The organism is Streptomyces sp. NPDC053750, from assembly GCF_044544295.1.
Lineage (GTDB): Bacteria > Actinomycetota > Actinomycetes > Streptomycetales > Streptomycetaceae > Streptomyces.
In genome coordinates, this window is the sequence record NZ_JBITXB010000008.1 from 168,474 (window position 1) to 224,397 (window position 55,924).

At 73.1% G+C, this 55,924-nt stretch carries 52 protein-coding genes and 1 pseudogene (1 of these 53 running past the window's edge); 22 read left to right on the forward strand and 31 right to left on the reverse strand.

Annotated features, from left to right (window positions below; translation table 11 throughout):
• The first annotated feature begins 52 nt into the window (after positions 1-52).
• Together ACIGO6_RS23675 and ACIGO6_RS23680 are read left to right on the forward strand one after the other, a co-directional pair.
• Positions 53-1,015 carry an electron transfer flavoprotein subunit alpha/FixB family protein gene (locus ACIGO6_RS23675; RefSeq protein ID WP_399879204.1) on the forward strand — a complete coding sequence of 321 codons (963 nt, stop codon included), beginning with the start codon at positions 53-55 and terminating at the stop codon, positions 1,013-1,015.
• A 166-nt stretch (positions 1,016-1,181) separates the two neighbouring features.
• Complete coding sequence (locus ACIGO6_RS23680; protein WP_399879206.1) at positions 1,182-2,480, forward strand: DUF6986 family protein; 1,299 nt, start codon at positions 1,182-1,184, stop codon at positions 2,478-2,480.
• Here ACIGO6_RS23680 and ACIGO6_RS23685 read toward each other — a convergent pair.
• Positions 2,461-3,285, reverse strand: a complete 825-nt coding sequence (locus ACIGO6_RS23685; protein WP_399879207.1) for a hypothetical protein — start codon at positions 3,283-3,285, stop codon at positions 2,461-2,463. The genes ACIGO6_RS23680 and ACIGO6_RS23685 overlap by 20 nt on opposite strands.
• A 107-nt stretch (positions 3,286-3,392) precedes the next feature.
• Positions 3,393-4,469 carry a LacI family DNA-binding transcriptional regulator gene (locus ACIGO6_RS23690; protein ID WP_399879208.1) on the reverse strand — a complete coding sequence of 359 codons (1,077 nt, stop codon included), beginning with the start codon at positions 4,467-4,469 and terminating at the stop codon, positions 3,393-3,395.
• A 217-nt stretch (positions 4,470-4,686) separates the two neighbouring features.
• On the opposite strand from ACIGO6_RS23690, the gene ACIGO6_RS23695 reads away from it, so the two are divergent.
• The 3 genes from ACIGO6_RS23695 to ACIGO6_RS23705 all read left to right on the forward strand — a co-directional run bounded on the left by ACIGO6_RS23695 (position 4,687) and on the right by ACIGO6_RS23705 (position 7,432).
• Complete coding sequence (locus tag ACIGO6_RS23695; protein ID WP_399879209.1) at positions 4,687-5,640, forward strand: ROK family protein; 954 nt, start codon at positions 4,687-4,689, stop codon at positions 5,638-5,640.
• 404 nt (positions 5,641-6,044) lie between these two features.
• The gene (locus tag ACIGO6_RS23700; RefSeq protein ID WP_399879210.1) at positions 6,045-6,236 is read left to right on the forward strand and encodes a hypothetical protein; all 192 of its coding nucleotides are present in this window, start codon (positions 6,045-6,047) and stop codon (positions 6,234-6,236) included.
• 152 nt (positions 6,237-6,388) lie between these two features.
• Positions 6,389-7,432, forward strand: a complete 1,044-nt coding sequence (locus ACIGO6_RS23705) for an NUDIX domain-containing protein (protein ID WP_399879211.1) — start codon at positions 6,389-6,391, stop codon at positions 7,430-7,432.
• A 106-nt stretch (positions 7,433-7,538) separates the two neighbouring features.
• Here ACIGO6_RS23705 and ACIGO6_RS23710 read toward each other — a convergent pair whose 3' ends face one another.
• Positions 7,539-8,894, reverse strand: coding sequence for a dipeptidase (locus ACIGO6_RS23710; RefSeq protein ID WP_399879213.1), 1,356 nt, complete (start codon positions 8,892-8,894; stop codon positions 7,539-7,541).
• A 152-nt stretch (positions 8,895-9,046) separates the two neighbouring features.
• Here ACIGO6_RS23710 and ACIGO6_RS23715 point away from each other — a divergent pair, with 152 nt between their 5' ends.
• Positions 9,047-10,333 carry a geranylgeranyl reductase family protein gene (locus ACIGO6_RS23715; protein ID WP_399879215.1) on the forward strand — a complete coding sequence of 429 codons (1,287 nt, stop codon included), beginning with the start codon at positions 9,047-9,049 and terminating at the stop codon, positions 10,331-10,333.
• Between the two features lie 195 nt (positions 10,334-10,528).
• Here the strand turns inward: ACIGO6_RS23715 and ACIGO6_RS23720 are convergent, their stop codons facing one another.
• From ACIGO6_RS23720 to ACIGO6_RS23730, 3 genes are all read right to left on the reverse strand, one after another.
• A complete protein-coding gene (locus tag ACIGO6_RS23720; RefSeq protein WP_399879216.1) occupies positions 10,529-10,813 on the reverse strand; it encodes a DUF6332 family protein in 285 nt (94 codons plus the stop codon).
• Positions 10,814-10,860: 47 nt separating this feature from the next.
• Positions 10,861-11,601 (reverse strand): maleylpyruvate isomerase family mycothiol-dependent enzyme, encoded by a 741-nt coding sequence (locus tag ACIGO6_RS23725; protein ID WP_399879218.1) that lies wholly within the window; start codon positions 11,599-11,601, stop codon positions 10,861-10,863.
• Between the two features lie 75 nt (positions 11,602-11,676).
• On the reverse strand, positions 11,677-12,849 hold the full coding sequence (locus tag ACIGO6_RS23730; protein ID WP_399879494.1) for an MFS transporter: 1,173 nt from the start codon (positions 12,847-12,849) through the stop codon (positions 11,677-11,679).
• Between the two features lie 137 nt (positions 12,850-12,986).
• Between ACIGO6_RS23730 and ACIGO6_RS23735 the strand changes: the two genes are divergently transcribed.
• Entirely contained in the window at positions 12,987-14,228 is a 1,242-nt protein-coding gene (locus ACIGO6_RS23735) for an ROK family protein (RefSeq protein WP_399879220.1), read from the forward strand.
• A 43-nt stretch (positions 14,229-14,271) separates the two neighbouring features.
• Here the strand turns inward: ACIGO6_RS23735 and ACIGO6_RS23740 are convergent, their stop codons facing one another.
• From ACIGO6_RS23740 to ACIGO6_RS23755, 4 genes are read right to left on the reverse strand one after another with little or no spacing between them, the layout of a single operon-like run.
• Positions 14,272-15,651, reverse strand: coding sequence for a GH1 family beta-glucosidase (locus tag ACIGO6_RS23740; protein ID WP_399879222.1), 1,380 nt, complete (start codon positions 15,649-15,651; stop codon positions 14,272-14,274).
• A 31-nt stretch (positions 15,652-15,682) separates the two neighbouring features.
• Positions 15,683-16,510 carry a carbohydrate ABC transporter permease gene (locus ACIGO6_RS23745; RefSeq protein WP_399879223.1) on the reverse strand — a complete coding sequence of 276 codons (828 nt, stop codon included), beginning with the start codon at positions 16,508-16,510 and terminating at the stop codon, positions 15,683-15,685.
• Positions 16,511-16,515: 5 nt separating this feature from the next.
• On the reverse strand, positions 16,516-17,469 hold the full coding sequence (locus tag ACIGO6_RS23750; RefSeq protein WP_399879225.1) for a carbohydrate ABC transporter permease: 954 nt from the start codon (positions 17,467-17,469) through the stop codon (positions 16,516-16,518).
• Positions 17,470-17,480: 11 nt separating this feature from the next.
• Complete coding sequence (locus tag ACIGO6_RS23755; protein WP_399879227.1) at positions 17,481-18,767, reverse strand: ABC transporter substrate-binding protein; 1,287 nt, start codon at positions 18,765-18,767, stop codon at positions 17,481-17,483.
• Positions 18,768-19,052: 285 nt separating this feature from the next.
• Here ACIGO6_RS23755 and yicI point away from each other — a divergent pair, with 285 nt between their 5' ends.
• On the forward strand, positions 19,053-21,323 hold the full coding sequence (gene yicI / locus ACIGO6_RS23760) for an alpha-xylosidase (RefSeq protein ID WP_399879229.1): 2,271 nt from the start codon (positions 19,053-19,055) through the stop codon (positions 21,321-21,323).
• 129 nt (positions 21,324-21,452) lie between these two features.
• Here yicI and ACIGO6_RS23765 read toward each other — a convergent pair whose 3' ends face one another.
• The 3 genes from ACIGO6_RS23765 to ACIGO6_RS23775 all read right to left on the reverse strand — a co-directional run bounded on the left by ACIGO6_RS23765 (position 21,453) and on the right by ACIGO6_RS23775 (position 24,561).
• A complete protein-coding gene (locus ACIGO6_RS23765) occupies positions 21,453-22,655 on the reverse strand; it encodes a cysteine desulfurase-like protein (RefSeq protein ID WP_399879231.1) in 1,203 nt (400 codons plus the stop codon).
• 157 nt (positions 22,656-22,812) lie between these two features.
• Positions 22,813-23,892, reverse strand: a complete 1,080-nt coding sequence (locus ACIGO6_RS23770) for an ABC transporter permease (protein WP_399879232.1) — start codon at positions 23,890-23,892, stop codon at positions 22,813-22,815.
• A 75-nt stretch (positions 23,893-23,967) separates the two neighbouring features.
• Positions 23,968-24,561, reverse strand: coding sequence for a Dps family protein (locus ACIGO6_RS23775; protein ID WP_399879234.1), 594 nt, complete (start codon positions 24,559-24,561; stop codon positions 23,968-23,970).
• 209 nt (positions 24,562-24,770) lie between these two features.
• On the opposite strand from ACIGO6_RS23775, the gene ACIGO6_RS23780 reads away from it, so the two are divergent.
• The 4 genes from ACIGO6_RS23780 to ACIGO6_RS23795 all read left to right on the forward strand — a co-directional run bounded on the left by ACIGO6_RS23780 (position 24,771) and on the right by ACIGO6_RS23795 (position 28,206).
• The gene (locus tag ACIGO6_RS23780; RefSeq protein WP_399879236.1) at positions 24,771-25,886 is read left to right on the forward strand and encodes a Gfo/Idh/MocA family protein; all 1,116 of its coding nucleotides are present in this window, start codon (positions 24,771-24,773) and stop codon (positions 25,884-25,886) included.
• Complete coding sequence (locus tag ACIGO6_RS23785) at positions 25,883-26,812, forward strand: PmoA family protein (RefSeq protein WP_399879238.1); 930 nt, start codon at positions 25,883-25,885, stop codon at positions 26,810-26,812. Before ACIGO6_RS23780 ends, ACIGO6_RS23785 begins: the two co-directional genes overlap by 4 nt.
• Positions 26,806-27,570: a cupin gene (locus ACIGO6_RS23790; RefSeq protein ID WP_399879240.1), complete on the forward strand. Its 765-nt coding sequence runs from the start codon at positions 26,806-26,808 to the stop codon at positions 27,568-27,570. Before ACIGO6_RS23785 ends, ACIGO6_RS23790 begins: the two co-directional genes overlap by 7 nt.
• 183 nt (positions 27,571-27,753) lie before the next feature.
• Positions 27,754-28,206 carry a phospholipase gene (locus tag ACIGO6_RS23795; protein ID WP_399879242.1) on the forward strand — a complete coding sequence of 151 codons (453 nt, stop codon included), beginning with the start codon at positions 27,754-27,756 and terminating at the stop codon, positions 28,204-28,206.
• A gap of 95 nt (positions 28,207-28,301) precedes the next feature.
• Here the strand turns inward: ACIGO6_RS23795 and ACIGO6_RS23800 are convergent, their stop codons facing one another.
• The 3 genes from ACIGO6_RS23800 to ACIGO6_RS23810 form a co-directional block, all read right to left on the reverse strand.
• Positions 28,302-28,952 (reverse strand): phosphatase PAP2 family protein, encoded by a 651-nt coding sequence (locus ACIGO6_RS23800; protein WP_399879244.1) that lies wholly within the window; start codon positions 28,950-28,952, stop codon positions 28,302-28,304.
• 215 nt (positions 28,953-29,167) lie between these two features.
• The gene (locus ACIGO6_RS23805; protein WP_399879246.1) at positions 29,168-31,432 is read right to left on the reverse strand and encodes a heavy metal translocating P-type ATPase; all 2,265 of its coding nucleotides are present in this window, start codon (positions 31,430-31,432) and stop codon (positions 29,168-29,170) included.
• A 78-nt stretch (positions 31,433-31,510) separates the two neighbouring features.
• Complete coding sequence (locus ACIGO6_RS23810; RefSeq protein WP_399879248.1) at positions 31,511-31,744, reverse strand: heavy-metal-associated domain-containing protein; 234 nt, start codon at positions 31,742-31,744, stop codon at positions 31,511-31,513.
• Between the two features lie 212 nt (positions 31,745-31,956).
• Between ACIGO6_RS23810 and ACIGO6_RS23815 the strand changes: the two genes are divergently transcribed.
• On the forward strand, positions 31,957-32,940 hold the full coding sequence (locus ACIGO6_RS23815) for a hypothetical protein (RefSeq protein ID WP_399879250.1): 984 nt from the start codon (positions 31,957-31,959) through the stop codon (positions 32,938-32,940).
• A gap of 126 nt (positions 32,941-33,066) precedes the next feature.
• Here ACIGO6_RS23815 and ACIGO6_RS23820 read toward each other — a convergent pair whose 3' ends face one another.
• Positions 33,067-33,846 carry a DeoR/GlpR family DNA-binding transcription regulator gene (locus tag ACIGO6_RS23820; RefSeq protein WP_399879252.1) on the reverse strand — a complete coding sequence of 260 codons (780 nt, stop codon included), beginning with the start codon at positions 33,844-33,846 and terminating at the stop codon, positions 33,067-33,069.
• Between the two features lie 157 nt (positions 33,847-34,003).
• Between ACIGO6_RS23820 and ACIGO6_RS23825 the strand changes: the two genes are divergently transcribed.
• The gene (locus ACIGO6_RS23825; protein WP_399879253.1) at positions 34,004-34,885 is read left to right on the forward strand and encodes an SIS domain-containing protein; all 882 of its coding nucleotides are present in this window, start codon (positions 34,004-34,006) and stop codon (positions 34,883-34,885) included.
• Between the two features lie 75 nt (positions 34,886-34,960).
• A complete protein-coding gene (locus ACIGO6_RS23830) occupies positions 34,961-35,821 on the forward strand; it encodes a ketose-bisphosphate aldolase (protein WP_399879255.1) in 861 nt (286 codons plus the stop codon).
• Positions 35,822-35,854: 33 nt separating this feature from the next.
• Here ACIGO6_RS23830 and ACIGO6_RS23835 read toward each other — a convergent pair whose 3' ends face one another.
• The gene (locus ACIGO6_RS23835; protein ID WP_399879496.1) at positions 35,855-36,988 is read right to left on the reverse strand and encodes a methyltransferase; all 1,134 of its coding nucleotides are present in this window, start codon (positions 36,986-36,988) and stop codon (positions 35,855-35,857) included.
• A 108-nt stretch (positions 36,989-37,096) separates the two neighbouring features.
• Here ACIGO6_RS23835 and ACIGO6_RS23840 point away from each other — a divergent pair, with 108 nt between their 5' ends.
• Positions 37,097-37,762, forward strand: coding sequence for an alpha-ketoglutarate-dependent dioxygenase AlkB family protein (locus ACIGO6_RS23840; protein WP_399879256.1), 666 nt, complete (start codon positions 37,097-37,099; stop codon positions 37,760-37,762).
• Between the two features lie 22 nt (positions 37,763-37,784).
• The gene (locus ACIGO6_RS23845) at positions 37,785-39,032 is read left to right on the forward strand and encodes an ROK family protein (protein WP_399879258.1); all 1,248 of its coding nucleotides are present in this window, start codon (positions 37,785-37,787) and stop codon (positions 39,030-39,032) included.
• A gap of 21 nt (positions 39,033-39,053) precedes the next feature.
• Here the strand turns inward: ACIGO6_RS23845 and ACIGO6_RS23850 are convergent.
• Positions 39,054-39,272, reverse strand: a pseudogene (locus tag ACIGO6_RS23850) (VOC family protein); the annotation flags it as partial.
• Positions 39,273-39,399: 127 nt separating this feature from the next.
• Between ACIGO6_RS23850 and ACIGO6_RS23855 the strand changes: the two are divergent.
• A complete protein-coding gene (locus ACIGO6_RS23855; RefSeq protein ID WP_399879260.1) occupies positions 39,400-40,467 on the forward strand; it encodes a hypothetical protein in 1,068 nt (355 codons plus the stop codon).
• A 76-nt stretch (positions 40,468-40,543) separates the two neighbouring features.
• Here ACIGO6_RS23855 and ACIGO6_RS23860 read toward each other — a convergent pair whose 3' ends face one another.
• Genes ACIGO6_RS23860 through ACIGO6_RS23875 form a run of 4 tightly spaced genes read right to left on the reverse strand, consistent with a single transcriptional unit; the run spans position 40,544 to position 43,029 of the window.
• A complete protein-coding gene (locus ACIGO6_RS23860) occupies positions 40,544-41,452 on the reverse strand; it encodes a phosphotriesterase (protein WP_399879261.1) in 909 nt (302 codons plus the stop codon).
• Positions 41,449-42,033 carry a DUF4865 family protein gene (locus ACIGO6_RS23865; RefSeq protein WP_399879263.1) on the reverse strand — a complete coding sequence of 195 codons (585 nt, stop codon included), beginning with the start codon at positions 42,031-42,033 and terminating at the stop codon, positions 41,449-41,451. Before ACIGO6_RS23865 ends, ACIGO6_RS23860 begins: the two co-directional genes overlap by 4 nt.
• 11 nt (positions 42,034-42,044) lie before the next feature.
• Positions 42,045-42,440 carry a cupin domain-containing protein gene (locus ACIGO6_RS23870; protein WP_399879265.1) on the reverse strand — a complete coding sequence of 132 codons (396 nt, stop codon included), beginning with the start codon at positions 42,438-42,440 and terminating at the stop codon, positions 42,045-42,047.
• Between the two features lie 16 nt (positions 42,441-42,456).
• On the reverse strand, positions 42,457-43,029 hold the full coding sequence (locus ACIGO6_RS23875; protein ID WP_399879267.1) for a TetR/AcrR family transcriptional regulator: 573 nt from the start codon (positions 43,027-43,029) through the stop codon (positions 42,457-42,459).
• 191 nt (positions 43,030-43,220) lie between these two features.
• On the opposite strand from ACIGO6_RS23875, the gene ACIGO6_RS23880 reads away from it, so the two are divergent.
• The gene (locus tag ACIGO6_RS23880) at positions 43,221-43,505 is read left to right on the forward strand and encodes an SHOCT domain-containing protein (protein WP_399879269.1); all 285 of its coding nucleotides are present in this window, start codon (positions 43,221-43,223) and stop codon (positions 43,503-43,505) included.
• 457 nt (positions 43,506-43,962) lie between these two features.
• Here the strand turns inward: ACIGO6_RS23880 and ACIGO6_RS23885 are convergent, their stop codons facing one another.
• Both ACIGO6_RS23885 and ACIGO6_RS23890 read right to left on the reverse strand, forming a co-directional pair.
• On the reverse strand, positions 43,963-44,496 hold the full coding sequence (locus ACIGO6_RS23885; RefSeq protein WP_399879271.1) for an ATP-binding protein: 534 nt from the start codon (positions 44,494-44,496) through the stop codon (positions 43,963-43,965).
• A 187-nt stretch (positions 44,497-44,683) separates the two neighbouring features.
• Complete coding sequence (locus ACIGO6_RS23890; RefSeq protein WP_399879273.1) at positions 44,684-45,007, reverse strand: hypothetical protein; 324 nt, start codon at positions 45,005-45,007, stop codon at positions 44,684-44,686.
• A gap of 345 nt (positions 45,008-45,352) precedes the next feature.
• Between ACIGO6_RS23890 and ACIGO6_RS23895 the strand changes: the two genes are divergently transcribed.
• On the forward strand, positions 45,353-46,477 hold the full coding sequence (locus ACIGO6_RS23895; protein WP_399879274.1) for a PLP-dependent cysteine synthase family protein: 1,125 nt from the start codon (positions 45,353-45,355) through the stop codon (positions 46,475-46,477).
• A 73-nt stretch (positions 46,478-46,550) separates the two neighbouring features.
• On the opposite strand, the gene ACIGO6_RS23900 is transcribed toward ACIGO6_RS23895, so the two are convergent.
• Together ACIGO6_RS23900 and ACIGO6_RS23905 are read right to left on the reverse strand one after the other, a co-directional pair.
• Positions 46,551-47,024, reverse strand: a complete 474-nt coding sequence (locus ACIGO6_RS23900) for an SRPBCC family protein (RefSeq protein WP_399879276.1) — start codon at positions 47,022-47,024, stop codon at positions 46,551-46,553.
• A 118-nt stretch (positions 47,025-47,142) separates the two neighbouring features.
• Positions 47,143-47,964: a DeoR/GlpR family DNA-binding transcription regulator gene (locus ACIGO6_RS23905; RefSeq protein WP_399879278.1), complete on the reverse strand. Its 822-nt coding sequence runs from the start codon at positions 47,962-47,964 to the stop codon at positions 47,143-47,145.
• A 285-nt stretch (positions 47,965-48,249) separates the two neighbouring features.
• Between ACIGO6_RS23905 and ACIGO6_RS23910 the strand changes: the two genes are divergently transcribed.
• A complete protein-coding gene (locus tag ACIGO6_RS23910; RefSeq protein ID WP_399879279.1) occupies positions 48,250-50,613 on the forward strand; it encodes a hypothetical protein in 2,364 nt (787 codons plus the stop codon).
• Between the two features lie 53 nt (positions 50,614-50,666).
• Here the strand turns inward: ACIGO6_RS23910 and ACIGO6_RS23915 are convergent, their stop codons facing one another.
• The 4 genes from ACIGO6_RS23915 to ACIGO6_RS23930 form a co-directional block, all read right to left on the reverse strand.
• Positions 50,667-53,105, reverse strand: coding sequence for a right-handed parallel beta-helix repeat-containing protein (locus ACIGO6_RS23915; protein ID WP_399879281.1), 2,439 nt, complete (start codon positions 53,103-53,105; stop codon positions 50,667-50,669).
• A 108-nt stretch (positions 53,106-53,213) separates the two neighbouring features.
• Positions 53,214-53,819: a hypothetical protein gene (locus tag ACIGO6_RS23920; protein WP_399879283.1), complete on the reverse strand. Its 606-nt coding sequence runs from the start codon at positions 53,817-53,819 to the stop codon at positions 53,214-53,216.
• A 143-nt stretch (positions 53,820-53,962) separates the two neighbouring features.
• On the reverse strand, positions 53,963-54,790 hold the full coding sequence (locus ACIGO6_RS23925; protein ID WP_399879285.1) for an MOSC domain-containing protein: 828 nt from the start codon (positions 54,788-54,790) through the stop codon (positions 53,963-53,965).
• Positions 54,791-54,832: 42 nt separating this feature from the next.
• Positions 54,833-55,273: a DUF6643 family protein gene (locus tag ACIGO6_RS23930; RefSeq protein ID WP_399879287.1), complete on the reverse strand. Its 441-nt coding sequence runs from the start codon at positions 55,271-55,273 to the stop codon at positions 54,833-54,835.
• Between the two features lie 295 nt (positions 55,274-55,568).
• Between ACIGO6_RS23930 and ACIGO6_RS23935 the strand changes: the two genes are divergently transcribed.
• On the forward strand, positions 55,569-55,924 hold the start of the coding sequence (locus ACIGO6_RS23935) for a TerD family protein (RefSeq protein ID WP_399879498.1). The gene runs 1,003 nt beyond the window's last position; only the first 356 of its 1,359 coding nucleotides appear in the window; it begins with the start codon at positions 55,569-55,571; its stop codon lies off the right edge, out of view.

Here is a 55,924-nt window from a genome sequence, read left to right on the forward strand (position 1 = left end):
CCGGATTCGCAGACCGCCCCTCACATCTCGCAAGCAGGAGAGAAGAAGTCCCATGGCTGAAGTTCTCGTCTACGTCGACCACGTGGACGGTGCCGTCCGCAAGCCCACCCTGGAACTGCTGACGCTCGCCCGCCGCATCGGCGAGCCGGTCGCCGTGGCGCTGGGCAACGGCGCCGGTGACACCGCCGCAGCCCTCGCCGAGCACGGCGCGGTCAAGGTCCTCACCCACGAGGCCGCCGAGTACGCCGACTACCTGGTCGTACCGAAGGTGGACGCCCTCCAGGCCGCCGTCGAGGCCGTCTCCCCGGCCGCCGTGCTGGTCCCCTCCTCCGCCGAGGGCAAGGAGATCGCCGCCCGTCTCGCGCTGCGCATCGGCTCCGGCATCATCACCGACGCCGTCGACCTGGAGGCCGGCGACGAGGGCCCGGTGGCCACCCAGTCGGTGTTCGCCGCCGCCTTCACCACCAAGTCCCGTGTCTCCAAGGGCACTCCGGTCATCACGGTCAAGCCGAACAGCGCCGCCGTCGAGGCCGCCCCGGCCGCCGGTGCGGTCGAGGCCCTGTCGGTGTCCTTCTCGGCCGCCGCGACCGGCACCAAGGTCACCGCGCGCACGCCGCGCGAGTCGACCGGCCGTCCGGAGCTGACCGAGGCCGCGATCGTGGTCTCCGGTGGCCGTGGCGTCAACGGCGCGGAGAACTTCGCGATCATCGAGGCCCTCGCCGACTCGCTCGGTGCGGCCGTCGGTGCCTCGCGCGCCGCGGTGGACGCCGGCTGGTACCCGCACACCAACCAGGTCGGCCAGACCGGCAAGTCCGTCTCGCCCCAGCTGTACATCGCCTCCGGCATCTCGGGCGCGATCCAGCACCGCGCCGGTATGCAGACCTCGAAGACGATCGTGGCGATCAACAAGGACGCCGAGGCCCCGATCTTCGACCTCGTCGACTACGGCGTCGTCGGCGACCTCTTCGACGTCGTCCCGCAGCTGACCGAGGAAGTGAAGTCCCGCAAGGGCTGAGCTCCCGCGTCGGAAGTACCGACCGAGGCCCCCGCGACCGTCCGTGGTCGCGGGGGCCTCGGCGTCTGCGCAGGATGGTGTTGACCGGCGGCGGACCGACAGATAACTTCGCTCTACGGATTATTGATTCCGTTCAGCGGAAAAGTGGAAATCAGGAGGGTGTGGGATGGGTCAGCAGGAGAAGGTGGCCACGAGCCTCGCGGGCGCCGTCGGCGAGGAGATCAGTGCCTCCCTCGCACCGGTCGACGCGGAGCTGGAGCGCCGCTACCCCGGAGACCCGGGCACCCGCCAGCCCGTCCACACCGTCTACGTGCCCGGTGACGCCTTCGCCGCCGACACGATCCGTTCCTGGGGCGACCGGGCGCTCGCCGCCCTCGACGAGCACGCGCCCGACGCCGCGTCCTTCGCCGCCGTCCTCGGCCTCACGGACGACCTCGCCGAGCCCGTGTACACCCGCGTACGCGCCAAGCTGGAGCGCGAACCGATCGAAGACCTCCGCGTCGACTTCGAGGACGGCTACGGCAACCGCTCCGACGCCGAGGAGGACGAGGCCGCCGCCCGCGCCGCCCGGCTGATCGCCGAGGCGTACGAGCAGGGCACGGCGGCCCCGTACATGGGCATCCGCATGAAGTGCATGGAGGCCCAGGTGCGCGACCGGGGCATCCGCACCCTCGACGTCTTCCTCAGCGGCCTGATGGAGGCCGGCGGTCTGCCCGAGGGGCTGGTCCTCACGCTGCCGAAGGTGACGTACCCCGAGCAGGTCACCGCCATGGTGCGCCTGCTGGAGGCGTTCGAGAAGGCCCGCGGCCTGGAGCCCGGCCGGATCGGCTTCGAGATCCAGATCGAGACCAGCCAGTCCATCCTCGCCGCCGACGGCACCGCCGCCGTCGCCCGCATGATCCAGGCCGCCGAGGGCCGCGCCACCGGTCTGCACTACGGCACCTTCGACTACAGCGCCTGCCTCGGCGTCTCCGCCGCCTACCAGGCCAGCGACCACCCGGCCGCCGACCACGCCAAGGCGGTCATGCAGGTCGCCGCCGCGGGCACCGGCGTACGCGTCTCGGACGGCTCCACCAACGTCCTGCCGGTCGGCCCCACCGAGCAGGTCCACGACGCCTGGCGCCTGCACTACGGCCTCACCCGCCGCGCGCTGTCCCGTGCCTACTACCAGGGCTGGGACATGCACCCCGGCCACATCCCGACCCGGTACGCGGCCGTCTTCGCCTTCTACCGCGAGGGCTTCGAGCAGGCCGCCGCCCGCCTCGCCCGCTACGTGAGCCGCACCGGCGGCGACGTCATGGACGAGCCCGCCACCGCGAAGGCCCTCAGCGGCTATCTGCTGCGCGGCCTGGACTGCGGCGCCCTCGACATCGCCGAGGTCGCCCGGCTGACCGGCCTGACCCGCGTCGACCTGGAGGGCTTCTCGTCGCCGCGGCGGGGTGACCTCACGGCATCGGCGCAGTAGGCGGCGGGGCCTGGGGGAGCGGCTCGTCCGTCCGGCCGGAGCGCACGTACGGCTCCAGGCCGGACGCCGTCACCCGCTTCTCCTCGACGAACAGCCGCGTGCCCCGGGCGCACAGCAGGCGGTCGCCCCGCGCCCGTGCGCAGAACTCCTCGGGCGTCACCCCGAACAGCGCGCGCAGCGCGGCCGACCCGTGCAGCAGCTCGGTGAGCAGCGGGCGCTGTTCGCCCGGGTGCCGGCGGGGCGCCCCCGTGCCGTCGTGCAGGACGCCGTGGCGGTTGACGTAGGCGTACGCGCCGCGCAGTACCGTGCCGTCGGCCGTCTCGACGCGCACGTCGGGCGCGGGGAGCCAGGCGCGGTCGAAGTTGCCGGCCGCCATCGGCACGCCCTCGCTCGCGTCGATCACGGCGAGCTGCTCGGCGTCGAGCCACAGCACGAACAGCTCCCGTACGACGCCAGGGGCGCGCACCGGCGAGGCGGACACGTAGCCCATGCGGCTCACATGGGCGGAGACCCCGATGTCGACGCCGGTGACCCGGGCCTTGACCATCGGGATCGGTGAGTCGATCCCGAACTCGGCCATCTTGTGCCGCAGCTGGCCCGGGCTCGCGTTGGAGCCGATCGCGAGCACCGGGACCCGGTCGGCGCCGTCCTCGTACGTCAGCCGGTCCAGCGGCAGCAGCCGGTCCCCGTCGAGCAGCCCGGACTCCCGGGGCCAGGCACCCGGATAGAGCAACGGATACTCACGCGGCGCCTCGGCCAGCCCGAGCGCCCGAAGGGTCCGGTCCTGGCTGTGCGGCTCCGGCACGGTGTCCCTCCAGGGGCGGGTTCAGTGGCAGCTCGTTGCGGGTCGCGGCGCGTGTCGGCTGTGCGGTGGCGGTGGGTTGGTGCGGCGGCTTCGGTCGGTGACCCCGCTCAGTCCGCCGGCGGCAGCTCGCCCGAGCCCCGGGTGATCAGCCTGGTCGGCAGTTCGATACGGTCGGGCGAGAGCAGGGTGCCGTCCAGCTGCCGGAAGAGCCGCTCGGCGGCGGTGCGGCCGAGGGCCGCCGCGTCCTGCGCGACCACGGTGACGCCCGGCTGGAGCAGGTCGGCGAGTTCGATGTCGTCGAAGCCGACCAGGGCGACGGCGCGGGAGTGCTCGGCGAGCACGCGGATCACGGTGACCGTCACCCGGTTGTTGCCCGTGAAGATCGCGGTGACCGGATGCGGATCGGCGAGCATCTCCTCGGCCGCCCGACGCACCCGCACGGGGTCGGTGACGCCCAGGGACATCCAGGAGTCCTTCACCGGTATGCCGGCGTCCTCCATGGCCGCCCGGTAGCCGCGCAGCCGCTCGGCGGCGGTGTGGATGCGGGGCATGTCACCGATGAAGCCGATCCTGCGGTGGCCGTGCGCGATGAGGTGCGCCACGCCGTCGCGGGCGCCGCCGAAGTTGTCGGACAGCACCACGTCCGCGTCGATCCGTCCCGCCGGACGGTCCACGAACACTGTGGCGACGCCCGCCTTGAGCTCCGGCTCCAGGTACCGGTGGTCGTCCCCGGCGGGGATCACCACCAGCCCGTCCACACGCCGCGCGCACAACGCCAGCACCAACTCCTGCTCGCGGTCCGGGTCCTCGGCGCTGGACCCGTTGATCAGCAGGGCGCCGTGCGCGCGGGCCACCTCCTCCACGGCACGGCTGAGCGGCCCGTAGAAGGGGTCGGCCAGGTCCTCCAGGACCAGCCCGACGCTGGCGGTACGGCCCTTGCGGAGGACGCGCGCGCTGTCGTTGCGGCGGAAGCCGAGCGCGTCGATGGCCTCCTGGACGCGGCGCTCGGTCTCCGGGGTCACGCCCGGCTCGCCGTTGACCACCCGGGAGACGGTCTTGAGGCCCACCCCGGCGCGGGCCGCGACGTCCTTCATGGTCGGGCGATTGCCGTAACGGTTCCCGGGGAGGCGGTCTGCGCGGCGGGGCGTGTCGGGCACGGTGCGGTGTCCTGTCCTGTCGTCCACGGGATTGCGTCGGCTCCTGTCGTCCACGGGGATGCGTGGGTGATGCGCTTGTATGAGGATGTGGCGTCGAGCATAGAGCCTGGACAACGTTGTCAGATGCAGGGGACACTGTTCGTCGCACTCTCCGGCCCTCGTCCCCACCGTGGGGCCGGTCCACTGTGCGTTCTTGTGTTCGTCATTTTTCGTTACATCGGTCCGACGGGGAGATCCGACTCTGATGCACACCGACCTCGTGGCAGCGCTGGACATCGGCGGTACGAAGATCGCCGGAGCGCTGGTGGACGGCCACGGCCGGATCCAGGCCCGCGCGCAGCGTGCGACGCCGGCGCGGGAGGACGGCGAGACCGTGATGCGGGCCGTCGAGGCGGTGCTCGAAGAGCTGACCGCGTCGCCGCTGTGGGGGCGGGCCTCGGCCGTCGGCATCGGCAGCGCGGGCCCGGTCGACGCCTCCGCCGGCACGGTCAGCCCGGTCAACGTGCCCGGCTGGCGCGACTACCCGCTGGTGCGGCGGGTGCGGGCCGCCGCCGGTGGCCTGCCCGTCGAGCTGATCGGCGACGGGGTGGCCATCACGGCGGCCGAACACTGGCAGGGCGCCGCACGCGGGCACGACAACGCGCTGTGCATGGTGGTCTCGACGGGCGTCGGCGGTGGCCTGGTCCTGAACGGTCGGCTGCACCCCGGCCCGACCGGCAACGCGGGCCACATCGGCCACATCAGCGTGGATCTGGACGGCGACCCGTGCCCGTGCGGGGCGCGCGGCTGCGTCGAGCGCATCGCGAGCGGCCCCAACATCGCGCGGCGCGCCCTCGAGGCCGGCTGGCGTCCGGGCCCGGACGGCGACACCTCCGCCGCCGCGGTCGCCGCCGCCGCGCGCCGGGGCGACCCCGTCGCCGTGGCCTCCTTCGAACGGGCGGCGCAGGCCCTGGCAGCCGGAATCGCCGCCACCGCGACCCTCGTCGAGATCGACATCGCCGTGGTCGGCGGGGGCGTGGGCAAGGCGGGCGACGTGCTCTTCGTGCCCCTGCGCAAGGCGCTCACCGACTACGCGACGCTGTCCTTCGTGCAGCGCCTGGCAGTCGTGCCCGCCCAGATGGGGACGGACGCGGGGCTGGTGGGGGCGGCCGCGGCGGCCCTCACGAGGGCGTCGGGCGTGACCCCGGCGGGCGTCTGAACGGACCCGCGCGGGCGAACGGGGCGAGGGCGGGGACAGCGCCCCGGAGGGCCCGGCCGACTGCAGTGGCCCGGACCCGAGCGAGTGCGGGAGCACGACGCGGGCAGACCCGAACACGGCAGTCCGACGCTGGAAACCCGGCCTCGGGGTCCCGTCCGCTGGAACCCGGCCACGGACAACCTGGCTTGGGAGACCGATCATCGAGACCCGGCCAGGGAAAGCCGACCACTGGAGCTTGGCCACCGGAGCCCGATCACCGGAGCCCGATCATCCGAGCGCGGCCACCGGAAGTCGGGCGCCCGGGTGCGGTGGGCCGGAGGCGGTTTGCACGGCTCAGTGGCCCGGCTGCGTCCCGGCCGTGCCCGCGCCCGTGACCTCGACGGCGCGGCGTAGTTGAAGCAGGCATGAAGAAGCGCGGCATGCTCGCCATCGCGTCCCTCGCCACCGGATTCGTCGTCGCGGCCGTCAGCCCGTCCCACGCCACCCCCGGTGACCTCCCGCTCCACCTCCAGGGAGACCCCGTCGGCGCGGTCGAGGACACGGTCCAGCACGAGAACCTCGCCCTGCACGTAGACCCCCTCAAGCAGCTGGGCTGACACACAGCGCCCTCACACACCACCCCGACCACCCGGCGCCGGTGCCCCTCCCGGGGGCGCCGGCGCCGCTGTCGTACGCCCTCAACTGGGCCTGGTTTCCGTGGCAGGGTGGAGCGGGCAAGCCTCAGGGGGCCAACAGAAGAGGGGGACCTGTGACCGTCGTCTGGATCAACGGCGCGTTCGGTGCGGGGAAGACCACCACCGCACGGGAACTGATCGAACTGATCCCGAACAGCACACTCTTCGACCCGGAGGTCATCGGCGGGGCGCTCGCGCATCTGCTGCCGCCCAAACGCCTCGCGGAGGTCGGCGACTTCCAGGATCTGCCGATCTGGCGCCGCCTCGTGATCGACACGGCGGCCGCCATGCTCGCCGAGCTCGGCGGGACCCTGGTGGTCCCGATGACCCTGCTCCGCCAGGAGTACCGCGACGAGATCTTCGGCGGCCTCGCCGCCCGCCGGATCACGGTCCGGCACGTCCTGCTCGCTCCGGCTGAAACGATCCTGCGGGAGCGGATAGCGCGGCGCGGGATACCGGAGGACCTCCCCGACGGCGAGATGCGCGTACGGCAGTGGTCGTACGACCACATCGAGCCGTACCGGGCGGCCCTCGCCTCCTGGCTGACCGCCGACGCCCACCCGGTCGACACCGGCGCCCTCACCCCGCGCGAGGCCGCCGCCCGCATCGCCGAGGCCGTCGATGCCGACGCCGTGCCGCCCTGCGACATCGTGCAGACGCCCGAACCCACCGGCGAGACCCTCGCCGCCGGTGTCCTGCTCTTCGACGACCAGGACCGGGTGCTGCTGGTCGACCCCACCTACAAGCCCGGCTGGGAGTTCCCCGGCGGCGTCGTCGAACCCGGCGAGGCGCCCGCCCGCGCCGGGATGCGCGAGGTCACCGAGGAGACCGGGATCCGCCTCGACGACGTACCCGCCCTGCTGGTCGTCGACTGGGAGCGCCCCGTGCCCCCCGCCTACGGCGGACTGCGCCTGCTCTTCGACGGCGGCCGGCTCGACTCCGCGGACGCCGGCCGGGTGCTGCTGCCCGGCCCCGAGCTGCGTGACTGGCGCTTCGTCACCGAGGACGAGGCCGCCGGTCTGCTGCCCCCGGTCCGTTACGAGCGTCTGCGCTGGGCCCTGCGGGCCCGGGAACGCGGGGCCGCACTGTATCTGGAGGCAGGTACTCCGGTCGGCTGACGTCAGCCGGCTGCTCCACGGGCGGCCACCGGGATCCGCAGCGCAGGCACGCACCGAGCCGGTCGCGAGGGCGCTCTGCCGACGGCAGAACCCGCAAAGGCCGGGCTCAGCTCGCCGCGTAGTTGCGCAGGAACAGCGCCTCGGCCACCGAGAGCCGCTCCAGCTCCTCGGGGGACACGCTCTCGTTCACCGCGTGGATCTGCGCCTCCGGCTCGCTCAGGCCGATCAGCAGGATCTCGGCCTCCGGGTAGAGCGCCGCCAGGGTGTTGCACAGCGGGATGGAGCCGCCCTGACCGGCGTACTGCATCTCCTGCCCCGGGTACGCCACCGCCATCGCGTCCGCCATGGCCTGGTAGGCCGGGCTGGTCGTGTCGGCGCGGAACGCCTGGCCCTGCCCGATCTGCTCGACGCCCACCCGGGCGCCCCACGGCGTACGCGCCTCCAGGTGGGCCTGGAGCAGCTTGGTGGCCTCGGCGGCGTCCACGCCCGGCGGCACGCGCAGGCTCACCAGCGCACGGGCGCTCGCCTGCACCGACGGCGTGGCGCCGACGACCGGCGGGCAGTCGATGCCGAGCACCGTGACGGCCGGGCGCGCCCAGATCCGGTCGGCGACCGAGCCGGAGCCGATCAGCTGCACGCCGTCGAGCACCCGCGCGTCCTGCCGGAACTGCTCCTCGTCGTACTCCAGCCCCTCCCACCGGTTGTCCGCCGCGAGCCCGTCGACGGTCGTCGAGCCGTCCTCGGCGCGCAGCGAGTCCAGTACGCGGATCAGGGCGGCCAGCGCGTCGGGGGCCGCGCCGCCGAACTGGCCCGAGTGCAGGTTGCCTTCGAGGGTGTCGACCTTCACGCGCAGCAGGGTCATGCCGCGCAGCGTCGAGGTGACCGTCGGCAGCCCGACGCGGAAGTTGCCCGCGTCGCCGATGACGACGGTGTCCGCGGCCAGCAACTCGGGGTGCTGCTCGGCGTACCGCTCCAGGCCGCCCGTGCCCTGCTCCTCCGAGCCCTCGGCGATGACCTTGACGTGTACCGGCACGCCACCGTTCGCCTTCAGCGCGCGCAGCGCGAGCAGGTGCATCAGCACGCCGCCCTTGCAGTCGGCGGCACCGCGCCCGTACCAGCGGCCGTCGCGCTCGGTCAGCTCGAAGGGCGGGGTGACCCAACCGGCCTCGTCCAGCGGCGGCTGCACGTCGTAGTGGGCGTACAGCAGCACCGTCTTCGCGCCCTCGGGGCCGGGCAGGTACCCGTACACCGACTGCGTGCCGTCCGGTGTGTCGAGCAGGTCCACGTCCTGGAATCCCTCGGCCCGCAGCGCCGCCGCTATCCAGTTGGCGGCGCCCACGCTCTCGCTGCGCGGGAACTGGTCGAAGTCCGCCACCGACTTGAAGGCCACCAGCGCGGTGAGCTCCTCCTTCGCCCTGGGCATCAGGGAGGCGACGGTCTCGGCGACCGGATTCGACGACATGGGCACGCTCCTTGTGGGTGCGACGTTGTACCGGGAGTACGAGCAGTACTGGGGTTGGTGGCCCGATCCTCCCACAGTGGCCTGCGGCGATGCCCGCCGTAGGATGCGGGGGTCAGGTGCGGCATGCGGTTTGTGGGGAGCAGTAGACCATCGTGAGCAGCGAGAACTCTTCGGCGGACGACGCGCGTCAGGTCTGGGACGTCGTCGTGGTGGGCGCGGGACCGGCGGGGGCCTCGGCCGCCTATGCGGCGGCGGTCGCGGGGCGGCGCGTGCTGTTGCTGGAGAAGGCGGAGCTGCCCCGCTACAAAACGTGCGGCGGCGGCATCATCGGTCCCTCGCGCGACACCCTCCCGCCCGGCTTCGAGCTGCCCCTGCGCGACCGGGTGCACGCGGTGACGTTCTCGAACAACGGGCGGTTCACCCGGACCCGGCGCTCCCGGCAGATGCTGTTCGGGCTGATCAACCGGCCCGAGTTCGACCAGCAGCTCGTCGAGCACGCGCAGAAGGCGGGCGCCGAGCTGCGCACCGGGGCGACGGTGACGCGGGTGGAGCAGCACGGGTCGGCGGTGCCGGACCGGCGCACGGTCGCCGTCGTCCTCCAGGGCGGGGAGACGGTGCTGGCGCGGGCCGTCGTCGGCGCGGACGGCAGCGCCAGCCGGATAGGCGCGCACGTCGGGGTGAAGCTCGACCAGGTCGACCTCGGCCTCGAGGCGGAGATCCCGGTGCCGGAGACCGTCGCCGAGGACTGGAAGGGGCGGGTCCTGATCGACTGGGGGCCGCTGCCCGGCAGTTACGGCTGGGTCTTCCCCAAGGGTGACACCCTGACGGTCGGGGTGATCTCGGCGCGCGGCGAGGGCGCGGCGACCAAGCGGTACCTGGAGGACTTCGTCGGGCGGCTCGGCCTCGCCGGTTTCGAACCGAGCATCTCCTCCGGTCATCTGACGCGCTGCCGTGCCGACGACTCGCCGCTGTCGCGCGGCAGGGTCCTGGTGTGCGGGGACGCGGCAGGGCTCCTGGAGCCGTGGACGCGCGAGGGCATCTCCTTCGCGCTGCGCTCGGGCCGGCTCGCGGGGGAGTGGGCGGTGCGCATCTCCGAGGCGCACGACGCGGTGGACGCGCGCAGGCAGGCCCTGAACTACGCCTTCGCGATCAAGGCCGGGCTCGGGGTGGAGATGAGCGTCGGCAAGCGGATGCTGGCGGTCTTCGAGCGCCGGCCGGGGCTCTTCCACGCGGCCCTGACCGGTTTCCGGCCGGCCTGGAAGGCCTTCAAGGACATCACGCAGGGCTCGACCTCGCTGGGCGAGCTGGTCCGCGGCCATCCGCTGGCGCAGCGGGCACTCGCCGCGATGGACCGCCGACCGACGGGGGAGACGGACCCCGCGGGCGCTCCGGACACCGGGAGCCCGACGGGGCCGACGGGCGACGAGGCCCGTTCCTGAGTCCGGCCGAGGGTGCCTGGCTGGGGTGAGTTGTGGCGGAGCCCCGGAGCCCCGGAGACCCGGGGCTCCGGTGCAGCGGGCGCGGTGTGGCTCGGTGGGGCCGGTAGGGGGCCGTTTGTGAGTCCGGTCGGGGGACTGTATGGCCGGGTGGGCTGTGGCGGAGCCCCGGGACCGGTCCCAACTGGTCGTGCTCGCCTACGAGTCGGGGCTGGTGCGGCCGGGCTGGCTGGGCTGAGCGCCACTGCCGAACCGGAGCAGCACGCTCACCACACGGCCCAGGAACACCGCGCCGGCCAGCACCGCACCCGAGCCGACGAGCACGTCCCGGGGGCCGGTTGGCAGCGCGAAGACATAGGCCGGACCCGCAACCGCCCCGAACAGCACGGCCGCCGCGAACGCCGCGCTGCACAGCGCGTACCCGATCTCGACCGTGATCGCGTCCCGCTCGCCCTGCGAACGCCGTCTTCCGTGACTGGTCATGCCGGCCAGTGTCGCAGGCGGGCGCACGGGTCGCCGCACGGTGCGGCTCAGCTCCAGGTGATGCCCGACCTCTCGCGCCACAGCGCGGCGAGCGAGGCGTCCCCGGTCACCTCCGGGACCGGCCCCCGGTTCCACAGCGCCGGGTACAACTGCGCGGCGGGCCCCGCCAGTTCGCAGTCGGCGTCCCCGGAACCGTCCCGCTCCGTCACCGGGGGCTGCTCCGACAGCCGTACGGTCCACACGGCGCCGGGCACGTCCGTCGCCCGCACCCGCAGCGTGCGGGGCTTCTCCGTGCGCACGGCGCTCTTCGGGCGGGCGTGCATGCCGCACAGCAACTCGTCGATGCCGTCCACCGCGAAGTCCGCTCCGACGCCGGTGGGCTCGCCGCCCCGCGCCGACTCGGCGTCGAGGCGGTGCACGGTCGTCTCGTGGGCCTGTCGCCGGGCCCAGAAGGCGAGGGGTGAGGGCGCGGGCAGGAAGTGCCAGCAGCGCACGTCGGGCGAGGCGCCGGCCAGGGTGTCCACGAGGTGCCGGTGTCCCTCCTCGAACCAGGTCAGGAGCGCGGCGCCGTCGAGGTCGGGCAGTCCGCCGTCGGGGTGGTAGGAGGTGTGCCCCTCGGCGACGAACGCCGCTGCCCAGCGGTGCACCATCCCCGTGTGCCGCACCAGGTCCCGTACCTGCCAGCCGGGACAGGTCGGCACCTTGGCGTCGGTGCCGGCCGTCTCGGCGGCCACGGCCAGCAACCGGCCCTCGGTGCGCAGGATTTCGATGAACGCCGCAGTCTCCATGGCAGTGAGTCTGCCTCATGAAGTCGGCTCGAAGAGGATCGGCCGGGAGGGCCGGTGCCGGCCGCGCGCTGCGGGTCAGCCCGGCGCCGCCGCCCTGCGGGTCGCGATCGCGACGAGTACCGCCACCGCCGCCAGCGCCGCGACACTGATGAGCGCGGCCGGCAGGGAGAACCAGTCGGCCATGAAGCCGATGGCGGGTGGGCCGAGCAGCATGCCGCCGTAGCCCAGGGTGGACGCGGTCGCGACACCGCTCGGGCCGCCGAGCGCTCCGGCCCGTTCGATCGCGACCGGGAAGATGTTGGCGAGACCGAGTCCGGTGATCGCGAAGCCGAACAGGGCCGCCCAGACGGACGGGGCGAGCGAGCCCAGCAGCATGCCGGCGACGGCGGTCGTGCCGCCGGCCACCACCGTCGGGGTGCGGCCGAGGCGCTCCAGCAGCGTCGTGCCGGTCAGCCGGCCCACCGTCATGGCGAGCGCGAAGCAGGAGTAGCCCGCCGCCGCCATGCCGGGTGAGGCGTCCAGGTCCTGCTCCAGGTGCAGCGCGCCCCAATCGGCCATGGCACCTTCGCCGTACGCCGTGCACAGGGCGATCAGGCCGAAGGTGACGACGAGGCGGCGCGTGCGGCGGTCGAGGCGGCGCGGGGCGCCGTCGTCCCGGGGTGAGCGCTCCGGCGGTAGGGCGGGCTCGCAGCGCAGCAGGGCGCGGCCGGCGACCAGGGTGACGAGCAGGCCGATCACGGTGAGGCCGAGCAGGTGACGCGCCGGGGACAGCGACCCGGCGACGAGCCCGCCGAGTCCCGCGCCGATCATGCCGCCGAGACTGAACGCCGCGTGGAAACTCGGCATGATCGGGCGCCGCAGTACGGCCACCAGATCGACGGCGGCGCTGTTGAAGGCGACGTTGATCCCGCCGTACGCGCTGCCGAACACCAGCAGGACGGCGCCCAGGGCGAGGGCGGAGTGGGTGAGCGGGGGCAGGGCGATGCTGAGGCAGAGCAGGACCGCGCAGGCGACGGTGACGGGGTGGGCGCCGTAGCGGCGGCACAGCCGTCCGGTGAGGGTCATGGTGACGACGGCACCCGCCGAGACACCGAGGAGCGCCATGCCCAGCGCGCTGGCGGAGGCGCCGGTCTGCTCCTTGATGGCGGGGATCCGTACCACCCAGCCGGCGAAGACGAAGCCGTCGAGGGCGAAGAAGGTGGTCAGGGCGATGCGGAGGCGGGTGAGGTCGTTGCGGGGACCCGGCACGGCGTTGTGCGAACGGGTTTTGTTTATTTGCGGCACAAAGTCAGGCTAGAGGCGGGACGGGGCAGGAGCAAGGGCGTCCCGGCCGGGCCCGGGGGCGCGCTGCGGCGCACCCGGCGTCGCATACGCTCGACACCACGATGAAGAACAACCTGACCCCCCTGGAGCCGAAGGCCGACAAGGCCTCGGTCAGACGGCACAACCTCAGCCTGGTCCTGAGGGCCGTGCACGACGCGGGGGAGGCCACCAGGGCCGGTGTCGCCAGCTACGTCGGACTGACCCGCGCGGCCGTGTCGTCCCTGGTCGAGCAGTTGCTGGAGTACGGCTTCGTCACCGAGTGGGGCAAGACCAGCAGCGGTCAGGCGGGACGGCCCGGCACCGTCCTCAAGGTGTCCCGGTCGGGACCGGCGGGCCTGGGCGTCGAGATCAACATCGACTACATTGCCGTGTGCGTCGTCGACCTCGCCGGCACCGACCGGGTCCGGCTCGTGGAGCACTTCGACAACCGCGGGGTCCAGCCCTCCGAGGTCCTCGCCCGCGCGGCCCGGCTGGCGGCCCGCGCCATCGGCTCGGCGGCCGAGCAGGACCTCACCCCGGCCGGTGTGCACGTCGCGCTGCCCGGCCTGGTCACCGGCGGCACCGTGCGTCAGGCCCCCAACCTGGGCTGGCAGCGCGTCGCCGTCGAAGGGCTGTTCGCGCAGGCCCTGCTCGCGCTGCGCCCCGCCCACCGCCCGCTCCCGGTCAGCTCCGACAACGAGGCCAACGCCGCCGCCCTCGCCGAGCTGTGGTTCGGCGCGGGCACCGAGGGCGTGCGCAGCTTCCTGTACCTGACCGGCGAGATCGGCATCGGCGGCGCGCTGGTGCTCAGGGGCGAGCTGCTGCGCGGCGCGCACGGCTTCGCCGGGGAGATCGGGCACATGGTCGTCGATCCGGACGGCCCGCTGTGCCGCTGCGGGGCCCGCGGCTGCCTGGAGCAGTACGCCGGACAGGCCGCGCTGCTCAGGGCCGCGGGCATCGACGCGGACGCGGGCGTGCAGGGCGTCGCCGAACTCGAACGCCGCGCCCGGCGGGGCGAGCCGTCCGCGCTCGCCGCGATCGAGCGGGCCGGGCGGCAGCTGGGCGTCGTGGTGTCGGGCGCCGTGAACCTCTTCGACCCCGAGGCGGTCATGCTGGGCGGTGTCTACCGGGAGCTGATGGACTGGCTGGCGCCCGCCGTCGACCGCGAACTCGCCCTCCGCGTGGTGTCCGGACTGTGGAGCGAGGACGGGAAGCGGCTGCGGGCCTCCTCGTCCCTCGGCGACGCGGCGCGGGGCGCGGCCGGTGTGATCGTCCGCGAGGTGCTGGCCGACCCGATGGCGTACGCGGAGCGGGGCGCGAGCTGACCCGGGGAGCCGCCCGCGCGTGCGGCGGCCCCCCATCAACGCGTCATGCGCGGTTCGCGGCGATCATCTTCCGGTACCAGTGGTAGCTGTCCTTCGGTGTGCGCTGCAGCGTCTCGTAGTCGACCCGGACGATGCCGAAGCGCTTGTCGTAGCCGTACGCCCACTCGAAGTTGTCCAGCAGCGACCACACGTAGTACCCGCGCACGTCCACGCCCGCGTCCATCGCCGCCCGCAGCGCGGTGAGGTGGTCGCGCAGGTAGGCGACGCGGTCGGTGTCGTGCACCGTGCCGTCGGCCGCGGGGACATCGTCCTCCGCCGAGCCGTTCTCCGTGATGTGGACGGGCGGCAGCGCGTCACCGTACTGCTTCTTCAGCTGCACCAGCAGGTCGGTGAAGCTGTCCGGGACGACCGGCCAGTTCATCGCCGTGTGCCGCACACCGGGGTGCCGGACCTCCTCGTAGCGGTTGTCCGTCGCCACCCGCCGCGCCGGGTCGCTCTCGCGGTGCGGGGCGTCGGCGACGACGATCGGGCGGTAGTAGTTGATGCCGAGGAAGTCCAGCGGCTGGGAGATCAGCTCCAGGTCGCCGTCCTGCCGGAAGTCCTCCGCGGTGATCAGCTCGCCCCAGGTCTCCTCCTCGGTGGCCGGGTAGCGGCCCGCGAGGATCGGCTCGGTCCACACCAGGTTGTGCTGCGTGTCCGCGCGCACCACCGCCGCCAGGTCGGCGGGGTGGTCGGTGGCCGGCAGGTTGCGGTCCAGGTTGAGGGTGATGCCCACCTCGCGCACCCCGGCCGCCCGCAGTGCCTTCACCGCCAGGCCGTGGCCGACCAGCAGGTGGTGGGCGGCGGCCAGCGCGCCCCGGCCCTCCTTGGCGCCGGGGGCGTGCCGGCCGATGGAGTAGCCGAGGAAGGCACTGCACCACGGCTCGTTGAGGGTGATCCAGCGCGGCACCCGGTCGCCCAGGTGCTCCGCGACGACGGCCGTGTACTCGGCGAACCGCTCCGCCGTCTCCCGCACCCGCCAGCCACCCCGGTCCTCCAGGGCCTGCGGCAGGTCCCAGTGGTAGAGCGTGGCGGCCGGCTCGATGCCCGCCGCCAGCAGCTCGTCGACCAGGCGGGAGTAGAAGTCCAGGCCCTTCGGGTTCACCGCGCCCGACCCCTCGGGCACGATGCGCGGCCAGGCGATCGAGAAGCGGTACGAGTCCACGCCCAGGTCGCGCAGCAGCGCCACGTCCTCCCGGTAGCGGTGGTAGTGGTCGCAGGCCACGTCACCCGTCTCGCCGTTCACCACCAGGCCGGGGGTGTGGCTGTAGGTGTCCCAGATCGACGGACCGCGGCCGTCCTCCCGTGCCGCGCCCTCGATCTGGTACGAGGCGGTCGCGGCGCCGTAGACGAAGCCGGTCGGGAAGCCGGGGTAGTCACTCATGCTGTGCTGCTCATCTCCTGGACGGGGGTGGTCACTTGACGGAACCGCCGGTGATCCCGGCGGCGATGTACTTCTGGGCGAGGACGAGCAGGATCGCCGCCGGCACCGCGGAGAGCACGGACGCGGCCATCACCGAACCCCAGTCGCCGACGTGGGCGCCGATGTACTGGTAGATGCCCAGCGTCACCGGCTTCACGTCGTCCGTGGTGTTCAGCGTGAGCGCGAACATGAAGTCGCTCCACGAGAACAGGAACGCGAACAGCCCCGACGTGATCAGCGAGTTGCGGCTCATCGGCAGCACCACCCGCACGAAGGTGCGCACCGGTCCGGCGCCGTCGATCTGCGCGGCCTCGATCACCTCGCCCGGGATCGACACCATGAAGGAGCGCATCAGCACGATGGAGAACGGGATGCCCAGCGAGGCGTCCGCCAGCATCAGGCCGAAGTAGGAGTTGACCAGGCCCAGGTCGACGTACGAGTTGTAGAGCGCGTTGGCGATGACGATGCCCGGCACCATCTGGGTGATCAGCGTGCCGAACACGATGGTGCGCGAGCCGCGCAGCCCGAACCGCGCGAGCCCGTAGGCCGCGGGCGCCGAGATCGCGAGGCAGATGGCGACCGCGCCGAGCGAGACGACCAGCGAGGTCAGCAGGTGCCCGCCCTGGTCGCTGATCGCCTTGGAGAATCCGGACAGGTCCAGGCTGCCCGGCACCGGATCGACCTGGAGCAGCCCCGACTCGGGCTGGAGCGCGGTGTTGAGCATCCAGTACAGCGGGAACAGCATCACGCACAGGATGAGTACGCCGGCGACGGTGGAGCCCCAGCGGCGCCGGGAGGCGGTGGGCGTGTGGGAGGCCATGGACGTCACTTCCCCTCGGTGCGGTTGGCCCGCAGGTAGAACACCGCGAACACGGCGGAGATCAGGATGAGTACGTTGCCGACGACGGCGCCCGCGCCGAAGTCCAGCTCCACGAACGAGTTCTGGTAGGTCAGCGTGCCCAGCGTCTGGGTGGCGTCGGCCGGGCCGCCGTCGGTCAGGGCGAGGATCAGGTCGAGGATCTTGACCGTCGACATGAAGCCCAGCACGAGGACGACCGTGACGACGGGCTTGAGCATCGGCAGGGTGACGGAGCGGAACGTCCGCCAGGCCGAGGCGCCGTCCAGGGCGGCCGCTTCGTGCAGTTCCTTCGGGATCTCCTGGAGGCCGCCGTAGAGGATGACCATGTTGAACGGGATGCCGATCCAGATGTTGACCAGGATCACCGACAGCAGGGCCATCTCCGGGCTGGTCAGCCAGGGCGTGTCGCCGCCGAGGCCCAGCGTGTCCAGGAACGAGTTCAGTACGCCCGTGTCCTGGTCGAGGATGCGCCGCCACACGATGCCGGACACCACCATGGGCACCAGCCAGGGCAGCAGGATCAGCGAGCGCAGCACCCCGTTCAGCGGGAAGCGGCGGCTGAAGAAGACCGCGAGTGCCAGGCCGATGCAGAACTGCCCGAGCAGCGAGCCCACGGTGAAGACGAGCGTGTGCCACAGCGCCTTGCCGAACAGGGCGTCCTGGAACACGTTGGACCAGTTGTCGGAGCCGTTGAAGGGCGCCTCACCGGTGAAGAAGGTCTTCGGCGTGTAGTGCTGGAAGCTCATCACGACGTTGCGGACGAGCGGGTAGCCGAAGAACAGCAGCATGAAGACGACGGCGGGGGCGACGAACCCCCACTGGGTGAGCCTGCGCCGGCGGGCGATGCGGGCGGGGTCCGGCGCGGCGGCCGTCCTGGACGCCTCGGTGGGCGTCCGGTCGGTGACGGTGGACGTGGTCATGGACGCGTACCTCAGTTCCCGCTCGTGGCCCGCTGCTGGGCGCGCTTCAGGGCGGCCTCGCTGGACTGGCCGGTCAGGGCGGACTGGAAGGCGCTCTGCAGGGCGAGCGACACGCTCGACCAGCCGGCGCCGAGCTTCGCCGTCCGGGACCGGGCGACGGCCACCTGGTCGGCCAGCGAGTCCAGCTCCGGCACCCGCTCGCGCCAGACGGCGGCGGCCTTGGCGTTGGCCGGGACCATCCAGCTGTTGAGCGCGTAGGTCAGCTGCTCCTTCTCGCTCGCGAGACAGGCGACGATCTTCCCGGCCGTCCTCTCCCGCGCCTCGTCACCGGTGTTGGGCACGGTGAGCACGGCACCGCCGAGCGGACCCACCGAGTCCTCGCCGGCCTCGGGCACGGGGATCGGCGCGATGCCCCAGTGCAGCGACTTGTCGCTGTTGAGGGTCTCCACCTGCCACGGACCGTTGATCATCATCGCGGCGTTGCCGGCCATGAACTGGTCGTTGACGTCCGCCTGCGTCCAGTTGACCGTCGACTTCGACAGCGAACCGTCCTTCAGCAGGGCCTTCCAGTAGTCGAGGGCCTCGGCGACCTGCGGGCTGTCCAGCTTCGTCTCGTCGCCGCCGTTGGACCACATGAACGGCGTGAACTGGAAGACGCCGTCCTCCGCGCCGCCGGCGCTGAGCGCCAGGCCGTACTGCTTGCCCTGGGTGAGCTCCTTCGCGGTCTCCCGCAGCTCGGCCCAGGTGGTGGGCACCTCGACGCCCGCCTTGTCGAGGACGTCCTTGTTGTAGAAGAGCGCGAGCGTGTTCACCGAGCGGGCCGCGCCGTAGTACGTCCCCTTGTAGGAGCCGAAGTCGACGATGCCGTCGGGGATGTCCTCGGTGCTCAGCCCGAGGGTCCTGAGGTCGACCAGGCCGCCGGCGTCGGCGAAGGTCGGCATCTCGGAGGCGTCGAACTGCACGATGTCGGGGAGCGACTTCGACGAGGCCATGCGCAGCGCCTTCGTCATCACCTGCGCCGCCGGGACACTCTGCTGCTCGATGGTGATGCCCAGCTGCTTCCCGCACCGGGCCATCGCCTCCGCGTCCCAGCGGTGGTACGACTCGTCGGTCGAGGAGTTCATCACGGTGTACACATCCGCGTCGCGCTGCTGTCCGCAGCCGGTCAGTGCCGCACCGGCGACCAGGACGGAGACCGCGGCGAACGGGGCGACGATCCGGCGTGAGCGTCCTCGCCCGCGGGGCGTGGCGGCAGGAGGGTGTGCTGTCAGGGCGAGCGGTGTGAAGCGCTTCGACATGGGGGCGGCCCTTGCTGTCGTACCGTCCGGCTTCCTCGCCGGACCGTTTTGTTTGATGTGATGACTAATACGTCAAGGACCTGCTGTCGCGCTAGAGCAAAGTGGCTCCGATCTCTCCACTTCGTGGCGTGAGTGCACTGTTCTTGTGGGTGATACTCCCTGATCAGCGCCGTGAAGCCCGTTCGGGGCCCTCTGAGTCGGCATTTGTTTTGTGTACGATCAAAATGCTGTGAGACGGCCCCCGTGCTCCCCACCCGACAGCTTCCGCCCCACCCGAGGAAGATCATGAAGTTCACCGACGGCTTCTGGCTCATCCGTGAGGGCGTGCATCTCTCGTACGCCACCGAAGTACGCGATGTACGCACCGAATCGAAGCGCTTCACCGCCCATGCCGCCGTGAAGAAGGTGACGCGGAGGGGGGACACGCTCAACGCGCCGCTCCTCACGGTCGAGTGCTTCTCTCCCGCCGAGGGGGTCATCGGCGTCCGGGTCACCCACCACGCCGGCAAGCGCCGGCCGGGCCCCGACTTCGCCGTCGAGAGCGCGGCGGACGGCGCCGGCACGGTGCGCCAGGACGGCACGGTCACCGAGCTGACCAGCGGCCCGCTGAGCCTGCGCCTGGACCGCGAGGGCCCCTGGGGCCTCACCTTCCACGACGCGGACGGGCGCGAGCTGACCCGGGCGAACGCCAAGGGCACCGCCTTCGCCACCACCGGCGACGGCGCGCACCACATGCTCAGCCGCCTCGCGCTCGGCGTCGGCGAGCAGATCTACGGCCTCGGCGAGCGCTTCACCCCGTTCGTGAAGAACGGCCAGGTCGTCGACATGTGGCAGGCCGACGGCGGCACCAGCAGCGAGCAGGCCTACAAGAACATCCCGTTCTACCTCTCCTCGCGCGGCTACGGCGTCTTCGTCAACCACCCGGGCGCGGTCTCCTTCGAGGTCGGCTCCGAGTCCGTCGGCCAGGTCCAGTTCAGCGTCGAGGACCAGACGCTGGAGTACTACGTCGTCGCCGGCCCCACCCCCAAGGACGTCCTCACCCGCTACACCGCCCTCACCGGCCGCCCCGCCCTCCCGCCGGCCTGGTCCTTCGGCCTCTGGCTCACCACGTCCTTCACCACCTCGTACGACGAGCAGACGGTGACGTCGTTCGTCGACGGCATGGCCGAGCGCGGCATCCCGCTCTCCGTCTTCCACTTCGACTGCTTCTGGATGCGCGAGTACCAGTGGTGCGACTTCCAGTGGGACCCGGACGTCTTCCCCGACCCCGAGGGCATGCTCGCCCGGCTCAAGGCCAAGGGCCTGAAGGTCAGCGCCTGGATCAACCCCTACATCGCCCAGAAGTCGCCCCTCTTCGACGAGGCCGCCGCCCTCGGACACCTGGTGCGCCGGCCGAACGGCGACATCTGGCAGTGGGACCTGTGGCAGGCCGGCATGGGCCTGGTCGACTTCACCAGCCCCGCCGCCCGCGACTGGTACGCCGGGAAGCTCAAGCCGCTGCTCGACCAGGGTGTGGACTGCTTCAAGACCGACTTCGGCGAGCGCATCCCCACCGACGTCGTCTGGCACGACGGCTCCGACCCGGAGCGGATGCACAACTACTACACCCACCTGTTCAACCGCACCGTCTTCGAACTCCTCGAAAAGGAGCGCGGGCAGGGCGAGGCCGTCCTCTTCGCCCGCTCCGCGACCGCGGGCGGCCAGCAGTACCCCGTCCACTGGGGCGGCGACTGCTGGTCGTCCTTCGAGGCGATGGCCGAGTCGCTCAGGGGCGGCCTGTCCCTGTCCCTGAGCGGCTTCGGCTTCTGGAGCCACGACATCGGCGGCTTCGAGGGCACGCCCGACCCCGCGGTCTTCAAGCGCTGGCTGGCCTTCGGCCTGCTCTCCTCGCACAGCCGGCTGCACGGCTCCTCGTCGTACCGGGTGCCGTGGGAGTTCGGTGAGGAGGCCGTCGACGTCGCCCGCAGCTTCACCCTCCTCAAGCACCGCCTGATGCCCTACCTCTACGGCGTCGCCGCCGAGGCCCACCGCACCGGCGTGCCGATGATGCGGCCGATGGTCCTGGAGTACCCGCGGGACCCGGCGTGCCGCCCGCTGGACCGGCAGTACATGCTCGGCCCGGACCTCCTGGTCGCCCCGGTCTTCACCGAGGACGGAGAGGTCGAGGTCTACCTCCCCGAGGGCACCTGGACCCACCTCCTGACCGGCGAGCGCGTCACCGGCCCGGCCTGGCGCACCGAGACGCACGGCTACGACAGCCTGCCGCTGTACGTCCGTGAGGGCGCCGTCCTGCCGCTGGCCTCCGACGACCGGCGCCCCGACGGCGACTGGCTGGACGCGCCGACCCTGCTGGTGCACCCGCCGGCCGGGGGCGAGTACGCGGCCGAGGTCACCGTGCCCGACCTGCTGGGAACGCCGGCCGCGACCTTCCGGGCCCGGCGGGACGGGGACGTGCTGCGGGTCACCGCGACCGGCACCGACCGGCCGTTCACCGTGCGGGTCGCGGGCGGGGCGAGCGCGGAGGGGAGCGGTGAGGTGAGCGTGCCGCTGGCCTGAGGAGGAGCCGGGCCTCGTCCGTCGGCGGTTCGGCGGGCGAGGCCGTTCGGTTCCATGCGGTGGTGGTCGGGCGCCCGGTGGGGTCGGCATGTGCCGCCGGGGCGGGTCGGGTCCCGGCCGTCGGACCGGTCAGCGGGTCAGGTCGTCCAGGGCGGTGAGGAGCCGGTCCACGTCCTCCGCGCTGCTGTACGGCGCGAGCCCGACCCGTACGCCGCCCTCGTCGCCGAGGCCCAGGCGGCGCGAGGCCTCCAGCGCGTAGAAGGAGCCGGCGGGGGCGTCGACCGACCGCTCGGCCAGCCGCCGGTAGACGTCGGCCGGGCGCAGGCCCGTTACGGTGAACAGCAGGGTCGGTGTGCGCCGCGAGGCCCGCGAGTACACCGTGATCCCGCCGAGGTCCGCCAGCCCGCGCTCGATCCGCTCGCGCAGCACGTCCTCGTGGGCCTCCAGCGCCGCGAAGGAGGCGATCAGCCGTTCCCGGCGGCTGCCCCGCGCGTCCGGGTCCAGGCCCGCGAGGAAGTCCACCGCGGCACGGGCACCGGCCAGCAGCTCGTACGGCAGTGTGCCCAGCTCGAACCGCTCGGGCACGGCGTCGCTGGAGGGCAGCAGCTTGTCCGGACGCAGGGTCTCCAGGAACTCGGGCCGGGCCGCCAGCACCCCCAGGTGCGGCCCGAGGAACTTGTACGGCGAGCACACCAGCGTGTCCGCGCCGAGCGCGACCGGGTCGACCACGGCGTGCGAGGCGTAGTGCACCGCGTCGACGTGCAGCAGTGCGCCGACGCCGTGCACCGCACGCGCGACGGCCGGCAGGTCGGGCATGGTGCCGATGAGGTTCGACGCGGCCGTCACCGCGACGAGCCGGGTCCGCGGCGAGAGCACCGCCTCGATGTGCTCGGGGCGCAGCTCGCCGGTCGCCGGGTCGAAGTCCGCCCAGCGCACGGTCGCGCCGGCCGCCTCCGCCGCCTGTGTCCAGGGCCGGATGTTGGAGTCGTGGTCGAGGCGGGTGACGACCACCTCGTCCCTGGGCACCCATGTCCTGGCGAGCGTCCGGGACAGGTCGTACGCGAGCTGTGTGGCGCTGCGGCCGAAGACGATGCCGCGCGGCTCGGTGCCCAGCAGGTCGGCCAGCGCGCCGCGGGCCTGCTGGACGATGTCGTCCGCGTTGCGCTCGCCCTCGGTCGTCCGGCCGCGGTTGGCCAGCGGGTTGGCCAGGGCCTCGGCGACGGCGTCGATGACGGGCTGCGGGGTCTGGGTGCCGCCGGGCGCGTCGAAACGGGCGGTGCCGGACTTCAGGGCGGGTATCCGCGCGCGGATCGCGTCGACGTCGAGGGCCATGGGTACTCCAACCGGGGGCGGGCGGGCCCGTCCCATGATCGCAGTCGGGCGGCGGCGGGGCCAGAGGACGGCGGGTGGATCATGTATCGGCCGGTGGTGGCGGGATGTGGGATCGGCCGGCGGTGGGGGGATCACGGTTTCGCCCGGCGGTGGTGGATCACGGTTCGGCCGGCGGTGGCGGGTCGGCTTGTGCGGGAGCCTTCTCCCGGCCTCCGGGATGCCGGTGCCGCCAGATCCAGAAGACCGCGCAGGACAGCAGCGCCCACCCGCCCAGCACCAGGAACGGGAAGGCGTGTTGATGCCCCTGGAAGTACACCGCGGTGTGCTGGGCGTTGACCGAGGCCCCGGGCGGCAGCCACTGGCCGATCACCCCCAGCGGCGACGGCAGCAGCGGCCAGGACACCGCGCCGCCGGACGAGGGGTTGCCGAGGAGCACCATCAGCCCCCAGGTCGGCAACATCGCCCAGCGTCCGAACAGGGTGTTGAACATGGTGAAGACCATGCCGCTCGTGAACAGGGTCAACGCCAGGATCAGCCACGACTCCACGAACGGCAGGTCGAGCGCGTCCAGCAGCCAGTCCACCGTCGCGGCGATGGCGAACCCGCCGAGCAGCGCGTAGGCCAGCGTGAACAGGATGCGTTCGAACGGGGTCAGCGACCGCGCGTGCACGCTCAGCTGGATCGCCCCGACGAAGCCGATGATCACGGCGGCCAGGGAGATGTAGAAGATCGCCAGCCCTCGCGGGTCGCCCTCCTGCAGCGGGTTGATGTCCCGGACGGTCACCTCGACGCCGGTCTTCTGCCCCACGGCCGGTGCCGTGTCGGCCAGCACCTCGGCGACCGAGGCGCCCGACGCGCTGGACAGGTCGAGCACGGCGGTCCGTCCGTTCGCGCCCAGCTCGAAGATCGCGAAGACCTCCTGGTCCTCGACCACCTGGCGGGCCTCGCCCACGGTCTCGTACGGATGCACCTTCACCGAGGCGTTCAGCGCCTTCTCCAGGCCGTCCAGGAAGGCCTGCCCGCGCTCCTGCTCGTACGAGCCGACCACGGCCGTGGGGATCGAGTGCGGGGTCGGATCCGCCATGGAATAGGTGTAGGAGCCCGCGAAGAGACCGGCCGCCGCCGCCAGGATCAGCACCAGTACGGTGGCGGGCCAGAACGGCGACTGCCGGAACGTGGACCACCGCTGCCCGGGCGTCGGAGGCCGGCCGTGGGCGCCGTGGGACATGTGGGCCATGTCCCGGACGCTTTCACAGCCGGGACGGAAGGGCATCAGGAGCGCCGTCGTCCGGGTTGCACCGGCGGAACGGGATCAGACGTGCACGAGCGGCGTGTCCACGAGGTGCTCCGCCACGAACCACGCCTGCAGTTCGTTGGTGCGGACGACGTCGGAGACCAGGAGGTCGTTGGTCCCGTCGTCCCCGAGCTCCTGGGTGCGGGCGGCGGCGTCGTGGCAGTCGGCCAGGATCAGCTCGTGCGCCTCCAGCAGCCGCGAGAGCATCGCCGGCACCTCCTCCACACCGTCCGGCGGGCGCGGCACCGTGGTGATCTCGGCGACGTGCCGGGGGTCGCCGACCGCGACGCCCCCGAGCGTCTGCACGCGTTCCGCGACGGTGTCGATCAGCTCGAGCTGTTCCCCCGCGTGCTTGTCCAGCAGCAGGTGCAGTTGGTAGAACGTCGCCCCGCGCATCAGCCAGTGGTACTTCTTGTAGAGGTCGTGCAGGATGCGGGTGTCCGCCAGCACCTTGTTGAGCCGCTGACAGGAGTAGAGGCGGGTCTCCATGGTGAGCGCCACGGGGAACTGCTTGACGGTGCCGAACTCCTGGATGGTCCGGCCCTTCTGGTGCAGCCAGGGCTGGCTGCCGTCGGACCGGTGCTCCACGGACGACGACTTCGGGTTGCTCACGCCCGGACTCCTTCCCACGAGGTCTGAATCGTGCGCCGGCGCGCTGCGACCGGCTCCGGTCCCCCCGCGACAGTCGACCAGCCGCCTGCCGAGCCCGCAAACGCTGGGGGGTTGTCCAGCCGTTCACTCGCCACCTATGGTCTGCCGGAGTGAAAGCGCTTTCTAGACGTGCGGCGGCCCCGTCGTCCGTCAGTGTCCGAGGAGACCGCATGCCCCCACGTCCCGCCCGCCGCCGCGTCGCCGTCGTCGGCACCGGCGCCATCGTCACCGGCGGCCACCTGCCCGCCCTGAGAGCCCACGCGGACCGGACGGAACTGGTCGCCGCCGTGGACGTGGACGGGGCCCGGCTCGACGCCTTCCGGACCGAGGCGGGGGCGGACGTCGCCGGGTACACGTCGATGGGCGACATGCTGGACGCCGTACGCCCCGACCTCGTCCTCATCGGCACCCCGCCCTCCCTGCACCGGGAACAGACGGTGACCGCGCTCAAGGCGGGTGCCTGGGTACTGTGCGAGAAGCCGCTGTGTCTCTCCCTCGCCGAGTACGACGACATCGCGGCGGCCGAGGAGGCGTCCGGGGCGTACGCGTCCGTGATCTTCCAGCACCGGTACGGCTCCGGCGCCGTGCACGCCCGCGACCTGATCGCGAGCGGCGAGCTCGGCGCCCCGCTGGTCGCCCACTGCCAGACCACCTGGCACCGCGACGCCGCCTACTACGCCGTGCCGTGGCGCGGACGCTGGAGCACCGAGGGCGGCGGGCCGACCATGGGCCACGGCATCCACCAGTACGACCTGCTGCTGCACCTGCTGGGCCCCTGGGCGGAGGTGCGGGCCATGGCGTCCCGGCTGGTCCACGACACCGAGAGCGAGGACGTCTCCACCGCCCTGGTGCGCTTCGAGAACGGCGCCCTGGCCACCGTCGTCAACAGCGTGCTCTCCCCGGACGAGGTGAGCCGGGTGCGCGTCGACTGCGCCGAGGCGACCGTGGAACTGACCCACCTGTACGGGCACCGCAACGACGACTGGACCTACACCCCCGCCCGGCACGTCGCCCCCGAACGCGCCGCCGCCTGGCGCACCCCGGCTGCCGACGTGCCCAGCTCCCACACGGCGCAGCTCGGCGCCCTGCTCGACGCCTGGGACGCCGGGGCCAGGCCACCGGGCAGCGGTACGGAGGCCCGCGCCACGCTGGAGTTCGCCGCCGCCCTGTACAAGGCCGCGTTCACCGGACAGCCGGTCCACGCGGGTGAGATCGCCCCCGGCGACCCCTTCTATACGGCCATGCACGGCGACCACCCCGACTGGGCCCCCGAGGAGCGTGCATGAGCACCCTGCGCGTCAGCCACACCCACGGCGACCACATCGCGGTCACCGCAGCCAACGGCACCGAGATCCTGCGCTACGTCTACCGCCCCGACCCCGAGCCCTTCGAGTCCCGCAAGCCCTACGCCCACCCGGTGCGCACCCTCGCCGGGCGCACGGTGACCGGCTACCGCCCCAGCGACCACCGCTGGCACAAGGGCCTGCAGATGACGGCGAGTCACCTGTCCGGCCAGAACTTCTGGGGCGGCAACTGCTACGTCCACGGCGAGGGCTATCTGCCCCTGCCCGAGCGCATCGGCTCGATGCGGCACGACGGTTTCCCGCGGTTCACGGTCGAGGACGACCGGCTCGCCGTCACCGAACACCTGACCTGGGTCGAGAACGGCGGCGCCGAGTGGGCCCGCGAGGAGCGCGGGCTGACCGTGCACGCGGTCGACGTGGAGGCCGGTGCCTGGGTCCTGGACTGGTCGATCCGCCTCACCAACACCCGTACCGAACCACTGAGGTTCGGCTCCCCGACCACCGCAGGCCGCGAGATGGCCGGCTACACCGGACTCCAGTGGCGCGGCCCCCGCGACTTCACCGGAGGCACCGTCTTCGCCCCGGACACCGACGCGGACGCCGCGAAACTGATGGGCACCCAGGGCCCTTGGCTCGCCTTCACGGCCGAGCACGACGACGTCGACGCCCACTCCACACTCGTCTTCGCGCACGCGCCCGAGAACCTCGACGACACGAGGGCGGTCCATCCCTCGCACTGGTTCGTGCGGGCCGAACCGATCCCGACGGTGGCGTTCTCCTGGGCGTTCTTCGAGGAGTTCGAGCTGCCGCCGGGCGAGTCCTTCGCGTACCGGTACCGCGTCGTGGTCGCCGACGGCGCCTGGGACGGCGACCGGGTCGGCGCGTACCTGGCGGCCGTCCCGTGGTGAGCGGTCCCGAGCCCGGCCTTCCCCGCCCCCTGCCCGGCGCGGTCGGCCTGTCCCACCTGAGCGCCTACGATTGGGCCGCCGCCGACGGGGTGTGCGGTGGCAGCCCCCACCTGCACCTGGTGTGCACGGAGGCGTACGTCGTCACCGGCGGGCGCGGCGCGGTGCAGACGCTGAGCCCCGACGGCTACCGCGACATCCCGCTGGAGCCCGGCTCCGTCGCCTGGTTCACGCCGGGCACCGTGCACCGCATGGTGCAGGGCGGCGGTCTGCGCGTCACGGTGCTGATGCAGAACAGCGGCCTGCCCGAGGCGGGGGACGCCGTCTTCACGTTCCCGCCCGAGGTGCTGGCCGACCCCGAGGCGTACGCCGCCGCGGCCACGCTGCCGTCCGGTACCGGACCGGAGACACAGGCCGCGGCGCGGCGCCGCAGGGACCTCGCGGTCGCGGGCTACCTCGCGCTGCGCGAGGCCCTCGTCGCCGGGGACGACGGCCCCTACCGGGAGTTCCAGTGGGCCGCCGCCCGGCTCGTACGCGACAAGGTGCCGGCCTGGCGGGAGTTGTGGCGGTCGGGTGCGCTGGCCACCGCCGAGCGCACCGGCGCCCAGCTCGACGCGCTGACGGACGGGGGCGTTCCGGCCTACCTCGGCGAGGCGACCGCGTACGAGACCGCGCCCACCCGGCTGGGCGGCTACGGCATGTGCGGGCGCCGCGACGAGTACGCGCTGCCGGGGACGACGCTGCCGTACCGAGGGGAGTAGCGCCTCGGCGGGTCTGTGGCGGCGCGCCGGGGGAGGCGGATGTTCACGTCCCGTTCCCGTGCTCCGCCGAAGAGTTGACGGACCGTTGGTGAGGAGGAGGTGTGAAGGGGTGGTTGAAGTGTGCATCATCTTGACATGAACCTGCGGTCCGACGGGCGGGCCGCAGCCTCATGGAGGTGTGGGATGCACCGCAGACTCGCCACCGGACTCGCCGCCTCGGCCCTGGCCGTGACCACCGTCCTCGCCACCGCCGCGACCGCCGACGCCGCTCCCGCCGACAAACCGCAGGTGCTCGCCGGCTGGACCCAGACCAGCGCGTCGAGCTACAACGCCTGGACCGCCGCGCGGGCGAACCAGTCCGCCTGGGCCGCGTACGGCTTCGACTGGTCCACGGACTACTGCTCCTCCTCGCCGGACAACCCGTTCGGCTTCCCCTTCAGCACCTCCTGCGCACGGCACGACTTCGGCTACCGCAACTACAAGGCCGCAGGGTCCTTCAGCGCCAACAAGTCCCGCCTCGACAGCGCCTTCTACGAGGACCTCAAGCGGGTCTGTGCCCGCTACGGCGGCGCCACGAAGGCCGCCTGCACCAGCACGGCGTGGACGTACTACCAGGCCGTGAAGGCCCTCGGCTGACGGACCCGCGCTGCACGGAACACGTTTCGGCCGGCACGTTGCGCGGGTGCCGGCCGGCGACGTGTGCGCAGGTCGTTCCGGCAGCCGACGGGCCGTCACGCACCGCCGCGCGACGCCACCCGGGCCGCCTCGGGCACCGCGGCCAGCGCCGCCGCGGCGCCGGCGATGCCCACGACGGCGCCCGCGGCCACGTCGCCCGGGTAGTGCACGCCGGTGTGGACGCGGGAGTAGGCGACGGCGCTCGCCAGCGCGCCCAGCGGTACGGCCGCCGCGGGCAGGACCACGCCGACCGCCGTGGCGAACGCCACCGCCGATGCCGTGTGCCCGGACGGGAACGACGCCGACGTGGGCATGGGAACGTACCGGTCCACCGTCACCCGGGCCGCCTCCCGGTCGGGCCGCGCCCTGCGCACCAGACGTTTGCCCAGCAGGTTCGTGGCGGCCGACGCCACGGCGACCGCACCCAGCCCGGCGACCGAGGCCCGGCGCGCCCGCGGACCGCACAGCGCGAGCGCGGCGGCGATGGCGAGCGAGACCTTCGCGTGGTCGGCGGCGTGGGACAGGCGCCGCAGCGCACGGTCGAGTGTGGGCGTGGACGTGGCGGCCACCGCCGCGTACAGCGCGCCGTCCACCGCCCGCAGATCACCGAGTACGGCCGCGAACGCCCGCCTTCGGGACCGCGCCGGGCCGCGGTCCGGCGGGAGCGGGCCGCTGGTGTCGCCGTCGGCGTTGGTCGGTTCGGTCATGGGCTCCTGCTCCCGCGGGGTGACTGCGGCCGGGGCGGCGCACACGGGGGAGCCGTGGGTATGGCCGGCGCACCCGCGGCTGATCCGTCGCCGCACCAGCCTGGCCCGGCTCCGCGCGGACGGCGCGCCGGCGGGGCCCGTCCGGGCGACAGCGACAGCGCCGAGCCGCCGCCGACCGGTGAGAGGTCGGCGGCGGCTCGGCGGCGCGAGGTGGGTCAGTTCGCGGCCTTGAAGCCGCGCAGTCGCAGGGAGTTGCCGACGACGAAGACGGAGGAGAAGGCCATGGCCGCTCCGGCGATCATCGGGTTGAGCAGTCCCGCCGCGGCGAGCGGCAGCGCGGCGATGTTGTAGGCGAAGGCCCAGAAGAGGTTGGACTTGATGGTGCCCAGCGTCCTGCGGGCCAGCCGGATGGCGTCGGCGGCGGCGCGCAGGTCGCCGCGGACCAGGGTGAGGTCGCCGGCCTCGATGGCGGCGTCGGTGCCGGTGCCCATGGCCAGCCCCAGGTCGGCCTGGGCGAGTGCGGCGGCGTCGTTGACCCCGTCGCCGACCATCGCCACCGAACGGCCCTCGCTCTGGAGGCGCTTTACGACGTCGACCTTGTCCTGCGGCATGACCTCGGCGATGACGTGCTCGGGGTCGATGCCGGCCTCGCGGGCGACGGAGGCGGCCACCGCCCGGTTGTCACCGGTCAGCAGCACCGGGGTGAGGCCCAGCGCGCGCAGTCGGGCGATCGCCTCGGGGCTGGTCTCCTTCACCGCGTCGGCGACCTCCAGGACGGCCCGTGCCTCGCCGTCCCAGGCGACGGTGATCGCGGTCCGGCCGGCCGTCTCCGCCTCGGCCTTGGCGCGGGCCAGGTCCGCCGGCAGGGCCATCGCCCACTCCGCGAGCAGCTGCTCGCGTCCCACGAGGACCGCGTGGCCGTCGACGACACCCTGCACGCCGAGCCCGGGGACGTTCGCGAAGTCCTCGGGGACAGGCAGCGAACCCAGCTTCGCGGCCGCTCCGTCGGCGACGGCACGGGCGATCGGGTGCTCCGAGGAGTGCTCCAACGCACCGGCCAGCCGCAGTACGTCGGTCTCCTCGGTGCCGGCGGCGGTGTGCACGGCGAGCAGGGTCATGCGGCCGGTGGTGACGGTGCCGGTCTTGTCCAGGACGATGGTGTCGACCTTGCGGGTGGACTCCAGGACCTCGGGGCCCTTGATGAGGATGCCGAGCTGGGCACCGCGCCCGGTGCCGACCATCAGTGCGGTCGGGGTGGCCAGGCCCAGCGCGCAGGGGCAGGCGATGATCAGGACGGCGACGGCGGCCGTGAACGCGGCGGTGAGTCCGGAGCCGTTGCCGATCCAGAAGCCGAGGGTGGCCAGCGCCAGGGCGATGACGACGGGCACGAAGACCCCGGAGATGCGGTCGGCGAGCCGCTGGGCGGCGGCCTTGCCGTTCTGTGCGTCCTCGACCAGCTTCGCCATCCGCGCCAGCTGGGTGTCCGCGCCGACCCGGGTCGCCTCGACGACCAGCCGGCCGCCCGCGTTCAGGGTGGCACCGGTGACGCCGTCGCCGACGCCGACCTCGACGGGCACCGACTCGCCGGTGAGCATGGAGGCGTCCACCGCGGAGGAGCCCTCCACGACCGTGCCGTCGGTGGCGATCTTCTCGCCGGGGCGGACGAGGAAGCGGTCGCCCACCGCCAGCTCCGCGGTGGGAATCGTGCGTTCGCTGCCGTCGGGGCCCAGCACGGTGACGTCCTTGGCGCCCAGCTCCAGCAGGGCCTTGAGCGCGGCGCCGGCCTTGCGCTTGGAGCGGGCCTCGAAGTAGCGGCCGGCGAGGATGAAGGCGGTCACCCCGGCGGCGGCCTCCAGGTAGATGTTCCCGGCGCCGTCACTGCGGGCGATGGTGAGCTCGAAGGGGTGGGTCATGCCGGGCGTGCCCGCGGTGCCGAGGAACAGCGCCCACAGCGACCACAGGAACGCGGCCGAGGTGCCGACCGAGATCAGCGTGTCCATGGTGGCCGCGCCGTGCCGGGCGTTGGTGAAGGCGGCCTTGTGGAAGGGCCAGGCGGCGTACGTCACCACCGGCGCCGCCAGCGTCAGCGACAGCCACTGCCAGTACTCGAACTGCAGCGCCGGCACCATCGCCATGGCGATGACCGGGACGGCCAGCACCACGGCGGTGACCAGCCGCTGCCGCAGCGGCCGCAGCTCGTCGGCCGGCTCGGCGCCCTCCGTGCCGGGCGCGGGCTCGGCGCGTACCGGCTCGGGTTCGCGGGCGGTGTACCCGGTCGCCTCGACCGTGGCGATCAGCTCGGGCACGGACACGTCACCGGTGTAGTGGACCCTCGCCTTCTCCGTCGCGTAGTTGACGGTCGCGGTGACCCCGTCCATCCGGTTGAGCTTCTTCTCGATCCGGGCGGCGCACGAGGCGCAGGTCATGCCGCCGATGGCGAGTTCAACCTCGGCCGGTGCGCTGGTCGTACGGGTGGTCATGGCTGCTCCTGATGCGGGTCGTCGGCCGGGACCCGGTGCGCGGGTCCCGGCGGGTGCGGCGGGGGAGTGCGGGGTGGGTCAGACGCGGCCGGTCAGCTCGTAGCCGGCCTCGTCGACGACCTCGGCGATCGCGGCGTCGTCCGGCTCGGTGGCGGCCGTGACCGTGACCCGGCCGGTGTCGACCTGGACGTCGACAGCGGTGACGCCGTCCAGCTCACCGATCACCCGGGTCAGCGTCGCCCTGCAGTGGCCACAGCTCATCCCGGCGACCGCATAGGTGGTGGTGGCGGGGGTGATGACGGTCGAAGCCATGGTCTTCCTCCAGTGACGTGAGTACGGCGTTACGAGGTACGAGGTGCAAGGTACGGGGTGGGGGTATCACCGACGGGTTCCATGTATACCCCCGGGGGGTACCGAACGCAAGTGGCTCCTCCTCTTGACTTGATACCCCCCAGGGGTATGGTGAAGTGCATGGAGAGGCCTCCGTGCGAGCCGGGGGCCCGGAACCCGAGGAGACGACCGCCATGCACACCGGACTGAGGATCGCCGCGTTCACCACCGCGCTGGGCGCCACCTTCGGCACCGCCTACGGCGTCGGAAAGGGCGTGGATCCGGTGGTCGCGGAGAGTGCGCCCGCGCCGCACGACGAGCACAGCCGGCCGTCACCGTCACCGTCACCGAAGGAGGGCGGCGGCCACGGAGGGCACGAGAGCACCCCGCCCGGCGGACTGCAGATCTCCGAGAACGGCTACACGCTCGACCTGGCCACCCCGCGCGTCACCGCCGGTCAGCGCACCGAGCTGCGCTTCACCGTCCGGGACGGCGACGGCGAGCCCGTCACCGCGTACCAGCGCGAGCACGACAAGGAACTCCACCTCATCCTGGCCTCACGCGACCTGGACACCTACCGCCACCTGCACCCCACCCGCGCCGCCGACGGCACCTGGACCACCCCCGTCGAGCTGCCCGAGGCGGGCGGTTACCGTGTCTTCGCCGACTTCACCCCGGCGCGGAAGGGTGCCGGGAACCTCACCCTCGGCGCCGACCTCGCCGCCTCCGGCCGTTATGAGCCCGCGAGCCCGTCGGCCCCCAACAGCACCGCCCGGACCGACGGCTACCAGGTCGAACTCGCCGGGTCCCTGCACCCCGGCAGGGCGAGCGAGCTGAAGCTGAAGATCTCCCGGGGCGGGGAGCCCGTCAACGACCTCCAGCCCTACCTCGGCGCCTACGGCCACCTGGTCGCCCTGCGCTCCGGCGACCTCGCCTACCTCCACGTCCACCCGAACGGCGAACCCGGCGACGGCACCACGAAGCCCGGCCCGGAGATCTCCTTCACGGCCACCGCGCCCAGCGAGGGCACCTACCGTCTCTTCCTGGACTTCCGGCACCAGGGCAAGGTCCGCACTGCGGCGTTCACCGTACGGGCCGGCTCGGCGCCCGCCGCCCAGGAATCCGCCCCGACCGCGCCGACCGCCCAGGCGGAGCACAGCGACGGCCACGGGCACTGACGGACCGCGGGCGCCGATGGCCGCGCCCGTCGGCGGACCCATGACCGTGACGCATGACCTGTGGGCCCGTGACCCGCGGGTCCATGACCCGGAAACCGGGACCCGTGGGCCCATGACCCGTGACCGTCAGGCCAGGACGACCCGGACGCCCGCCTCCTCGAACCGCCGCACCAGCTCGGGGTCGGCCGCGCCGTCCGTGACCAGCGTGTCCACCGACTCGGTCGCGCAGATCCGGGCGAACGCCCGTCGGCCCAGCTTGCTGGAGTCGGCGGCCACGACCACGCGCTCGGCGCGCTCGCACAGCAGCCGGTTGATCGCGGCCTCCGCCTCGTCGTGGGCGGCGGCGCCGTGCGCGACGTCGAAGGCGACGACGCCCAGCACCGCCACGTCGAGGGTCACCTGGCCCAGTACCCCGTCCGCGAGCGGCCCGATCAGCTCGTACGACTGCGCGCGGGCCACCCCGCCGGTCACCACGATCTTGAACTGGGGCCGGACGGCCAGCTCGTTCGCGATGTTGAGCGCGTTGGTGACCACCGTCAGCGCCGGCGTGCCGGAGGCCAGGTCGGCGCGCACGGCCAGGGCGCGCGCCACCTCGGTGGTGGTCGTGCCCCCGGTCAGCCCCACCGCCTCGCCGGGCGCCACCAGGGCGGCGACCGCCTGGGCGACGCGCTGCTTCTCGGAGGCGCGGCGAGCCGTCTTGTAGCGCAGGGGCAGTTCGTACGACACCCCGTGCACGACCGCGCCGCCGCGCGTGCGCACGAGCATCTGCTGCTCGGCGAGCCGGTCGAAGTCCCGGCGGATCGTCGCGGCCGACACTTCGAGTTCGGTCGCCGCCTCCTCGACGTCCAGCCGGCCGCGCTCGACGAGCAGCTCCAGCAGCGCCTTCCAGCGGGCGTCGCGCGACATCCGCGCCTCCGTTCTTCGATCTCCCGCCGACCCTAGCGCACCGGACTCTTCGCCAGATTGCTTGATTGTGCTCGAAAGTGCGCTATATCTTGCAGGAACAATCAGTGCAGCGGCGCGGTCAGTGAACCGGTCGGCGAACCATCGGGGAGAGTGCGGCATGACGTATGTCGAGGACGAGCTCAACAGCCAGCCCGAGTGCTGGACACGCGCCGCCGAGGAGGCGGCACGGCACGCGGCGGTGCTCCCGGCGGCCGGGGAGCGGGTCGCGATCGTCGGCTGCGGCACCTCGTACTTCATGGCCCAGTCGGCGGCGGCGCTGCGCGAGGACGCGGGCCTGGGGGAGACGGACGCCTTCGCCGCCTCCGAGTTCCCGCGCGGCCGCGCGTACGACCGGGTCGTGGCCCTCACCCGCTCCGGCACCACCACCGAAGTGCTGGAACTGCTCGGCGAGTTGAAGGGGCGTACCCGTACCGTCGCGCTCACCGCCGACCCGGACACGCCCGTCATGTCCGCCGCCGACGACGTGGTCGTGATCGACTTCGCGGACGAGCGGTCGGTCGTGCAGACCCGGTTCGCGACCACCGCCCTGACCCTGCTCCGCGCCCACCTCGGCCTGCACGCCGACGCGGTCGTCGCCGACGCCCGCGCCGCACTCGCGGCCGAGCTGCCCGAAGGGCTCGTCGAGCGCACCCAGTTCACCTTCCTCGGCCGGGGGTGGACCGTCGGACTGGCCAACGAGGCCGGCCTGAAGATGCGCGAGGCCTCGCTGTCCTGGACGGAGGCCTACCCGGCGATGGAGTACCGACACGGCCCCATCAGCATCAGCACCGCCGGCACGGCGACCTGGATGTTCGGCGAGGCGCCCGAAGGACTGGCCGACCAGGTCCGGGACACCGGTGCCCTGTGGGTGCCCGGGGACCTCGACCCGCTCGCCGAACTGGTCCGCGCCCAGCGGCTCGCGGTCGCCGTCGCCGCCTCCCGCGGCCTCGACCCGGACCGGCCCCGCCACCTCACCCGCTCGGTGATCCTCGCCCCCTGACGGCGGCGCTCCGACGCCTCCCTCCTGCCGCCCGCCCCCGACACCCGCGCTCCGACGCCCGGGAAGGGAGAGACCGTGCCCCTCGCCACCACCGGCGACCTGATCGCCGGCGCCGCGGCCGAGCGCTCCGCCGTCGCCGCCTTCAACGTCATCACCCTGGAGCACATCGAGGCCGTCGTCACCGGCGCCGAGTCCGTGCACACGCCCGTCGTCCTCCAGGTCAGCGAGAACGCCGTCAAGTACCGCTACGGTCGTCTGCTGCCGCTGGCCCGCGCCGCCGTCGCCGCCGCCGAGGGCGCCGCCGTGCCCGTCGCCCTGCACCTCGACCACGTCCAGAGCGACAGCCTGCTGCGCCAGGCCCCGGACGCCGGATTCAGCTCGGTGATGTACGACGCCTCCCGGCTGCCGTACGCGGAGAACCTGGCGGCGACCCGCGCCGCCGCCGACTGGGCGCACGCCCAGGGTCTCTGGATCGAGGCCGAGTTGGGGGAGGTGGGCGGCAAGAACGGTGAGCCGCCGCTCGACGCCCACGCCCCCGGCGCCCGCACCGACCCCGCCGAGGCGCGGGCCTATGTCGCCGACTCCGGCGTGGACGCCCTGGCCGTGGCCGTCGGCAGCTCCCACGCCATGACGACGCGGACCGCCGCCCTCGACCACGACCTGCTCAAGAAACTGTCGGGAGCCCTCGACGTGCCGCTCGTCCTGCACGGCTCCTCCGGAGTACCGGACGACGAACTCGCCGCGGCCGTCGCGGGCGGCATCGCCAAGGTCAACGTCGGCACCGCGCTCAACCTCGCCATGACCGGCGCGATCAGGGAGTACCTGGCCGCCCGCCCCGACGCGGCCGACTCCCGCGGCTATCTGACCGCGGGAAGGGAGGCGATGGCGCGGACAGTCGCGACGATCATCCAGGTGGTCGCCCGGACCACCTCCTGACCGGCCACCTCCTGACCGACCACTCCCGACGGGCTACTTCCTGACAGCCTTCAGCACCACGAACTTCCGGTCGCTCGCCACCAGATGACTGTTGCCGAACAGGCGCCGCAGCTTGACGTGGTACCCCAGGTGCCGGTTGCCGACCACCCACAGCTCACCACCGGGGCGCAGCACCCGCCGCGCCCCGGTGAACATCCGCCACGCCGTGGCGTCGGTCGTCGCCTGGTGGGAGTGGAAGGGCGGGTTGTTGAGCACCAGGTCCACGCTTGCGTCCGGCACCCCGGCCAGCCCGTCGCCGACCCGGAACTCCGCCTGTCCCGCCGCCCCGTTCGCCTTGTACGTCGCCTCCGCCGAGGCCACGGCCTGGTAGGACTCGTCGGTGAACAGCACCTGGGCACCGGGGTCGGCCAGCGCCACCGCCGTACCGACCACACCGTTGCCGCAGCCCAGGTCCACCACCCGCCGGGCGCCGCCGGCCCCGGGCAGGTGCTGGAGGAAGAAGCGGGTACCGATGTCGAGCCGGTCGGCGCAGAAGACCCCGGCGTGGTTGACGACGGGCCGGCCGGAGAGCGGACCCACGTCGTCGGGGAGCCGATAGCCGAGCGGCCAGGGATTGGCGGGCCGCTCCAGCGACAGGTCGGGCGCGGCGAAGACGAGCCGGGCCTTCCGCTCGGCCAGTGAGGTCCTCGTGGGGCCTACGATCCGCTCGAACAGCCGGAGCGTCGAGGTGTGGATCTCCTTGACCATCCCCGTACCGACGACGACCGTGCCCTCGTGCAGCGCGGGCGCCAGCCGCAGCAACTGGTCCTCCAGCAGCGCCAGGCTCTTCGGCACCCGCACCAGCAGCACGTCGACACGGTCGGGCGGCGGGTCCTGCGTGGTGAGCAGCCGGACGGATCCCGGCTCGACTCCGCTGCGCTCCAGGTTGGCCCGCGTCGCCTCGCGCGCGAGGTACGAGTCGGTGATCTGCACCGGTCCGTGTGCCGCCAGCGCGGTCACCAGCGCGCCCCAGCGGTCGCCGACGACCACGACGGTGCCGGTGAGCGGGACCTCCCGGTCCGCGAGGTGCCGGAGCAGATACTCGTCGGAGGCGTCCCAGGCGCGGAGCCGGTCGCGCGGGTCCTCGGGGAAGCGGGTCAGTACGTGCTCGCCCCACGGGGTGGTCATGCGGTCGCTGCGGTCGTTCATCGTGCGTCCAGGCTAGCCGAGCCGCAGCTCGGGCCGTGCCGGGCGGAGTGCGGCGGAGACGGGGCGGGCGCGGGCAGGATGGGAGACATGGACGCCGAGCTGTTCCCCAGGACCCGGACCGAGACCGCGCCCGGCGCCGTCCACGTGCCGGACTGGCTCGATCCCGGGCGGCAGCGCGAGCTGCTGCACGCCTGCCGCGAGTGGGCCCGCCCACCGGCCGGGCTGCGCACGGTCCGCACCCCCGGCGGCGGCACCATGACCGCCCGGCAGGTCTGCCTCGGCCTGCACTGGTACCCGTACGCCTACGCCCGCACCGTCGTCGACGGCGACGGCGCCCCCGTGAAGCCCTTCCCCGACTGGCTCGGCGAGCTCGCCCGCAGCGCGGTGACCGACGCGCTGGGCGCCGACGCGGTGGCGGACGCGCCGTACGACGTCGCACTGATCAACTTCTACGACTCCGACGCCCGCATGGGCATGCACCGCGACGCCGACGAGAGGTCCGACGCACCCGTGGTCTCCCTCAGCCTCGGCGACACCTGCGTCTTCCGCTTCGGCAACCCCGAGTCCCGGACCCGCCCCTACACCGACGTCGAGCTGCGCAGCGGCGACCTCTTCGTCTTCGGCGGGCCGTCCCGGCTCGCGTACCACGGGGTGCCACGGGTGCACGCGGGCACCGCACCACCCGAGTTGGGGCTCACCGGGCGGCTGAACATCACGCTCCGGGTCAGCGGACTCCCGGCCCCCCGCACCTGAGGATCATGGGAGACTCGCCCTCATGAGCGGCAAGGCGGACCCCCGGACGGCGGGGGAAGGGACCACCTCGAGGACGCGGCTGGACCGGGGGCGCGGCGCGCTCGGACCCGCGTTGGAGCTCGTGCACACCGGACGCGCCCCCACCCGGGCCGTCCTCACCGCGGAACTCGGCGTCACCCGGGCCACGGCCGGCGCGGTCGCCGCCGAACTGGAGGCGCTCGGCCTGATCCGGGTCGACGCCCGGCCCGGCGCGGCGGCCGGGTCGCAGGGCCGCCCCTCGCACCGCCTCGCGGTCGCCGAGGACGGGCCCGTCGCCCTCGCCGCCCAGGTCCACGCCGACGGCTTCCGTGCCGCCCTGGTCGGCCTCGGTGGGCGGATCGTCGCCACCGCGCCCGGCTGCGAGGTCGTCGACGCGGACCCGGCGAAGGTGCTCGGCTCCGTCGTCGAGGCGGGCGCCGAGCTGCTCCGGGAGACCGGACGCCGCTGCGTCGGCGCCGGGCTCGCCGTACCGTCCGCCGTCGCGGAGCCGGAGGGCCTGGCCCTGAACCCGCTGCACCTGGCGTGGCCCGCGGGCGCGCCCGTCCGACGGATCTTCGCCGAGCAGGTGCGCGCCGCCGGCCTCGACGGCCCGGCCTTCGCGGCGAACGACGTCAACCTCGCCGCCCTCGCCGAGCACCGGCACGGCGCCGGGCGCGGCGCCCGCGACCTGCTGTGCGTGGCCACAGGCCACCGGGGCGTCGGCGGCGCGCTCGTCCTCGACGGCCGCCTGCACAGCGGCAGTTCCGGTCTCGCCCTGGAGGTCGGTCATCTCACCGTCAACCCCGAGGGCGGCCCCTGCCACTGCGGCAGCCGGGGCTGCCTGGACGTGGAGACCGACCCGCTGGCCTTCCTGACGGCGGCCGGACGCCGGCCCGGACCCGAGGTGTCCCTGCTCCAGCAGTCCAACGACCTGATCCGCGGCCAGTACGCCGACCCGTCCGTCCGCACCGCCACCGAGGCCCTCATCGACCGCCTGGGCATGGGCCTGGCCGGCCTGGTGAACATCCTCAACCCGGACCGCATCATCCTCGGCGGACTCCACCGCACGCTCCTCGACGCCGACCCCGGGCGCCTGCGCGCGGTCGTCGCCGACCGCAGCCTGTGGGGCCAGAGCGGCAGCGTGCCCATCCTGCCCTGCAGCCTCGACCACAACAGCCTGGTGGGCGCGGCCGAGCTGGCCTGGCAGCCGGTACTGGACGACCCGCTGCGGGCGCTGGCCCCGTCGGACTGATCCCGCGCGTCGCGCCGGTCAGTCCGTGAACAGGTCGAGGTGGAGACGGGGCCGCGGCTCGGGCGGCGAGTCGCTGCGCAACAGACCGAGGGCCCGCCCGGAGCCGTCCGCGTACTCGAGCGTGCGCCATGTCTCGCTCCTGCGCTCCTCAGTGGCGACCGGATGCAGCGCCTGCGTCCAGAACGCCACCTCGCGGGGAACGTCCGTGACACCGATGACGGGGATCCCGAGTCTCAGCATGGGCCGAGCCCAACGACGCGTCGGACGAGATACCCCTGTCATCTGCGGCGCCACCCCTAACAGATCAGGGGTTCCGAGCGGTGCCTTCCGCACTCACGCTGGTCCTCAGCCTTCGAAAGGAACAGTTGTGCGATCTCGCATGCTCGGTACGGCAGCCGCCATCGGCACGGCTGCACTGCTGCTCGGCTCCCTCGGCGCGACGCCGGCCGTCGCCGCGGCCAAGGCCACCGACTCCGCCTGCACGTGGACCAAGACCACGCTGCCCTTGCCATCGGGCGCCGCCTTCGGTGAGGTCCATGCGACCGATCACCACGGCGGTGCGGCCGGCCTGATCGAGAACGACCCGGCGCTGCCGGACGGACTGGGCTCCTGGAAGAACGGCACCGCATCCCTCGACAAGGCCGGCGCGGCCTACACGACGTACAAGGTGATCGACCAGAACAGCTCCGGAACGTACATCGCCAACACCACCTTCGGATGGGTCACCGGTCCCATCTACGGGTTCGTGGTGTTCAAGGACGGCCAGCAGCTGCCCACTGCTTCCACGTGGTTGTACGACGGAGTGCTCGACATCGCCGAGAACGGCGACATCACGGCATGGGACAAGCGCGGCACCTCCACGAGCAATCCCACTACGCACATCGTGCGCTGGAACGTGGACCGTCCCACCGAGGTCACCGAGCTCGGGCAGATACCCGGCTTCCCCAAAAACGCGAGACCCACGGACGCGGACGAGGACGGCACCGTCCTCTACACCATCTGGAGCTCCGGCGCGAAGAACTACATCCTGCGCGACGGCCGGGCTGTCGAGCTGAAGAAGCCGGCGGGCCTCGAGAACACCACGGCGGATGCGATCTCCAACGGCAGAGTCGTCGGCAGCGGCACCTACGGGGGCAAGAGCGTCGGCGTCCTCTGGGACAACGACGGCACTGTCACCGTCCTGCCGAACTCGGAGAAGACCGGGGACCTCAAGATCAACAAGAGTGGCATGATCGTCGGCTCCGGCGGCAACTCGTCGACGGACGACGGCATCCCCGTATGGCAGCTCGGTACGTTCGTCACAAGGGTCGGCGGCACGGGGGACATCGCCCACACCGTCGGGGACGACGGCACCATCGGTGGCCTGACGGTCACTCCGTCCGGCGCGGATCTGTACCCCCCGAAGGGCACCCCGGCCCTCTGGCGCTGCAGCTGACGGCACCGGCACGGTGAGCGGCCCGCGGGCGGGGGTCTCGTAGGTCCCCTCGCCGGCGGTGCCCACCCTGCGGGCGTCAGCGCCACGCCACGGCGTACGCCCGAGCGGCATTCGTGGTGAGGATGTGCCGCACCAGCTCCTCGCCCACGGCCTGCGCAAGCCGGGAAGCCACTCGGCGCAGCAGATGGGGCATCCCCGGGCCGCCGTCGACCGAGCGGGCGGCCGCCGTGGTGGTGTCGCCGCCGAGCAGCAGCCGGTCGCCGAAGCCCGCCTCGGCGAGGTCCCGTACGGCGTCCGGCATCCGCCAGTCGGTGGCGTGGTGGGCGCGCGAGGGGCCGTCGAACGCCAGCCAGCACCCCGACCCGGCGGCCTGCCGGTGCGTCACGGGGTCCGGGGAGCGGTTGAGGTGACCGAGGATCACCCGGTGCGGCGGCACCGCCAACTCGCCGCACAGCAGCTCCAGTACGTCCAGCGCGCCGGTACCCAGCTCCAGATGGACGGCGATGGGCGCCCCGGTCGCGTGGTGCGCCTCGGCCGCCGCCGACATGGTCCACCGCGCGTGCGCATCGAGTGCGTGGAAGCCGCCCGCCACCTTGATCAGTCCGGCACGGACGCCCGACGTCCCGATCCCCCGGGTCAGTTCGGCGACGAAGACCTCCGCGGCCCGGCCCCGCAGCGCGGTGAGCGTGCTGTCGTCGTAGTGGACGTCCTGGTGCAGTCCCGTCGCCGCCACCACGTGCACACCGGTCTCCCGGGACAGGCCCGGCAAATCGGCGGCCCGCCGGCCCAGTCCGTACGGCGTCCACTGCACCACCGCGCCGCCGCCCCGCTCCCGGAACGCGACCAGCTCCGCCCGCGCCGCCGACACGTCGTTCAGTTCCTCGCCGGGCAGCCGGGGACTGGCGAAGAACAGGTGGTCGTGGGCGTCGCACACCCCCAACTTCGCGCGGGGCACGTCCCCCAGGACCGTGCGGACGGCGCTCACCACTGGCGTCCCCCCGGCAGCAGGCCCCGCCCGGGCTCGGACAGGTGCAGCACCTGGAAGACCTCGCCCTCCACGACGTCCGGCGCGTCGTCCGCGTGCAGCGAGAAGTGCACCAGCTCCCAGCGCCCGGTGTCCACGACCGCCGCTGCGAGCAGCGCCCCGCCCCCGGCAGCCAGTCGCCCGGTCTCCCGCACGGCGCCCGCCGCCACCTCCGACAGCGGCAGCCCCTCCGGCACGGGCCGCCGCCGCAGGACCGCCGCCCGGGCGGGGGAGGCGGCGCCGCCCTCCTCGTAGGCCAGGCCCGTCCACTGCCGGACCGCGGGCCGGCCGAAGTCGTCGGTGGGTCGCTGGAAGGCGCCTCCCCAGAGGAAGGAGTTCATGCCCTCCACCGTGTGCCACAGGTAGAACGGCGCGTACTGGTTGACCGGAGAGCCGTCCTTCCCGCGCTCGCGGATCAGGTACGCCTTGAGTCCGAGTCCGGGCCAGTCGTCCAGCAGGTGCCCGGTGCGGGCAACGCGCTGCCTGATGACGTCCATCGGGTAGTCGGCGGGCAGCGTGAAGGTGTACTGCATGGCGTGCATCGGATGCCCCCTCAGGCGTGCGGGTCCTCGGGGGCGACGTGGGCGCCCCACTCGGTGGTCGTGCCGTCCCCGGCGGCCTCGACGACCGCGAGGTGGCTCATGAAGGTGCGCGGCCCGGCCCCGTGCCAGTGCCACTCGCCCGGCTCGATCCACACGGTGTCGCCCGCACGGACGGACTCCACCGCACCACCCCTGCGCTGCACGCGGCCCTCGCCCTGGAGGATGTGCAGGACCTGGCCGTGCGGGTGACGGTGCCAGGCGGTGCCCGCGCCCGGCGCGAAGTGGACGTGGAACATACGGAGCCGGGAGGGTGCCGGAGGCGCGGCGATCTCGTCCAGCCAGACGGTGCCGGTGAAGTTCTCGGCCGAGCCCTGCTCGGTTCCGGGGCGCTGTCGGGTGATGTGCACGGGTCGTCGAACTCCTCTACGCGGTGGCGTTCTTGTGGGTCGCGAGCAGCGAGAGCAGCCCTCGGACGCCCGCGTCGAAGGCGGCGGGCGAGCCGGACGCGCGGGCCAGCACGTAGCCGCCCTGGACGGTCGCGACGACCGCCGCCGCGATCTCCTCGCCGTCCAGCGACGGCGCGAACTCGCCCTGGTCCCGGCCCTCCTCGACCAACTGGGCGATCTGCTCGCGCAGCCAGTCGAGCGTCTCGTCCACGGGGGCGCGCAGGGTGCCGTCGGCGATCACGTCCGGATCCATCGTCAGCCGCCCGACCGGGCACCCGCGCAGCACGTCGCGCTCGCGCCGCAGATACGCCTCGATGCGCTCGTAGGGCGTCCCCGGACCGTTGAGCACGGCCCCGGCGGCGGCCCGCATCTCCTGCGCGGTGCGCCGGATCGCGGCGAGCGCGAGGTCGGGCTTGCCCTTGAAGTGGTGGTACATGCTGCCCTGTCCGGCGCCCGCGCGTTCCAGGATCGCCTTGGGGCTGGTGCCCACGTATCCACGCTCCCACAGCAGTTCGCGGGTGGACTCGATCAGTCGCTCCGAGGTGCTCATGCGCTCACTGTACATACTAGTAGTTACAGAGGTCGAGCGGGCGGCGGGGACCGGAGGAAGCAGACGCGGGCCGCCGGAGTACTCCCCGCGTCGTACGCGCACTGCCGCTGGCCGTACGACGACCCGGACCCCCTCCCGGAGCGAGGCTCGGAAGCGACACGAGGGACATCGCGACCGAGGAGTGGGACGACATGGAGACCCTGGCACAGTTCGGCGACGGCGGGCCCGGCCCGTGGATCCTGCTTTTCCCGGTGATCTGGGCACTGGTCATCGGCAGCGGCATCACCCTGCTGCGCCGCACGGTGTGGCGCGGGCGCCGCGGCCCCGGGCGGCCGCGCGCGGTCGAGGACAACTCGCCCATCACGGTGCTCGGCCACCGCTTCGCCTCCGGCGAGATCGACGAGGACGAGTACTGGCGCCGACTGTCCGTGCTGGACGAGCAGTTCGGCCGGACGGGCAAGGGCGGTGCGGCATGACCACGATGCTCGCCCGCCACGCCGCGTCACCGCGTCACCGCGTCACCGCGGCCCGGCGGTTCATGCCGGGACGGTCGCTACGGGTCGCCCTTGCCGGGGCTGTGGCCGGTGCTCGCCAGTCGCGTCACGCCACCCCGCCACCTCGGCCGCGCGGCCCCTGCCGGGCAGACGCGTCATCGGCCAGCCGCACGGGGCCGTCGCCGGTGCCCTCGTCCGCCGTGCCACGCCACCCCCGTCTCGCGGCCCCGGCTGTGAGGTGGGGCGCATTGGCCCAGCGCGTCTCGACGGCACCGGGCCCGGTCAGCCGGCAGGGACCCTCCGGCCCCGCCGTCAGCCCGCACCCGCACCCGGCCCCGCCCGACCCGCCCGTCAGTCCCGGCCGCCCGACCCGCCCGGCCGACGACGCCGTCGGTGAACCCGGCCGCACGGCCCGCGGCAGCGAAGCGTCACCGCCCGGTCAGCCGGCAACGGCCGACCGGGCGGGAGTGGGGTGCGGCCGGGCCAGCTCGACGCCGTGCTGGACGTCCGCGAACGCGGCGGCCGGCACCTCCTCGACCAGGCGCCGCGGCGGGCGGGCCGAGACGGGCGACGCGGTGACGGCCGTCGGCAGCGTGAACCAGACGACCTTGCCGGACTCGCCGTCCGGCCGGGCCCCCCAGCTCTCGCTCATCGCGGCCACCATGGAGAGCCCGCGCCCGCACGTCGCGAGCGGCTCCGCGTCGTCCACCACGGGAAGACGCGGATCGTGGTCGCGCACCGAGACCGTGAGCCGGTCCAGGAGCAGCTCTATCTCCACGGTGCACGTCTTGTCGGGCCGGGCGTGCAGGTGGACGTTGGTCAACAGCTCCGTCACACCGAGCGCGGCCCGGTCGATCAGGGGATCCATATGCCAGTAGCGCAATTGCGCAGATACGATTCTGCGGACCTGGCCGATCCGCGACGGCAGGGCTTGGAGCTCCACCGTGCAGTGTCTGCTTGGGTGACTGATCACGGCTGCGACTCCCCGACATAAGAGGTCCGGAAGAACACGGAGTTCGGATCCAGCAGGGCGCACGCGGCACACCGCCGCCTGCTGTCATGGCGCCGGCGGGCTGGTTCGCAGCGTTATCGCCGGTAAACCCAGAGTGACGTGAGATCAGAGTGACGCAAGGGGTGGGGCACCGCAAGTTACGGCCATCTCAACCGCGGTTCCCCGCCGCCCTGCGCACCGCCTCGATGAAACGCCGCGCCGCGGGCGGGCCCGGCTCACCCGGAGCGGGGTCGCGCTCACCGAGCCTCAGCAGGTACCGCTTGCCGTTGAGGTCGGCGAGTGCCCGGCCCTCCGGCGCGAACCAGGGCCGGGAAGCACGCACCGCCTGCACCGGCGCACTGTCGATCTCGCTGCCGTAGCTGGTGAGCAGCTCCACTCTGCCACCGCTGATCCGGACCGTGCCGGCCCGGGTGAGTGAGCGCAGCCGCTTGCCGATCCGCACCCCCGTCGCCCTGAACTCCGGCTCAGCCATGCCGTCGCCCCCTCGTGCGCGTCGGTCGCCGTACCGTGCACCTCGGTGCATCCGGTACCGGCTCGTTTCGTGCTCCAGTGTGCGCCCGCGCGACGGGACCCCGGTCCCGCCCGCTGGCAGTCTGCCCGCACCACGCGTGGAGCACCAGTGCACGCCGCCCCCTTTCCCGAGGCGACCGGAGCACTCGCGCGAATGCGCCCCCATCGGGAGCGGCATCCCGACCCAGGGGTGCCTTTGGGGCCCCCAAAGAGGTGTTTATGCAGGTGAGAAGCGTGTGCAAGGCGCCTATGATCGAGGCGCCGGCCGCGCCGAGCACCGTCGGCGCGCAGCGTAAGGAGCCCCCAGGTGAGCACCCCCCAGCAGACCAGCACCGGCGCCACTCTCGACGTCGACCACAGCGACAGCGCGTACCGCACCTGGCTGAAAGAAGCCGTCCGAAAGGTCCAGGCCGACGCCAACCGCTCGGCCGACACCCACCTGCTCCTGTTCCCGCTGCCCGAGCGCTGGGGCATCGACCTGTACCTCAAGGACGAGTCGACCCACCCCACCGGCAGCCTCAAGCACCGGCTCGCCCGCTCGCTCTTCCTCTACGGCCTGTGCAACGGCTGGATCCGGCCCGACCGCCCGGTCATCGAGGCGTCCAGCGGCTCGACGGCCGTCTCCGAGGCCTACTTCGCCAAGCTGATCGGTGTGCCCTTCATCGCGGTCATGCCGCGCACGACGAGCGCCGAGAAGATCCGCCTGATCGAGTTCCACGGCGGACGGTGCCACTTCGTGGACGACTCCCGCCGGATGTACGAGGAGTCCGCCCGCCTCGCGGCGGAGACCGGCGGCCACTACATGGACCAGTTCACCTACGCCGAACGCGCCACGGACTGGCGCGGCAACAACAACATCGCCGAGTCGATCTTCCGCCAGCTGCGGCTGGAACGGTTCCCCGAGCCGGCGTGGATCGTCGCCACGGCCGGCACCGGCGGCACCTCGGCGACCCTCGCGCGCTATGTGCACTACATGCAGTACGACACCCGCATCTGCGTCGCCGACCCGGAGAACTCCTGCTTCTTCGAGGGCTGGACCACCGGCGATCCGGACGTCACCTGCGACTGCGGCTCCCGGATCGAGGGCATCGGCCGGCCCCGGATGGAGCCGAGCTTCGTACCCGGGGCGATCGACCGCATGATGAAGGTGCCGGACGCGGCGAGCGTCGCCGCGGTGCGGGCCCTGGAACAGGCCATCGGCCGCAAGGCGGGCGGCTCGACCGGCACCGGGCTGTGGAGCGCGTTGAAGATCGTCGCCGAGATGGTGGCCGAGGGGCGCCGGGGAAGCGTGGTGACGCTGCTGTGCGACCCCGGGGACCGGTACCTCGACAAGTACTACTCGGACGCGTGGCTCGCCGGACAGGGCCTCGACATCGGACCGTACACGGCGGCGATCGAGTCACTGCTGCGCACGGGTACCTGGCCGAACTGACCCCCGGCCGCCGGGGCACGGGCCCGGACCACCCGCCGCCGGCCATGTGCCGCACTCGCCCACGGGTTGTTCGCTACGCAGGAGCGAGCCGTCGGTCCAGGGACGTGACCGCGTCCCGGAAGGCCCGCCCCAGCCCGAGGCGCGCGCGGCCCAGTACGAAGCGGAACGGCGCCGTACCGTCCGCGGCGAACGTCCACTGCACGCGCGTACCGCTGCCGGCCGGCGCCAGCCGCCACTCCTCGACCATGGCCCGGGCGCCCGGCGCGTTGGTGACGTCGATGCGGTAGGCGTACACTTCGGGCCGGTCCGCCGCCAGCACCGTCTCCACGAAACGCGTACCGCCCTTGAGCCGGATCTCGCGCCCCGCCCCCTCGCCGATGGGCCGGGCGAGCGTCACCGCCGAGAACCACGCGGTCCATCCCGGAACGTCCTCGGCGAGCGCGCGGAAGACCGCCTCCGGCGCGGCGGAGATCTCGCGCGCGAAGACCAGGCGCACCGGAGCCGTCTCGACGAAGTCGAGACCCACCGGACGCAGACGGCGAGCCATGGGCGCAACCCCCTTGTTCGAAACCGCGGATGCGGGCGGTCGGTCGGGTGGCGCCACCCTAGCCGGGGGTACGTCCGGTGTCAGCGGGGCGTGAATCGGTCCCCGGCGACCACTGCGGTCAGTCGGCCGTGTCCGGCTCGCCCGCCACGACCACCCGCAGGTGCTCCGCGATCTCCGTGCGGGCGTCCACCGGCAGGTCGGCGTCGGTCACCAGCGTGTCCACCTGCTCCAGCGCCGCGAACGAACTCAGGCCCACCACACCCCACTTGGTGTGGTCCGCGACCACCACCACCCGCCGCGCCGACTGCACCAGCCGCCGGTTGGTCTCGGCCTCCGCGAGGTTCGGCGTCGACAGGCCGGCCTCGGCCGATATCCCGTGCACGCCGAGGAACAGCACGTCGAAGTGGAGCGCCGCGATCGCCCGGTCGGCGACCGGCCCCACCAGCGAGTCGGACGGCGTGCGCACCCCGCCCGTCAGCACCACGGTGGCCGCGCCCTGCCGGGCCCCCGACGTGCGCTGCGCCACGTGGAACACGTCCGCCACCCGCACCGAGTTGGTGACCACCGTCAGATCCGGCACGTCCACCAGCCGGTGCGCCAGCGCATACGTCGTCGTACCGCCCGACAGGGCGATGGCGGCGCCCGGCGCGACCAGTTCCGCCGCGGCCCGCGCGATGTCCTCCTTGGCGGTGGGCTCCAGGCCCGACTTCGCCTCGAACCCGGGCTCGTGCGTGCTCGCCTCGACCACCGGGACGGCACCGCCGTGCACCTTCTCCAGCACGCCCTGCCGGGCCAGCGCGTCGAGATCGCGGCGGACCGTCATGTCCGACACACCGAGCTTGCGGGTCAGCTCGTTGACCCGGACACCGCCCCGGCGGCGTACCTCGTCGAGGATCAGGGCGCGGCGCTGCTCCGCGAGGAGGTTCGAGTTCTCACTCACGTACGCTCCGGTCCTTTCGCCGCAAATCCGTCCGACACGGTCGGCGCACCCCTGCGACGAGGAGTTCTCCCCGCTCCGGTGCGCGGACGTCCCATCCTCGCACGCCCCGCCACGGCCCGCGTCACCGCCTGCCCGTCGCGCACATGTCATCCGCGCACCACGTCGGCGTCACCGGTCACACGGTTCGGGGAGATTCCGTGCCGAGGGGTGTGCCCCGGCCCCGCAGCGGAGATCCTGGTGCCCGCACGGACACAGCCGACGGGGCGTCACGGGGGAGCAGCAACAGTGGAACAGGCGCAGGAAAGACCGGAACGACAGGAAGGGCAGGAAGGGCAGGAAAGAGCCGGGACGGCCCTGGAACTCCTCGTACACGGAGTGGGCGGCACCACACCCGCCGACATGCTGGGCGACCCGCGGACCACGCGGATCACCGGCGACGACATCGCTGCCGTCTTCCGTCGCACCGAGGACGCCGACGCCGAGGCACGGCCCGAGGACTACCGGGGCCGGCCGGTGCCCGAGGCCTACGTCTGGTGCAACCTCACCTCCGGCAACGGCACCCGCGCCCTGTGGCTGCTGCTCCTGCCGTTCATGGTGGTCAACCTCGCCCACTGGATGCGGCCCTCCACGCACGGCCGGATCCGGACGGTCCGCCTCTACGGGGTGCTGGTCCGGCTCGCGGGACTGACCCTGACGGTCCTGCTGGTCGCCGCGGCGTGCGAGGTGGCGATCGACCTCGTGGCCTGGCAGTGCGCGGGCACACACGCGTGCGCCGAGCGGCACTCCTGGCTGGGCTTCCTGTCGCCGGTCATGTCGGACGACGGCTGGTGGAGCCCGCCCGGCCGCAGAATCGCCCTCGCGGCCGTGGTGCCCGCCGTGCTCACCGGCCTGCTGTGGTACCTCTCGCTGCGCACCTGGCGGGCGTACGAGTCCCAGCAGCCGATGGACCGCACCCTCGAGCCCGAGGAGGACCCCGGCCGTACCGCCCTGGGCCGGCCCGGATTCTGGTACGGGCGCCGTCTGGTGGCCCGGCTGCGCGCCGCGCACACCGCCGCCGCCCTGCTGACGGTCGCCGCGGCGGTCGGGGCACCGGCGGCCCGCTTCGACCGCCGCCGGGGCGGGCCCGCGCTGCTCGACGTGCTGGGATGGGCCCTGGTGGCGGCGCTGGTCGCCGGCGCGGCCGCCGTGGTCGTGGTGGTCTGCCGCCGGGGCCGCAGCGAGAACCGCCTCGACCGGACGCTCGACGAGCACCTCGTACGGCGCCTGCCGCTCGCCGCCCTCGTCCTGTTCGGCCTCGCCCTGCTGTACGGCGGCTGGGCCCGCCCGGAGTGGACGTCGGCCGGCCGGCTGCCGGGGGACATGACCTTCGGCGGCATCGCCCTCGTGCAGGGGCTGCTGGTGATCGCCCTCGCCGTGGTCGCCCATGTGCTCCACCGGAGCCTCCCCGACGCCCGCGCCGCGGTCCGCGGCCTCGGCGGACCCGCCGTCGCCATGCTGGCCTGCGCGCTGGGCGGCGTGATGTCCGGCGGCGTCGCCCAGCGCGTGTCGGACTGGCTGGACGGCACCGGCGCGTCCATCGACGGCCCGCCCGTCCTGCTGACCTGGCAGGCGTCCGTCATCCCGCCGCTGCTCGTCGTCGTACTGCTGCTCGTCGCCGCGCTCGCCCGGCACACCTGGCGCCTCGCCCGCGCCGAACGGACCGCCGTGGAGGGCGACCACCCCGGGGAGGCCGGGGACCCGGGACGCACCCGGCGCATCGCGTTCACCCGCGCCATGGCCACCCTCACCGACCGGGCTCCGCTCCTCGTCGCGATCGTCGCCGCCACGACCCTGCTGCTGGGCGCCGGAGCGCTGGTGGGCGCCCTGACGACCGACCGGGCGCCCGCCGACGCCGCACGCGGGACGTACGCCTTCGTGCACGGCGCGGCGCAGACCGCGCAGGCGCTGGGCTCCTGGCTCATCGGCCTCGGCTTCATACTGTTCGTCACCTGGGGCAGGCGCGCCTACAAGGACGCCTCCGCGCGGCGCACCATCGGCATTCTCTGGGACGTCGGCACCTTCTGGCCGCGCGCCGCCCACCCCTTCGCACCACCCTGCTACGCCGAGCGCGCGGTGCCCGACCTGACCTGGCGGATGGCGACCTGGACCCGTGCCACGGGCGGCCGACTGGTCATCTCCGGGCACTCGCAGGGCAGCGTCCTCGCCGCCGCCGCGGCCTGGCAGCTGCAGCCGTCCGCCCGCAAACGGGTCGCGCTGCTCACCTACGGCTCCCCGCTGGAGCGGCTGTACGGCCGCTGGTTCCCGGCCCACTTCGGACCGGACGCACTCGCCGCGCTGCACGAGGAGGTCGACTGCTGGCGCAACCTGTACCGCCGCACCGATCCCATCGGCGGCCCGATGCGGCTGCCCGGCGACTGCGGCCCCGCGGTGGACCGCGCACCCCTCAAGGACCCGCTGACGTACGGCCGCACCGAACGGCACCCGCTGCCCGCGCCGATCCTGGGCCACTCCGACTACCAGGCCGACCCGGCCTTCGCCGAGGAACGGCAGCGCCTGCTGGCCCGGCTCCGCCCGGAGGTACCGGCGCCCCGCCACACCGGCCGGCCGGATCCCGTACCGGCGGCGGACGGTGGCCCCGAAGACTGCTAGGCCCTGGACCCGGGCGTACTGCCGGGCTCCCGCAGCGGCCCCGTCGGGCGCCCCTACGGCAGCTCCGGCAGGTCCTCGGCGTACAGCAGGGTGAGGTCGTCCGTGCTGGGGTCGGGCAGCTGGGCGACCCGGCTCGCGTGCCGTTCCACCATGGCCTCGAAGGTCTGCCGGGCGGTGCGGCCGTTGCCGAAGGCCGGGCCCTTGGGGATCGCGGTGAAGTACTTCGTCAACGCCTCGGCCGCGCCCGGTGCCAGCCGGTACTCGTGCTCGTCGGCCTGCTGCTCCACGATCCGCAGCAACTCCTCGGGCCCGTAGTCACCGAAGGTGATCGTCCGTGAGAAGCGGGACGCCACACCGGGGTTGACGGACAGGAAGCGCTCCATCTCCGCCGTGTAGCCGGCGACGATCACCACCACCGCGTCGCGCTGGTCCTCCATCAGCTTCACCAGCGTGTCGATGGCCTCCTTGCCGAAGTCCCGGCCCGCGTCCTCCGGGGACAGCGCGTAGGCCTCGTCGATGAACAGCACGCCGCCGTGCGCCCGTTGGAACGCCTCCTGGGTGCGGATCGCCGTGGACCCGATGTGCTCGCCGACCAGGTCCACCCGGGACACCTCGACCAGATGCCCCTTGTCCAGCACACCGAGAGAGGCCAGGATCTCGCCGTAGAGCCGGGCGACCGTCGTCTTGCCGGTGCCGGGCGAGCCGGTGAAGACCAGGTGCCGTTTGACCGACGCGGCCTTCAGGCCCGCCTGCTGCCGCCGCCGGCCCACCTCGATCATGTCGGTCAGCGCCCGCACCTCGCGCTTGACGCTGTCCAGGCCGACCAGCGCGTCCAGCTCACCCAGGACGGCCTTCGAGGTCCGCGCCGGCTCCGGTGGGGTGACGCCCGTGAGCAGGGGCTCCTGCTCGGTGCTGCGCTGCCCGGGGATCGAGCCCAGCAGGCCGGGGGACTGGCTCACCGTCTGCACGACCGGCTCCGGTGCGGCCGGCGGCGTCAGACCGCCGCTCTCGTCGCTGGTGCAGTCCTCCACGAGCGGGCCGGCGTCGTGGGCCGTCCCCGGACCGCCGTCCGCGAACTCGTAACCGCCGCGCGCGCACCGCTCCGTGCGGCACTTGCGCAGCGTCGTACGGCAGCCGTCGATCACGTGGAAGCCGTAGCCGGCGCTGCCGGTCACCCGGCAGTTCAGGAAGCTGCCGCGCCCTCCGGCCGACACGTACACCCCCGCCTCCGAGGGCGAGTCGACCGTGCAGCGCTCGATGGTGGGATCGGCGCCCTTGGTGACGATCACACCGGTGCGATTGCCGTCCAGGGTGCAGTTGTTCAGGGTGCCGCCACTGCCGTGGTCGCGGAACCACGCGCCGGTGGCCGCGTCCCGGATGCGGCAGTCGTCGAGCTGCGCGGTGGCGCCGTCGCTCACCGACACGGCGGTGTTGCGCACCTGGGACAGGTCGCTGTCGACGACGTCCGCGCGCGAACCGCGGTCCAGCACGAACAGCGCGTCCGGTACGTCGTGCACCCAGCAGGAGTCGAGCACCGCGGTGGCGCCGTCGCTGACCCAGACCGCCGGATAGTCGCCCGTGCTGTCGAAGATCTCGCACTGGTTGGCGTCCACCCGCGTGCCCGGGTCCCACACCGACAGGCCGTTGCGCCCGAACTGCCGCACGGAGGTGCGGGTCAGGGTGAGCACGGAGCGGGAGCGCAGGTCGACCGCGTTCTCCGGGATGTCGTGGATACGGCAGTCGGCGAGCGTGAGCACCGCGTCGGTGTCGAGGGTGACGCCGTCGGCGGTGGTGCGGTGCACATCGCAGTCGGTCAGGTGGGCGGTGGCCCGGCCGGTGACCTGCACGCCGCTGCCCCGCACCTCGTAGACCTCGCAGCCCACGGCCTCCAGGGCGGAACCCTCGCCCGTCGCCGTCAGGCCGGAACCCGCGGCGTGATGGATCCGGCAGCGCTCCAGCCGGGGATGCCCGCCGGAGCGCACCGCGACGCCCGCCTGGCCGGCCGAGACGACCTCGCACTCCTCGAACACGCCGCCCCCGCCGTCCAGGACGGCGATGCCGACACCCGCCGGGTTGTCGACGGTGCAGCGCCGCACCGTGGGGCGCGCGCTCCCGCGCACCTCTATCCCGGACGCGGAACGCGCGACCACCCGCAGGTCCAGCAGCTCCGGCGTGCCCTCCTCGACGAGCACCGCCGGCGCCGCCGCGTCCTGGCCCTCCACATGCAGGTCCTGGACCACCGCCGAGGCACGCACCACGAGCGGGACCCCGTCGACGGGCGCGATCCGCACGGAACCCTGGGCGCCCTCGGGGCCGCGCAGCGTCACCGCCCGCTGGACGACGAGGTTCTCCCGGTAGGTACCGGGGGCGACGGTGAGGACGTCACCGTCCGTCGCGGCCTCCAGGGCGGCGGCGAGCGATGCGTACTCACCCGTGCGGCGCCGCCACCGCGAGGTGCCGGTGTGCGTCACCTGGACCGTGCCCTGTGCCATGGCGTTGCTGTGCCCCCACCTCGTCGTACGCGGGTCGTCGCCGATTTGGTTCGGCCGGTCCACCGTAGCGTGCGCGCAGGTGGTGAGTTGACCGGAGGCGGAAGCCCGTCAGCTGCCCGCTCCCGTCCTGCCCCAGTCCGGGCCCGCCCGGTCCCACTCCTGTTCCAGGCGGGCGTACCGGCGGCGGACCATGCGCCACACGGCGATCCGGCGGCCGGCCTCGATCAGGGCCGCGGCCGACAGCGCGGCGCCCGACCCGGCGAGCACGGCGTGCGTCGTCGCGGTCGCCGAGTCCAGCGGGCGGGCCACCAGCCGTCCCTGCCCGTCCGTCCATATCGCGAAGTGGTCGCCGGGGTGCGGATCGTCGAGGCCGGCCGGAACGGAGCCTTCGTGCTCCGAGCCGTCCGGCGCGGTCCAGTCGGCGAGCACACGGCTGCGCAGATCCCCGGCGGTGGCGCTCTCCGGGTCGACACCCAGCGGTGAACGCTCCAGTTCACGCAGGACGGTGGCCGTCACCCGGTGCCGGGCCTCGTGCTGTTCGCGCACCGACCGCTCCAGGGCGTCCTGCGCCGCGCCGCCCACGAGGACGCCTGCCAGGGGCGCCACGGAGAGGATCAGCAGCAGGGCCGCCAGGGCCACCCATGCCTCGGCCAGGTCGGTCGGACGGCACAGCGGATTGTGCCGCCAGCGCCAGAGTCCCTTGATCGCCCGCACGGCCCGCACCCCCTTCCCGCTCCGGACCACCCCCGGCCGAGCCGTCGCCTCTCCTCAACGGCTCATGTCTCATGAACGTCTCATGAAGCCCAACGCCCGGGCCGCGGACCGGGTTCCCGGGAACGTGCCGCGGGAGAGGCACGTCACTCGACGATGCGCACCGGGTCGCCGACACGGATGGTGCCCCGGCCGGCCGGCACCAGGTTCTGTCCGAAGACCAGCTTGCCGTTGCTGCGGCGGTGTTGTCCGAGGCTGTGCAGCGGCTCTCTGCCGCGCTCGGCGGTGATCTGGTCGGTGGTCGTCACCACGCAGCGCCCGCAGGGCTTGGCGACCCGGAAGACCACCTCGCCGACGGCGATGCGCGACCAGCCGTCCTCGGCCCACGCGTCGGTGCCGGAGACCACCAGGTTCGGACGGAAGCGGTTCATCGGCAGCGGGCCCTCGTGCGCGTGCTCGCCCGCGGCGATCAGGGAGTTGAGGGCGTCGAGGGAGGCCGTCGTCGTGAGCAGCAGCGGGAAGCCGTCGGCGAAGGTGACGGTCTCACCCGGCATCGCGTACCGAGGGTCCACGGGCCTGCGCCTGGCGGGATCGTCGAGGTGCACCAGGCGCACGTCCGCTCCGAGGTAGGCGCTGCACCAGGCGTGCGCGGCATCGCCCTCGGCGGGGAGCGCCTCGACCTTGTCGCGGAAGATCTGCGCCACGACGGTGCCCCCCGAGCGCGGCACCGGCACCGTCAGCGGCTCCCGGCCGGGTGCGGACAGCCGGATGCCGCCGCCGGGCAGGAGCTCGGCGGCGGCCAGGGCGAGGCTCGGCTGCTGGCGTTGCGTGACGACCTTTCCCCCGTCGTCGATCAGCATCCAGCGGCGGTCTCCGGACAGGCCCCAGGGCTCCACCACGGCTTCTGGCAGCGGCAGACTCCGGAAGGCCTTGACCGGATGGACGTGGATCGACTGCAGTCGCGCATTCCCCATGAGGCCATCGTGCCAGGTGGCACCGACAACCCGGGGGACGGCTCAGTAGCCGCGGTACTGCTGCTGGTTGTACGGGTCCTGATACGGAGCCGGGGCGGGCCGGGGAGCCGCGGGGCGCATCGCCTCGTACCCCGCGGGGCCGGGCGCGGCCGGGCGGGGCTGCTGCGGCTGCTGGGGGCCGGGGTACCCGCGCGGCGCGGTCGCCTGGTGCGGGATGTACGCGGCGGGGGCCTGCTGCAGCGGGGCGGGCTGCGGCACCTGCTGCGGGTAGCCGTAGGACGGCTGGGAGGGGGCCGCCGGGAGGGCGGGCAGAGCCGACGGGAGCGCGGGCAGGTGGCTGCCCGGCGCGTCGTACGCGGCGGGGACCCGGATCGGGGCGATCTGCGGGGTGCCCCGCTCGGCCACGAGCGAGTCGTAGATCGGAGTGTCCGGGAAGGAGGCGGAGTAGTAGCCGCCGCCATAAGTGGAGCGGGGGGAGGTCATGGCCATAAGTTAAGCCCACGATGTGCTGGTTGGGGAGACCGACAAGAGGGTTGTTTTCCGTGTCCGCGGTGACCTGGGATCACCAATCCGAGCGAACTTCGCAAAATGGGGCGCCACGCCATACGTTTTTGAGGTAAAGGCCGAGTTCCGGGCGGGTTACCGGCGGTTGGCCGGACGTCCGGCAGAACTCCTCGCGAGGGACGGGCGGCCGGAGGAATAGGTTGGGCCCGGAAAACTCGACGATCGGCCGGGACGCGGCCCGGCTCGGCGACACGTGATGGGGGCGGACATGTCCATGTCGAAAGGTTCGAACACCCCGGTGCCGACGACGGCGCTGCGGGTGGAACTGGGCTGGCGATCCGGCCCCGGCGTACCCGACGCCGACGCCTCGGCGCTGCTGCTGAGGGGCGGGAAGGTCCGTTCCGACGCGGACTTCGTCTTCTACAACCAGGCGTCGCACTCCTCCGGGGCGGTCCGCCACGAGGGCAAACGGGACGCCGGCGGTCGGGTGACCGACAGCCTGCTCGTCGACCTCGCGCGCGTGGAGCCCGCGATCGAGACCGTGATCGTCGCCGCCTCCTCCGACGGCGGGGCGTTCGGCCAGGTCCCGGACCTGTACATCGAGGTCCGTGACGCCGCGCGGAACGCCGT

Bases quoted from the DNA above. Each gene is read 5' to 3' on its own strand.
- ACIGO6_RS23675 (WP_399879204.1), top strand. From the start codon at position 53: ATGGCTGAAGTTCTCGTCTACGTCGACCACGTGGACGGTGCCGTCCGC.
- ACIGO6_RS23680 (WP_399879206.1), top strand. From the start codon at position 1,182: ATGGGTCAGCAGGAGAAGGTGGCCACGAGCCTCGCGGGCGCCGTCGGC.
- ACIGO6_RS23695 (WP_399879209.1), top strand. From the start codon at position 4,687: ATGCACACCGACCTCGTGGCAGCGCTGGACATCGGCGGTACGAAGATC.
- ACIGO6_RS23700 (WP_399879210.1), top strand. From the start codon at position 6,045: ATGAAGAAGCGCGGCATGCTCGCCATCGCGTCCCTCGCCACCGGATTC.
- ACIGO6_RS23710 (WP_399879213.1), bottom strand. From the start codon at position 8,894: ATGTCGTCGAATCCGGTCGCCGAGACCGTCGCCTCCCTGATGCCCAGG.
- ACIGO6_RS23720 (WP_399879216.1), bottom strand. From the start codon at position 10,813: ATGACCAGTCACGGAAGACGGCGTTCGCAGGGCGAGCGGGACGCGATC.
- ACIGO6_RS23725 (WP_399879218.1), bottom strand. From the start codon at position 11,601: ATGGAGACTGCGGCGTTCATCGAAATCCTGCGCACCGAGGGCCGGTTG.
- ACIGO6_RS23735 (WP_399879220.1), top strand. From the start codon at position 12,987: ATGAAGAACAACCTGACCCCCCTGGAGCCGAAGGCCGACAAGGCCTCG.
- ACIGO6_RS23740 (WP_399879222.1), bottom strand. From the start codon at position 15,651: ATGAGTGACTACCCCGGCTTCCCGACCGGCTTCGTCTACGGCGCCGCG.
- ACIGO6_RS23745 (WP_399879223.1), bottom strand. From the start codon at position 16,510: ATGGCCTCCCACACGCCCACCGCCTCCCGGCGCCGCTGGGGCTCCACC.
- ACIGO6_RS23750 (WP_399879225.1), bottom strand. From the start codon at position 17,469: ATGACCACGTCCACCGTCACCGACCGGACGCCCACCGAGGCGTCCAGG.
- ACIGO6_RS23755 (WP_399879227.1), bottom strand. From the start codon at position 18,767: ATGTCGAAGCGCTTCACACCGCTCGCCCTGACAGCACACCCTCCTGCC.
- yicI (WP_399879229.1), top strand. From the start codon at position 19,053: ATGAAGTTCACCGACGGCTTCTGGCTCATCCGTGAGGGCGTGCATCTC.
- ACIGO6_RS23765 (WP_399879231.1), bottom strand. From the start codon at position 22,655: ATGGCCCTCGACGTCGACGCGATCCGCGCGCGGATACCCGCCCTGAAG.
- ACIGO6_RS23770 (WP_399879232.1), bottom strand. From the start codon at position 23,892: ATGGCCCACATGTCCCACGGCGCCCACGGCCGGCCTCCGACGCCCGGG.
- ACIGO6_RS23780 (WP_399879236.1), top strand. From the start codon at position 24,771: ATGCCCCCACGTCCCGCCCGCCGCCGCGTCGCCGTCGTCGGCACCGGC.
- ACIGO6_RS23785 (WP_399879238.1), top strand. From the start codon at position 25,883: ATGAGCACCCTGCGCGTCAGCCACACCCACGGCGACCACATCGCGGTC.
- ACIGO6_RS23795 (WP_399879242.1), top strand. From the start codon at position 27,754: ATGCACCGCAGACTCGCCACCGGACTCGCCGCCTCGGCCCTGGCCGTG.
- ACIGO6_RS23800 (WP_399879244.1), bottom strand. From the start codon at position 28,952: ATGACCGAACCGACCAACGCCGACGGCGACACCAGCGGCCCGCTCCCG.
- ACIGO6_RS23805 (WP_399879246.1), bottom strand. From the start codon at position 31,432: ATGACCACCCGTACGACCAGCGCACCGGCCGAGGTTGAACTCGCCATC.
- ACIGO6_RS23810 (WP_399879248.1), bottom strand. From the start codon at position 31,744: ATGGCTTCGACCGTCATCACCCCCGCCACCACCACCTATGCGGTCGCC.
- ACIGO6_RS23815 (WP_399879250.1), top strand. From the start codon at position 31,957: ATGCACACCGGACTGAGGATCGCCGCGTTCACCACCGCGCTGGGCGCC.
- ACIGO6_RS23820 (WP_399879252.1), bottom strand. From the start codon at position 33,846: ATGTCGCGCGACGCCCGCTGGAAGGCGCTGCTGGAGCTGCTCGTCGAG.
- ACIGO6_RS23825 (WP_399879253.1), top strand. From the start codon at position 34,004: ATGACGTATGTCGAGGACGAGCTCAACAGCCAGCCCGAGTGCTGGACA.
- ACIGO6_RS23835 (WP_399879496.1), bottom strand. From the start codon at position 36,988: ATGACCACCCCGTGGGGCGAGCACGTACTGACCCGCTTCCCCGAGGAC.
- ACIGO6_RS23840 (WP_399879256.1), top strand. From the start codon at position 37,097: ATGGACGCCGAGCTGTTCCCCAGGACCCGGACCGAGACCGCGCCCGGC.
- ACIGO6_RS23845 (WP_399879258.1), top strand. From the start codon at position 37,785: ATGAGCGGCAAGGCGGACCCCCGGACGGCGGGGGAAGGGACCACCTCG.
- ACIGO6_RS23865 (WP_399879263.1), bottom strand. From the start codon at position 42,033: ATGCACGCCATGCAGTACACCTTCACGCTGCCCGCCGACTACCCGATG.
- ACIGO6_RS23875 (WP_399879267.1), bottom strand. From the start codon at position 43,029: ATGAGCACCTCGGAGCGACTGATCGAGTCCACCCGCGAACTGCTGTGG.
- ACIGO6_RS23880 (WP_399879269.1), top strand. From the start codon at position 43,221: ATGGAGACCCTGGCACAGTTCGGCGACGGCGGGCCCGGCCCGTGGATC.
- ACIGO6_RS23890 (WP_399879273.1), bottom strand. From the start codon at position 45,007: ATGGCTGAGCCGGAGTTCAGGGCGACGGGGGTGCGGATCGGCAAGCGG.
- ACIGO6_RS23900 (WP_399879276.1), bottom strand. From the start codon at position 47,024: ATGGCTCGCCGTCTGCGTCCGGTGGGTCTCGACTTCGTCGAGACGGCT.
- ACIGO6_RS23915 (WP_399879281.1), bottom strand. From the start codon at position 53,105: ATGGCACAGGGCACGGTCCAGGTGACGCACACCGGCACCTCGCGGTGG.
- ACIGO6_RS23925 (WP_399879285.1), bottom strand. From the start codon at position 54,790: ATGGGGAATGCGCGACTGCAGTCGATCCACGTCCATCCGGTCAAGGCC.
- ACIGO6_RS23930 (WP_399879287.1), bottom strand. From the start codon at position 55,273: ATGACCTCCCCCCGCTCCACTTATGGCGGCGGCTACTACTCCGCCTCC.